At 49.3% G+C, this 57,671-nt stretch carries 20 protein-coding genes and 1 riboswitch (1 of these 21 running past the window's edge); of the genes, 14 read left to right on the top strand and 6 right to left on the bottom strand.

What is annotated here, in order from left to right:
• From AB4Z30_RS25845 to AB4Z30_RS25825, 5 genes are all read left to right on the top strand, one after another.
• Positions 1-12,568, top strand: the 3' portion of a protein-coding gene (locus tag AB4Z30_RS25845; protein ID WP_441930311.1) for an amino acid adenylation domain-containing protein. The gene continues 2,465 nt to the left of window position 1, outside the view; 12,568 of the gene's 15,033 nt are visible here — the last part of the coding sequence; the start codon falls outside the window, past its left edge; it ends in the stop codon at positions 12,566-12,568.
• A 152-nt stretch (positions 12,569-12,720) separates the two neighbouring features.
• Positions 12,721-16,032, top strand: a complete 3,312-nt coding sequence (locus AB4Z30_RS25840; protein WP_441930299.1) for a non-ribosomal peptide synthetase — start codon at positions 12,721-12,723, stop codon at positions 16,030-16,032.
• Positions 16,022-17,848, top strand: coding sequence for an ABC transporter ATP-binding protein (locus AB4Z30_RS25835; RefSeq protein WP_441930298.1), 1,827 nt, complete (start codon positions 16,022-16,024; stop codon positions 17,846-17,848). Before AB4Z30_RS25840 ends, AB4Z30_RS25835 begins: the two co-directional genes overlap by 11 nt.
• Complete coding sequence (locus AB4Z30_RS25830) at positions 17,845-19,578, top strand: ABC transporter ATP-binding protein (RefSeq protein ID WP_441930297.1); 1,734 nt, start codon at positions 17,845-17,847, stop codon at positions 19,576-19,578. The genes AB4Z30_RS25835 and AB4Z30_RS25830 overlap by 4 nt, the downstream gene beginning before the upstream one ends.
• A 39-nt stretch (positions 19,579-19,617) precedes the next feature.
• Positions 19,618-38,745, top strand: coding sequence for a non-ribosomal peptide synthase/polyketide synthase (locus tag AB4Z30_RS25825; RefSeq protein ID WP_441930296.1), 19,128 nt, complete (start codon positions 19,618-19,620; stop codon positions 38,743-38,745).
• Between the two features lie 75 nt (positions 38,746-38,820).
• On the opposite strand, the gene AB4Z30_RS25820 is transcribed toward AB4Z30_RS25825, so the two are convergent.
• Positions 38,821-39,867 carry a helix-turn-helix transcriptional regulator gene (locus AB4Z30_RS25820; protein WP_441930295.1) on the bottom strand — a complete coding sequence of 349 codons (1,047 nt, stop codon included), beginning with the start codon at positions 39,865-39,867 and terminating at the stop codon, positions 38,821-38,823.
• Between the two features lie 97 nt (positions 39,868-39,964).
• Here AB4Z30_RS25820 and AB4Z30_RS25815 point away from each other — a divergent pair, with 97 nt between their 5' ends.
• From AB4Z30_RS25815 to mmuM, 7 genes are all read left to right on the top strand, one after another.
• Entirely contained in the window at positions 39,965-40,408 is a 444-nt protein-coding gene (locus tag AB4Z30_RS25815) for a VOC family protein (protein WP_441930294.1), read from the top strand.
• A 265-nt stretch (positions 40,409-40,673) separates the two neighbouring features.
• Positions 40,674-41,594, top strand: a complete 921-nt coding sequence (locus tag AB4Z30_RS25810; protein WP_441930293.1) for a methyl-accepting chemotaxis protein — start codon at positions 40,674-40,676, stop codon at positions 41,592-41,594.
• Positions 41,595-41,839: 245 nt separating this feature from the next.
• Positions 41,840-43,552, top strand: a complete 1,713-nt coding sequence (locus AB4Z30_RS25805) for a spore germination protein (protein ID WP_441930292.1) — start codon at positions 41,840-41,842, stop codon at positions 43,550-43,552.
• Between the two features lie 90 nt (positions 43,553-43,642).
• On the top strand, positions 43,643-44,743 hold the full coding sequence (locus AB4Z30_RS25800) for a GerAB/ArcD/ProY family transporter (RefSeq protein ID WP_441930291.1): 1,101 nt from the start codon (positions 43,643-43,645) through the stop codon (positions 44,741-44,743).
• Positions 44,740-45,945: a Ger(x)C family spore germination protein gene (locus tag AB4Z30_RS25795; protein WP_441930290.1), complete on the top strand. Its 1,206-nt coding sequence runs from the start codon at positions 44,740-44,742 to the stop codon at positions 45,943-45,945. The genes AB4Z30_RS25800 and AB4Z30_RS25795 overlap by 4 nt, the downstream gene beginning before the upstream one ends.
• Positions 45,946-46,082: 137 nt before the next feature.
• A riboswitch (SAM riboswitch) is annotated at positions 46,083-46,184 on the top strand.
• Between the two features lie 91 nt (positions 46,185-46,275).
• Positions 46,276-47,670 carry an S-methylmethionine permease gene (gene mmuP / locus AB4Z30_RS25790; RefSeq protein WP_441930289.1) on the top strand — a complete coding sequence of 465 codons (1,395 nt, stop codon included), beginning with the start codon at positions 46,276-46,278 and terminating at the stop codon, positions 47,668-47,670.
• On the top strand, positions 47,667-48,746 hold the full coding sequence (mmuM, locus tag AB4Z30_RS25785; protein WP_441930288.1) for a homocysteine S-methyltransferase: 1,080 nt from the start codon (positions 47,667-47,669) through the stop codon (positions 48,744-48,746). Before mmuP ends, mmuM begins: the two co-directional genes overlap by 4 nt.
• Positions 48,747-48,867: 121 nt before the next feature.
• Here mmuM and AB4Z30_RS25780 read toward each other — a convergent pair whose 3' ends face one another.
• The 5 genes from AB4Z30_RS25780 to AB4Z30_RS25760 form a co-directional block, all read right to left on the bottom strand.
• Positions 48,868-51,273 (bottom strand): ABC transporter permease, encoded by a 2,406-nt coding sequence (locus AB4Z30_RS25780; protein WP_441930287.1) that lies wholly within the window; start codon positions 51,271-51,273, stop codon positions 48,868-48,870.
• Between the two features lie 3 nt (positions 51,274-51,276).
• Positions 51,277-52,035: an ABC transporter ATP-binding protein gene (locus AB4Z30_RS25775; protein ID WP_441930286.1), complete on the bottom strand. Its 759-nt coding sequence runs from the start codon at positions 52,033-52,035 to the stop codon at positions 51,277-51,279.
• 158 nt (positions 52,036-52,193) lie between these two features.
• On the bottom strand, positions 52,194-53,636 hold the full coding sequence (locus AB4Z30_RS25770) for a HAMP domain-containing sensor histidine kinase (RefSeq protein ID WP_441930285.1): 1,443 nt from the start codon (positions 53,634-53,636) through the stop codon (positions 52,194-52,196).
• A gap of 20 nt (positions 53,637-53,656) precedes the next feature.
• A complete protein-coding gene (locus AB4Z30_RS25765; protein WP_441930284.1) occupies positions 53,657-54,355 on the bottom strand; it encodes a response regulator transcription factor in 699 nt (232 codons plus the stop codon).
• 102 nt (positions 54,356-54,457) lie between these two features.
• Positions 54,458-55,279: a helix-turn-helix domain-containing protein gene (locus tag AB4Z30_RS25760; RefSeq protein WP_441930310.1), complete on the bottom strand. Its 822-nt coding sequence runs from the start codon at positions 55,277-55,279 to the stop codon at positions 54,458-54,460.
• A gap of 235 nt (positions 55,280-55,514) precedes the next feature.
• Between AB4Z30_RS25760 and AB4Z30_RS25755 the strand changes: the two genes are divergently transcribed.
• The gene (locus AB4Z30_RS25755) at positions 55,515-56,291 is read left to right on the top strand and encodes a sugar phosphate isomerase/epimerase family protein (protein WP_441930283.1); all 777 of its coding nucleotides are present in this window, start codon (positions 55,515-55,517) and stop codon (positions 56,289-56,291) included.
• Between the two features lie 71 nt (positions 56,292-56,362).
• Positions 56,363-57,385 carry a Gfo/Idh/MocA family protein gene (locus tag AB4Z30_RS25750; protein ID WP_090924332.1) on the top strand — a complete coding sequence of 341 codons (1,023 nt, stop codon included), beginning with the start codon at positions 56,363-56,365 and terminating at the stop codon, positions 57,383-57,385.
• Positions 57,386-57,671 lie beyond the last annotated feature (286 nt).

Here is a 57,671-nt window from a genome sequence, read left to right as displayed (position 1 = left end):
AATTCGGGATTTGTTCAAATATCCGACGATCTCGCAGCTCAGCCTGCATGTAAAACCGATCGGACGTACCATCGATCAAGGCGAAATAACGGGTGAAACGGCGCTGACGCCGATTCAGCACTGGTATTTCGAGAGCTCTTTTGAAGACTCACACCATTTCAATCAGTCGGTGATGCTTTACCGGAAGGAACGCTTCGACGAAGATGCAGTAGGTCAAGTACTGCAAATGCTGGTCGAGCATCATGACGCCTTGAGGATGGTATTCCAGAAAACGGACCAAGGGGTTAGTGCCCGAAACCGCTCGATTCAGGAAGGTGATCTATTCACGTTGGACGTGTTCGACTTGAAGAATGCGGTGGATACCGGGCAGGTTGTGGAAACAAAATCAACGGAAATTCAAGCGGAAATTGATCTGGAAAACGGCCCCCTCGTAAAGGCAGGGTTGTTCCAATGTGAGGACGGCGATCATTTGCTGCTCGCAGTTCATCATGCCGTGGTGGACGGTGTATCATGGCGGATTTTGATGGAGGACTTCGCCCTGGGTTACGAGCAGGCAGGCAAAAGGGAGGACTTTCGTTTTCCGGCGAAAACGGATGCGTATCGAACTTGGTCAGAGCAGCTAGCAGATTACGCGCAAAGTCCAGAGATAGCAAAGGAACGGGCTTATTGGCAGGCGATAGAACAAATTGCGGTCCCTGCAATACCGAAGGATATCGAGACAGACGTTACGACGCAGCAGGACAGCGAATCACTTTTCGTTTGTCTGACTTCCGAAGAAACAGAGCTTTTGCTGAAACGAGTGCACCGGGCCTATAACACCGAAATGAACGATATTTTGGTAACGGCGCTTGGTATAGCTGTTCGCAAGTGGACGGGACATGAACGGGTGCGAATCAATCTCGAAGGGCACGGGCGTGAATCAATCGGAACAGATATTGATATTACACGTACAGTTGGCTGGTTTACGACCAAGTTTCCGGTAATTCTGGAGCCTGAAACTGACCGGGACTTGGCTTACCAGATTAAACAGGTTAAGGAAAGATTGCGCCTTATTCCGAATAAGGGGCTAGGGTACGGCATATGCCGTTATCTCTCTAAGCCGGAGGATGGCTCTGTTTGGGGTGCTGAACCGGAAATTAATTTTAACTACCTCGGCCAGTTCGACGATGATGCGAATCAAGAAGAGATCGGTATATCTTTTTATTCCAGCGGTAATCCGGCTAGTGCTAGGCAAGCCCGCAGCTTTGTGCTGGATATCAACGGTATGGTGCTGGATGGCGCTTTGTCACTCGATCTTAGTTACAGCCGGAAGCAATATCGCAAGGAAACAATGGAAGCCTTCGGTCAGATGCTTGGGCAAAGTCTCCGAGAGCTCATTATCCACTGTGCGGATAAAGAGAATACCGAATTGACACCGAGCGACCTGCAATTTAAGGGTTTGACCATCACAGAATTGGAGCAAATTTCTCAGCGTTCAAGCCATATGGGCGAAATCGAAAATATTTACTCGCTTACGCCGATGCAGAAGGGTATGTGGTTTCAAAGTGCGCTTGATCTACAAACAGCCGCTTACTTCGAACAGACACGTTTTACGATGCGTGGAGCACTGAACGTCCAGCTTTTCGAGAAGAGTTGGACAGAACTAGCGAAACGTCATCTGGTACTGCGGGCAAATTTTGTGAAAGGTTCAGCGGGCGAGCCAATGCAAGTCATATACCGCGACAAGCCAATCGGTTTTGAATATGAAGATTTGCTTCATTTGCAGGCGGACGAGAAACAAGCGTATTTGGACAAAAAAGCCGAGAGTGATAAGCTTCGCGGTTTCGATCTAGAATGTGATGCGCTCATTCGAGTTACGATCCTGCGTACGGAAGAACAAAGTTATCATGTGCTCTGGAGTTTTCAGCATATTCTGATGGACGGTTGGTGCTTGCCGCAGCTGACACATGAGCTGTTTGAGACGTACGCGGCCTTGGTGTCCGGCAAGGAGCTGGCAGTAGATAAAGGCTCAGATTATGGAGCTTATATCGAATGGTTGGAGAAACAGGACGATCAGGCGGCATCAGCCTATTGGACATCATTCCTGGAAGGTTATGAAGGGCAAACTGTACTTCCGGGACAAAAAGAACCTGCGCCGAACGGCAAATTCACGGCTGATCACGTCACCGCCGAGCTAGGCAAGGACTTGAGCGAGAGTATGGACCAGGTGGCGAAACAACACCTAGTTACGGTTAATACACTGCTGCAAGCCGCCTGGGGCGTGATGCTGCAAAAGTATAACGGGACAAATGATGCCGTATTCGGCAGCGTCGTAGCCGGAAGACCCGTAGAAATCCCTGGTATTGAGTCGATGATCGGGCTGTTCATCAATACGGTTCCGGTCCGCGTGACGAGTGAAGCGGATACCCAGTTTACCGATTTGATGGCGCAGCTTCAAGAACGGGCGCTGGATTCCGGGAATTATGACTACTATCCTCTGTATGAAATTCAAGCTCGCAGCGTGCAAAAGCAGAACCTGGTCAACCATATCATTGCTTTCGAGAACTATCCGGTGGATGAGCAGATGGAGCAGGCAGGTGACCAGCAACACGGTGACCTGACGATCGCTGAGGTTCAGATGGAGGAGCAGACGAACTATGACTTCAACGTGACCGTGGTACCGGGAGCCGAGATTGAAATTCGTTTTGACTTTAACGCCGAAGTGTTCGATAAAGGCAGCATTGAGCGGCTTAAGGGGCATCTTGTGCATCTGCTGGAGCAGGTGACTGAACATCCGGAAATTACTGTGGGCGATCTGGATCTTGTGACAGAGGTAGAAAAGGCAGACCTTCTCGGACGTTTTAACGATACCACAACGGAATTCCCGCGTGGGAAGACACTTATTCAATTGTTCGAAGAGCAAGCAGATCGCATCCCGGATGCAATTGCCATCTCCTTGAATGAGCAAGAGTTGACTTACCGGGAGCTTAACGAATATGTTAATCGCCTTGCCCGTACCTTGCGCAGCCACGGGATATGCAAAGGTCGTCTGGTTGCCATCATGGCTGAGCGCTCCATCGAAATGGTAGTCGGTATGTTGGCGGTACACAAGGCCGGAGCGGGTTACGTTCCGATTGACCCGGAGTATCCAGAGGAGCGTATCCGTTTTTTAATTGAGGATTCAGCGGCACAGGTCATGCTGACGCAGAGCCGTTTGCGCGAGCGTCTGATGGGTTCGGTATCCGTGATTTTACTGGATGTCGATTCCTTCTATCATGAGGACAGGACAAATCTAAATTCAGACACTGAAGCAACGGATCTGGCGTGCATCATCTATACGTCTGGCACGACGGGTAAGCCGAAAGGCAACCTTGTTTCACACCGCAACATCGTGCGGATTGTGCGAAATACGAATTATATCGATATCACTGAACAGGACCATGTCCTTCAACTTTCGAGCTATTCGTTTGACGGAGCAATTTTTGATATTTTCGGAGCTTTGACCAACGGAGCACGGCTGGTGCTGGTTCCTCGCGATACTTTGTTAGAGATTGGTCAGCTAGCAGATCTCATTCAGCGCGAGCATATATCGGTCATGCTGATTACGACAGCTTTCTTTAATGTGCTTGTAGATGTGAACGTCAATTGTCTGCAGGATGTCCGGGCAATTTTGTTCGGAGGAGAGCGTGTGTCGGTCGGTCATGTGCGTAAAGCGCTCGCCCATATTGGACCAGGGAAGCTTAATCACCTGTACGGCCCGTCGGAAAGTACGGTTTATACCACGTATCTTCCAGTTGACTTCGTAGATGATTCGGCGGTTACTGTGCCTATCGGACGGCCGATCAGCAATACGACGGTGTATATCGTCGACAGCCAGAACAAGCTTTTGCCTGTTGGAGTGGCCGGGGAGCTTTGCATTGGTGGAGAGGGCTTGGTACAAGGTTACAATAATCGGCCGGAGCTGACTGCCGAGAAATTCGTAGCTAATCCGTTTATGCCAGGAGAGCGCATGTACCGAACAGGAGACCTGGCGAAATGGTTGCCGGATGGTACGATTGATTATGTAGGACGGACGGATGATCAAGTGAAAATCCGCGGCTTCCGCATTGAGTTGGGTGAGATCGAAGCTCAGCTCCAAAAAGTGGAGGGGGTTCGGAAAACAACGGTATTCGCGCGGGAAAATATCTCTGGTGAAAAGCATCTTTGCGCTTATTATGAAGCAGACATTGAGCTTCCAACAGCTGAGCTGAAGAGTGCGCTTTCACAGGAACTTCCAGCTTATATGATACCGACGTATCTGATCCAGTTGGAAAGGCTCCCGCTGACCACGAATGGCAAGGTCGACCGCAGGTCTCTCCCGGAACCTGAGGAAAGTTTGCAACCGGGCGAAGGACATATTCCGCCTCGGACTCCACTGGAGGTCGGCTTGGCCGAAATTTGGAAAAGCGTGCTCGGACTAGCGGTTATCGGCGTTCATGACAATTTCTTTGACCTAGGTGGACATTCCTTGAGGGCGACGAAACTAGTGAGCAAGATCCACCAGGATCTGTACGTTGAATTGCCTTTGCGTGACGTATTCCGCTACTCGACGCTCGAAGAGATGGCTCTCGCTATCTCCCGAATCGGAGAGCAGTCGTTCTCGTCAATTCCGCTGGCAGGCGTAAGAGAATATTATCCACTTTCTTCAGCTCAGAAGCGGTTGTACATCCTGAATCAGCTGGAAGGAGCAGATCAGAGCTACAATATGCCGGGTGTGTTGCTGTTGGAAGGATCGATTGATCGGAGCCTGTTGGAAAAGGCTTTCCACGGACTAATTGCACGGCATGAAACATTACGAACAGGCTTCGAGATCGTACAAGGTGAAGCTGTACAGCGCATTTACGAGAGCCTCGACTTCACTCTTAAGTACTATCATTCTAGCGAAGAGGAAGCACCAAAAGTTGTACATGACTTCATCCGGCCTTTCGACTTGGCGAAACCTCCACTGTTGCGAGCAGAACTCGTAGAGCTGGGAACCAATCGTTATCTATTGATGTTCGACATGCACCATATCATCTCTGACGGGGTTTCAATGGACGTTTTCGTTGATGAACTGGTTCGTTTGTATGACGGCCATTCATTAAAGCCTTTGCATATTCAATATAAGGACTACGCTGTATGGCAACAGTCGGATGAACAAGAGGTGCAGTTGAAACGCGAGGAAGTATACTGGTTGGATCGTTACCGGGGGGAGTTACCGGTTTTGGAAATGCCGACGGATTATCCGCGTCCTGCTGTACAAAGCTTTGAGGGACAGACGCTTACGTCCTTCGTAGACCCTGCAACAAACGAAGGCTTAAAGCAGTTAGCTGCTCAAACAGGATCGACGCTGTATATGGTGCTACTTGCAGCATATACCGTGCTTTTGCATAAATACACAGGTCAGGACGATTTGATCGTTGGAACGTCGATTGCAGGCAGAACACATGTAGACACGCAGCCGTTAATCGGAATGTTCGTCAATACGCTGGCGCTCCGCAATCATCCCGCTTCGGAGAAGACTTTCCTGTCGTATTTGGAAGAAGTGAAAGAAACGACCTTAGGCGCCTACGAGCATCAGAATTATCCGTTTGAAGAGCTTGTCGATAAAGTGCAGGTTAGCCGGGATCTAAGCCGCAACCCGTTGTTCGACACCATGTTCTCCTTGCAAAATTTGGAGGATAAAGAGCTAGAGTTGGAAGGGATGAAATTGTCCCCTTACCCTAGCGAATACGGCTCAGCCAAGTTCGACTTGAGTGTGGATGTTACAGAAGAGAACGGCGGTTTGGAGTGCAGCTTTGAATTCGCAACGGCTCTTTATAAAGAAAGTACAATCCGGCGGCTGTCGACTTATTTTGGACAATTGCTTAAGGCGATTATAAGTCACCCGGATGCAAAGATTGCCGAGTTGAACTTGTTGACGTCAGAGGAGAAAGAAATTCTGGACGCCTTTAATCCGGTACGGGTGGAATCAGCTCCTACAGTCGCGTTCCACCGTCTGTTTGAGAAAAAGACGGAACGAACGCCCGAAGCGATAGCTGTTGTGTATGAGAATAACAGGCTGACGTATTCAGAGCTGAACAAACGGGCGAACCGTTTGTCGGCTACGTTGCGTGCAAGCGGCATCGGCCGGGAAACGATCGTTGGTATTCTCGCCGAGCGTTCGGTCGACTTGCTGGTGGCCGTTCTGGCGGTTTGGAAAGCAGGCGGTGCTTATGTACCGCTTGATCCGGACTATCCGGTAGATCGTGTGCGGTTCATGCTACAAGACAGCGGAGCGAAGGTGCTGCTGACGCAAAGACCACTGCGTGAGCGCGCCGAAGCCTGGCTTAGCGATGAGGAACTGGCGTTGTCGACGGTGCTGTACCTTGATGAAGAAATGTCGTACAGCGAGGAGTGGGCGAACGCGTCAATGGATATTGGCCAAGGCTCCAGCATTATTTCTGGTATGGTCTCTGGCAATCTGACAGGAGCTGGGAATGGTGGCGGCGATGAGAACCAATTAAATGTTGTTGATGTCGATGGCATGTACAGCTTCCATGAGGCTCGTCCGGAGGATCTAGCCTACGTAATTTACACGTCGGGAACAACGGGCAAGCCGAAGGGCGTAATGATCGAACATCGCAGTCTGATGAACACGGCGGTGGGCTACCGTCGGGAATATCGGTTGGATCAGTTCCCGGTGCGGCTATTGCAGCTTGCTAGCTTCTCGTTTGATGTGTTCGTAGGTGATATCGCACGCACACTGTATAACGGAGGCACGATGGTCATCGTGCCGAAGGACGATCGGATTGATCCGTCCCGTCTATACTACTGGATTGAGCAGGAGCGAATTAACATCTTTGAATCGACGCCAGCGTTAATTGTGCCGTTTATGGAATACGTGTATGAGCATGGGCTGGATATGAGCGGGATGGAGCTGTTAATTACAAGCTCGGACAGCTGTAGTGTGGCGGATTACCGGAATTTGCAGGAACGCTTTGGATCGCTGTTCCGAATCATCAACGCCTATGGCGTGACGGAAGCGGCAATCGACTCCAGTTTCTATGACGAATCACTGGCAATGTTGCCGCAAACAGGCCATGTGCCAATTGGCAAAGCGTGGCTAAACGCGAAGTTTTACATTGTGGATGCACACCTCAATCCAGTGCCTGTCGGAGTACTGGGCGAACTAGTTATCGGCGGAGTTGGGGTCTCGCGCGGATATTTGAATCGTCCAGAATTGACCGAAGAGAAATTCGTCGATAGTCCATTCGCTGAGGGTGAACGGTTATACCGCACAGGAGACTTGGCGCGGTGGATGGAAGACGGCAACGTGGATTTCATCGGCCGGATCGACAATCAGGCGAAAATCCGGGGGTATCGAATTGAAACTGGGGAGATTGAGTCCCAGTTGCAGCGCGTGGAAGGCTTGCGAGAAACAGTGGTTCTGGTTCGAAGTGATGCGACTGGTCAAAAAGCGCTATGTGCCTATTACACGCTAGATACCGGAGCTGAACTGGCAGTAAACGATCTGCGCAGTAGACTGGCACAGGAGTTGCCGGGCTACATGATCCCGTCATACTTCGTAGAACTTGAGGTTCTACCTCTGACACCGAACGGGAAAATCGATCGGAAGGCGCTGCGAGCACCAGAAGGGGAAACAGCAAGTGGAACGGAGTCCATCGCACCGCGCAATGAGCTGGAAACGAAGCTGGCGTTGATATGGCAGGAGGTTTTGGGGTTAACAAAGGAAATTGGCGTTTATGATAACTTCTTCGACATTGGCGGTCACTCTCTGCGTGCGACGACGCTGGTTAGCAAGGTTCACCAAGAGTTGAACGTAGATCTGCCTCTGCGTGACGTGTTCCGTCATTCCACCATCGAGAGCATGGCAGTAGCCATTTCACGGTTAAATGAACAGAAATTTGTTTCCATTCCGGTGGCAGATGACCGAGAGGTTTATCCGCAATCTTTTGCCCAAAAACGTCTTTATATCCTGAACCAACTGGAAGGTGCGGAGCTTAGCTACAACATGCCAGAAGCAATGCTGCTGGAGGGTACTTTGGATCAGGCAAGGTTCGAAGAAGCGTTCCGCAAGCTCATAATGCGGCATGAAATGCTGCGTACCGGATTTGAAATGGTAGATGGCGAAGCATCGCAGCGGATTTACGAGGATGTAGATTTTGCCGTGGAGTTCTATCAAGCGGATGAGCAAGAAGCTGAGGAGATCGTTCACCGTTTCGTCCGTCCGTTTGATTTGGCAAAACTTCCGCTGCTAAGAGTGGGTCTCGTAGAGCTTGCTCCAGAACGCCATATTCTCATGTACGACATGCATCACATTATTTCTGACGGCGTATCAATGGAGATCTTTATCGAAGAATTTGTCCGCCTGTACCGGGGAGAGTCATTGGAACCTCTGGGCATTCAGTACAAAGACTACTCCGTTTGGCTACATTCGCAGGAGCAGAAGGAAAGGCTTCAGCATCAGGAGGCGTACTGGCTGGACATGTTCCAAGGCGAACTTCCGGTGCTCGAAATGCCGACCGACTATCCGCGTCCTTCTGTGCAGAACTATGAGGGTCAGACAATGGAATTTTTCTTGGATTCTTCTAGAACAGACAGCCTGAAGCAGCTTGCCTCGGAAACAGGTACGACGCTGTTTATGGTTCTACTCGCGGCATATAACGTGCTTCTGCACAAATATTCAGGTCAGGAAGATGTGATTGTCGGTACACCGATTGCCGGAAGGAACCATGGAGACGTGCAGCCGTTAATCGGGATTTTCTTAAATACGCTGGCCATCCGCAGTTATCCGGTTTCGGAGAAGACATTCCTGTCATACCTGAACGAAGTGAAAGAAACGACTCTCCACGCTTTCGAGCATCAAAACTATCCGTTCGAAGAATTGGTGGACAAGGTTCAAGTCAACCGTGATTTAAGCCGAAATCCACTTTTCGACACACTGTTTACGATGCAGAATACGGAGAACGAAGAATTTGAGTTGGAAGGTCTTCGCCTGATCCCTTATCCAAACGAGCTGGATACCGCCAAATTTGATATCAGCTTGGATGTGGGCGAGGAGAATGGAGGCTTGGATTACAGCTTCGAATATGCGACGGCTCTTTACAAAAGAGAGACGATCGAACGGTTGGCTAAACATTACGAGCAGCTGCTCGTAATGATCATAAACCGCCCGGATGCAAAGATCGCCGAGCTGAGCTTGCTGACTTCAGAGGAAGAAGACCAAATTCTCGAAGATTTTAACCCGGTGCAACCGGAATTGGCTCCTGCGGCTGCGTTCCACCATCTGTTCGAGGAACAGGTTGAACATATACCGGAAGAGACAGCCGTTGTTTACGAGAATGACAGGCTGACGTATGCGGAATTGAACGAGCGATCGAACCGTTTGTCGGCTACGCTGCGTGCAAGCGGAATCGGGCGGGAGACAATCGTTGGTATTCTTGCCGAGCGATCGGTAGACCTGTTGGTGGCAGTACTGGCTGTTTGGAAAGCAGGTGGTGCGTATGTACCGCTCGACCCGGACTATCCGGCAGACCGCGTGCGGTTCATGCTTGAAGACAGCGGAGCGAAGGTGCTGCTGACGCAAAGACCGCTGCGAGAGCGTGCCGAAGCTTGGATCAGTAACAAAGATTCGGTGCTATCAGCGGTTCTGTACCTTGATGATGAAACGTCGTACAGCGAAGAGTGGGCTAATGCACCGATGGGTCGTGACAAAGGCTCGAGAATAGCTAACTGTATGGATTCTGGTACGGTTTCCGGCAAGCTGACGGGTGTTGTGAATGGTGATAGAAGACACTTAAATGTTGTTGATGTCAATGGCATGGGCGATTTCCATAAAGCGCGTCCGGAGGATCTGGCGTACGTTATTTACACGTCGGGAACAACCGGCAAGCCGAAGGGCGTTATGATTGAGCATCGCAGTCTGGTGAACACAGCGGCGGGTTACCGTCGGGAATACAAGTTAGATCAGTTCCCGGTGCGGCTGCTGCAGCTCGCCAGCTTCTCATTCGATGTGTTTGTGGGCGATATTGCGCGTACGCTGTACAACGGAGGCACAATGGTGATTGTGCCGAAGGACGACCGGATTGATCCGTCTCGTCTGCACCACTGGATCGAGCAGGAGCGGGTGACCATTTTTGAATCGACGCCAGCGCTCATCGTGCCGTTTATGGAATACGTACACGAGCAGGAGCTAGACATAAGCGGGATGGAACTGTTGATCACGAGTTCAGACAGCTGTAGCATAGCGGATTACCGAACCTTGCAGGAACGCTATGGCTCGATATTCCGGATCATCAACGCCTATGGCGTGACGGAAGCGGCAATCGACTCCAGTTTCTACGATGAGCCGCTGACAAGTCTGCAGCAGACTGGCCATGTGCCTATCGGTAAAGCATGGTTAAATGCGAAGTTTTACATCGTGGATGCGCATCTGAACCCAGTGCCCGTTGGTGTACTTGGCGAGTTGGTTATCGGCGGAGTTGGGGTCGCACGCGGGTACTTGAATCGTCCGGACCTGACAGAAGAAAAGTTCGTAGACAGTCCGTTTGCCGTAGGTGAGCGATTGTACCGCACGGGAGACTTGGCGCGGTGGATGGAGGACGGCAACGTGGACTTCATCGGCCGAATTGACAACCAGGCCAAAATTCGGGGGTACCGGATTGAAACGGGTGAGATCGAGTCGCGATTGCTGCGGGTAGAAGGCGTGCGCGAAACGGTGGTACTGGTTCAAAGTGACGCAAACGGGCAGAAGGCGCTCTGCGCATACTACACGCCAGATCCTGGAGCGAAGCTGGCAGTGAATGATCTGCGTAGTGCACTGGCAAAGGAGTTGCCAGGATATATGATCCCTTCATACTTTGTGGAGCTTGACCATCTGCCTCTGACACCGAACGGAAAGATTGATCGGAAGGCGCTGCCAGCGCCAGAAGGGGAAGGGGGAGGCGGAACAGAGTATGTCGCACCACGTAATGAGCTGGAAACGAAGCTGGTGGTAATTTGGCAGGAAGTTCTGGGGATTGCGAAGGAAATCGGCGTTTACGACAACTTCTTCGACATCGGCGGCCACTCCTTGCGAGCGACGACGCTCGCGGGCAAGGTATTTAAGGAATTAAACGTCAACTTGCCACTGCGTGACGTATTCCGTCACTCCACGATTGCGGCGATGGCTGATGCTATTGCCCGGATGGAACGGTGGGAGCATGAGACCATCCCTCAAGCGGAAGAGAGAGCGTACTACCCTCTGTCCTCCGCACAGAAAAGGCTTTTTATTCAGCACACACTCGACGGAGCAGATCAGCTTTACAATATGCCAGAGCTGGTGCAGTTGGAAGGTGAGCTTGATTTAGGCCGGTTGGAAGATGCTTTGCGGAAATTAATCACACGGCATGAATCGCTACGCACCGGTTTTGAAATCGTGAAGGGCGAAGCGGTTCAACGGATTTACGCACAGGTCGATTTTGTGATTGAGCATCATCAAGCGGATCAAGAGGATGCGGTTCATATCGAGCAGATCATTCGTAGCTTCGTTCGTCCGTTTGATCTCGGTAAGCCTCCGCTTCTGCGCGCCGGAGTTATTGAGCTGGAGCCAAACATGCATATTCTTCTTTTCGACATGCATCATATTGTATCTGACGGTATATCGATGGCGATTGTGATGGATGAGTTCTCGCTTTTATACGCAGGGGAAGAACTACCACCACTGCGCATTCAATACAAGGATTACGCCGTCTGGCAGCAGTCGAAGGCTCATCAAGACCGGATCGGGAAGCAGGAAGCGTACTGGCTGAAAACTTTCGAAGGTGATCTGCCGACGGCAGACCTTCCAATGGATTACGAGCGGTCTGCGGTTCGCGACTACGAAGGCATGCATCTGGATTTCGATGTCGAAGCTTCTCTTTCTGCGCGGTTACGCCAATTGGCAGCCGAGCGTGAAAGCACGCTGTATATGGTGTTACTTGCGGCTTATACCGTGCTGCTGTCCAAGTACAGCGGGCAGGATGACTTGATCGTGGGTACCCCGGTGGCGGCAAGAACAAATGCTGATTTGGAATCGGTCATCGGGATGTTTGTTAATACGCTGGCACTCCGCAATCGTCCGTCTGGTAACAAAACGTTTTTGTCCTATCTTGAAGAAGTGAAGGAGACAGCTTTGGGTGCTTTCGAGAATCAGGATTATCCATTTGAAGAGTTCGTGGAGCGTTTGAATGTGAAGCGGGAACCAGGGCGCTTCCCGTTGTTCGATGCCGTTTTCGACTTGCAAAATATCGAGGAACAAGACGTTGAACTGGAAGGAGTCAGCCTGAAGAATTATGAACTTGACCAATTGGAAGAAGCAAAGTTTGATCTAACACTGTTTATGTATGAAAACAACGGAGCATTGAGCGGAGGCTTCTTCTACGCCACCAAGCTGTTCAAAGAATCGATGATCCGTGCCTTGACAGAGGATTACCTGCGGGTACTGTCTCAAATTGTGGAGAATCCGCAACTGGAACTAAGCCAAATTGAATGCCATAAACCGGTGGCAAGCGCCAAAAGTGCCGTCGATACCATCGAATTCTCATTTTAATGCTACAAGCGCGCATCCGCCATCAAGCGAAAGCGGTGGGCGTTTCAAGGAAGACAGGGAACAACATGCAAGCCCGGAGATGCGCAGTTCAAATTAAGCTTTTTGAATCTGCGCCGGGGCATGCGGTCACTTCATTTTTAGGGGAGGTACAGATGAAATCTTTGTTTGAAAAGGAAGAAAGGTACTGGAGCGGTAAGTTTGAAACCGATGACAGCCTGAGCTTCCTTCCCTACAGTAAATCCTCCAAATTATCTGCTTACGGCCAAGCTACGGCTGAACCAGGGCTGATTCGTCGTACTCTGCCGAGCGAACTTTCGGAGAGAATAATTCGCCTCGCAAATGGCTCGGATTTGGCTTTGTACATGATTGTTTTGGCAGGAGTGAAAAGCCTGCTATTCAAATATACTGGTCAGGATCAAGTGTTGGTTGGCATGCCTTCTTATAACGCAGAACCCGACGGGACTCCTCCACCGCATGAGATCTTGGTGATTAAGACGTCTATACACCAACAGATTACGTTGAAGACGCTACTCGGGGGCATTAAAGCTTCCATCGGAGAAGCACTGGAACATCAACACTTGCCTTTTCGAAAAATGGTGGAACAGCTTCATCTGGACTATATGGGGGACGGCCTGCCAGCCATCAACACGGTAGTATCCTTCACCCCGATTCATCCCGAACCGATGGTTAACCGGATGACGACGGACACCTTTTTTCGCTTCGACCGTCAGAACCACTCCATTCAGCTGGAAATAAGCTTTAACGAGCAACGGTACGAGCAGGCCTTTATGGAACAGGCGACCGACCATCTGGTTCGACTACTATCCGTGCTTTTATTTCAACCAGATCTGGAGCTTGGACAAGCAGATGTGCTGTCCCCGGACGAGAGAGAAACGTTGCTGAATCGATTTAATGATACCGAAACCGGGTTCAATCGAGAAAAGACGATTTATGGTTTGTTCGAAGAACAGGCTGAGCTTTACCCGAATAACGTAGCCGCCGTCATGAATGAGCGGCAACTGACCTATCGCGAGCTGAATGAGCGATCCAATCGGCTTGCGCGTAAGTTGCGGGAGACGGGAGTTCAAGCAGATCAATTGGTAGCGATTTTGGCGGAACGCTCACTGGATATGGTGGTGGGCATTCTGGCGATTCTCAAAGCGGGCGGAGCCTACGTACCTGTAGATCCCGATTACCCGGAGGAGCGCATCGGCTTCATGATCGAGGATTCAGGCGCGCCGTTATTGCTGATTCAACAGCATCTGCATAAGAAGACTGACTTTGCAGGAACACGCATTGAGATAGATGATTTTGTTTGGGATGACAGAGTGGCAGACTCTGAAGACACATGGGACACTTCGAACCTGGAGCCGATTTCTGGTCCTAGCAACCTGGCCTATGTTATCTACACGTCGGGAACAACCGGCAGACCGAAAGGGACGTTGATTGAGCATAAAAATGTTGTACGACTCCTATTCAACGACAAGAACCTGTTTGACTTCGGGCCTTCCGATACTTGGACGCTGTTCCACTCGTTCTGCTTTGATTTCTCCGTCTGGGAAATGTACGGAGCACTGCTGAACGGAGGTAAACTGGTCATCGTACCGCCACTCACAGCAAAAAATCCAGCTGAGTTCCTGGCACTACTGGGCCGTGAACAGGTTACGATTTTGAACCAGACGCCTACCTACTTCTATCAGCTGCTGCGTAATGTTCTATCAGATCATGCTTATGAGCTACGGATTCGCAACGTTATCTTCGGAGGCGAAGCACTGAGTCCGCTTTTACTTAAGGGTTTCAAAACGAAGTACCCGGAGACAAAGCTGATCAATATGTACGGTATTACCGAGACGACAGTTCACGTTACATATAAGGAAATTACGTGGGTCGAAATAAAAGCGGCGAAAAGCAATATCGGTAAGCCGATCCCAACATTGAGCGTGTATGTTCTGGATGAAAACCACAGGCCTGTGCCGATCGGTGTGGCAGGTGAAATGTATGTGGCTGGGCAAGGTCTGGCGAGAGGGTATCTGAATCGCCCGGATCTGACAGCAGAGAAATTTGTCGATTCCCCGTTTGCGGAGGGGGAGAAGCTGTATCGCTCGGGTGATTTGGCGGCTTGGTTGCCGGACGGCAACATCGAATATCTGGGCCGAATCGACCATCAGGTGAAAATCCGCGGCTACCGGATTGAGCTGGATGAAATCGAGACGCAGCTTTTGAAGATCACCACTGTGCAAGAAGCCAAGGTGCTCGACCGCGATGACGCGAACGGCCAAAAGCAGCTTGTCGCCTACTATGTCGCGGAAAAGATACTGAAGGCGCATGAACTCAAGGAGGAGCTTGCCAAGCAGCTTCCAGGATATATGATCCCATCGCATCTTATGCAGCTTTCGCAGATGCCATTGACCTCAAACGGGAAAATCGACCGTAAAGCGCTGCCTGCACCGGAGGAAGCTATGACATTGGAAGTGGAATATGTCGCGCCGAGAACGCTGCTCGAAATGAAGATCGCCCGCGTCTGGCAGGATACGCTTGGCATTCCGCAGGTTGGCGTAAAGGATAACTTTTTTGAGCTTGGTGGAAACTCCTTAAGTCTGATGAGGCTTGTTCAAGCTGTTTACGATGAAACGGGTATTGAAGTACCGCTGAACCGCCAATTCCATCATTTATCTGTTGAAGCCATGGCTTTCGGGGAGGGGGATCTAGGTCTGGATCAGGGGGGAGACTCCTTCATTAAACTGAATAAGGCAGGAGATTTGAACGTGTTCTGCTTCCCTCCTGGCAGCGGGTTCGGTATCGGTTACCGAGAGCTAGCAAGCAGGCTGGACGGTCGATTCGTGCTCTACGGTATTGATTTTATCGATGATGCTGTCAACAATTATGAGGCTATGCTGAACCGCTATGTGGATGAGATTGTCAGCATCCAGCCCAAAGGACCTTATGTGTTACTAGGTTACTGCTTTGGAGGAAACCTGACGTTCGAGGTAGCCAAAACGATGGAGAAACGAGGGTATTCTGTAACGGACGTACTCATGGTGGACTCGTGGATTAAAGACACGCTGACACCGGCTGAAACGTCGGAGAAAGAGCTTGAAGAAATGCTTGCCGATTTCGAGGAAGAAGAGAAGGAATTAATGAGCAGCCCACTTGTGCGAGAGCGGGTTCATCGGAAGGTCAAGGCAACCTTGACGTATGAAGCACAGCTGATTAATTCCGGCACAATATCGGCCCGGATTTACGAACTGATTGCGAAGGACAGCGAAGCTTTCCGTCTGGAGCATCAGTTGCCGTCTTGGCGGGGGGTAACAACGCAAGCTTATGCTGATTACCGACTGGAAGGTGCGCATGAGGAATTGCTTGAACTCGCGCGCGTAGATGAAACTGCCGTAGTCATCCGGAACATTTTAGAGCAGGTCAAGCGGCAGATTCAAGCGGAGGCTGGGGTGCTGCATGGAAGCTGACCGGCAGCCGCCTGCTCCACAACAAAGCGCGGTGACGTCTTCCAAACGCCAAACTGCCTACGCTACCTGGAAAGCGTTCCGCTGGCTGATGTCCTATGTGAACCGTCACAAAGGTTGGATGATTGTCGGTATCTTGTCCGCGATTGCCGCCGCCGTTATTGAAATATGGACGGGAAGTTTGATTGAGCGGCTGACCACCGAAGCCGAGGAAGGAGCGGGGCCAGTCGTTCTGCAAATCGTGTACACCGTCTTTGTGGTCATCTTGATCGGTGTGCCAGCGAAGTTTTTTATGAGCTTTGGTGTGGAGCGGAGCAGCGCTTCTGCGGTGCAGGATATTCGTAACCATGTTATGCATCATATCGGCAAACTCCGGGTCTCCTATTTGGAAAAGCAGCACTCGGGTGACGTGTTGTCGCGGATGAACAATGACCTGCAGCTCATCCAGCAGTTTATGATTCGGGATCTAGCCCAGTGGTTCTATCATCCACTATTGTTCATCGGCTGTTTCTCCTATTTGATCTACCTCCAATGGGAGCTAATGCTGTACAGCCTGCTGTTATTTCCTTTAGCGCTGTTCGTTTCCCAATGGATCGGCAAGCAGCTGGAACGGTTGACGGAAGAAGCTCAGACCAACATGGGCCGAATGAACGTTAACCTTCAGGATACGCTTGGGGGTATGCCTATTGTAAAAAGCTACCTGTTATCCGGCATGTTATCCCGTTCCTACCAAGTGCTACTGCAATTGACAGCTCAAAAAAAGCTGGCCGTGAAAAAGCGTGAAGCCTGGGTCAACCCACTTCTTTCCACGCTGATGATCAGTCCTATCATTTTCGCTGTCAGTTACGGAAGCTATTTAATCTATCAAGGGCAGCTTGGTGCGGGAGAGCTGGTTGCCTTCCTATACTTGCTGAATCTGTGTCTGGAGCCGCTGGAGCATATTCCCGAGCTCATCACGCGCACATTCGAAATGACCGGTGCCCTGAGAAGGGTCTCCGACATCGTAGAGCAACCGATCGAAACGGAAAATGGCCGTTCTCTTCCGAGAACAAGTGCAGCACCTATCGATTTTCAGAACGTAACCTTTGGGTACGAGGAAAACTCCCCGATCCTGCGGAATGTTAGCTTCTCCGTGCCGGAAGGAAAGACGATTGCGCTTGTTGGAGCGAGCGGTGGAGGAAAGAGCACGGTATTTAAACTTGTATGCGGTTTTTATCCGCTTCCGGAGAATCAAGGCGAGATCCGCGTATTCGGCAGCCTAATCGAAGGAGCCGATCCGGAGCAGCTTCGGTCACATTTTTCGGTGGTCACTCAGGATTCCTATTTGTTTAGCGGCACGATCGCTGAAAATATCGGCTATGGGCGGGAAGAAGCATCGATGGACGAGATCATTGAAGCAGCCAAAGTAGCCCAGGCACATTCTTTCATTATGCAGCTTCCCGGCGGTTATCAGACGTATGTCGGAGAGCGTGGAGGTTTCTTATCTGGCGGTCAGCGCCAGCGTATCGCCATGGCTAGGGCTTTTCTGAAGAATGCTCCCATTCTGCTGCTAGATGAGCCAACATCGGCTCTTGATCCGGAGTCTGAAAGTGCGGTTCAGGAAGCGCTGGGTGTATTGATGAAGCAAAGAACGACGATGGTTATTGCCCACCGGCTGTCTACGGTACAAAGTGCAGACGAGATTTGGGTCATGGAACAAGGAAAACTTGTGGAAAAGGGTACTCATGAACAATTACTGGAGATGAAGGGACTGTATGCCCAGTCGTACTACCAGGAATTTACCGAGTCTGCCGAACGCAGGGAGGTGGCGTACATATGAAAAAGAGCGGACGACTCTCGCAAGTGAAAGAACTCGGCTACTTGTTAACCTTTATGAACCGCAAGCAAAAAGCGCAGTACGCCACAGGCCTTGCTGTAACGGCGCTCACCCAGACATTGTTCCTAATCGCCTTCAGTCTGGTCGTACATAACTTGGTTGATTTTGCCGTATCCCGAGATACATCTCTAATGGTGAATGCTTTTATTATTTTAGGTGCGGCGTTGTTCCTGGAAAATATAATTTCTCCCTGGTTCATTTATTTGTACCAGCGTAGTGTCGAATTGACGGTGCTGAATATTCGCGAGCGTCTGTATGACAAACTGTGCCGGGTGCGGCCGAGATTCCTGGAGCAGACACACCATGGGGACTTGCTTTCGCGAGTGAACAATGACGTAACGACCGTTGAGTTTACATTCTCGCAGGTTTATTTTGTGTTGCTGCTTCAAGTTGTCTTTTGCATTGGCTCGATTGCCTCCATGGTGTTGATCGATTGGCGGTTTGCCGGCGTATCCTTCGTCATACTGCTATTATCCTCCGTGGTCAGCCTGAAATTTGCGCGAGACATTCGCATCTTGTCCGAACAAGGTTTGAAAACACTCGGTAAAATGACCGAAAAATTCAAAGATTTTATGGGCGGTATTCAAATGGTGAAGCTGTTCCGCATCCGCACGATCTACAGCCAGTACGAGACGTTGAACGAACAAATGGCACAGACGCTTCGGCAAACGGCTAAGAAGAACGGCATGCAGGCAGCGGTGAACCATTTTATCAGCTATGTTACGTTCTGCGGCATTATCGTCATCGGCAGTCTCCTGTATGCCTACGGAATGATGGGCATGGGAAGCGTCGCTGCCCTGGCGGTTCTGCAAGTGAATCTGACACATGCCTTGTTGAACTTGGGGACGGTTCTGTCGATGACCCAAAATTCACTCGCTGGTGCTCACCGGATTCAAGAGGTGTTAAGGGAGGAAGAGGAACCGGAGCGTCTGGGATCTCCTCACAGCGAACTTGTGTCTGAGGCTGCAGTGGAATTTCGCGATGTGGAATTTTCCTATCAGGCGGATAAAAAGGTGCTTGTAAACATGTCCATGCAAGTGTTTCCCGGTCAGGTTGTTGCGATCGTGGGAGCCAGCGGCAGCGGCAAAAGTACGCTGATCAAGCTGTTACTCGGCTTTTATCCTGTGGACAGCGGTGAAATTTTGCTTCAAGGCAAACCGTTTGGTCATTACACGCTGGACGAAATTCGCAGGCAGATTGCATACGTTCCGCAGGAACCGTTTTTGTTTACCGGCACGATTGAGGAAAACATCCGCTACGGTAACCCGGACGCATCAGAAGAAGAAGTGGTCGAAGCAGCCAAAGCGGCATATGCTCATCATTTTGTTCAGGAACTTCCTGAACAATATAAAACTCCGGTGGGAGAGAGGGGAGCCTCATTATCGGGCGGACAAAGGCAGCGCATTGCAATCGCCCGGGCGATTCTCAAAAACGCCCCAATTTTGCTGCTGGACGAAGCGACTTCCGCACTGGATAACGAATCCCAGCATTGGGTACAACAGGCCCTGAATGTTTTGATGAAGGGGCGCACCACGATTCTGATTGCTCACCGTCTCAGCACGGTGGAACATGCAGATTTAATTAGTGTAATGAATCAAGGGACGATCGTCGAACGGGGTCGCCATCAGGATCTGCTGGCGCTCGGGGGTTATTATGCTCGGCTTTACGGTTAGCTTATCTACAAACAATCTCTAAAACGGGAGTGTGTCGATGTGAGAGAGAATGCCAACAAGCAATATGGATTAACGCAAGCCCAGCGCCGAATATGGTTCATGGAGATTATGAATCCGGGTACGTCCATCACGATGCTTTCTGCTACCTACCAAATTACGGGTGAGATCGACACACAGCTTCTGGAGCAAGCAGCAACAGAGATCGTCAAAACCTATGATGCTTTCCGAATCCGCCTTGGTGGGGATTTGCAAAATCCAACGCAGTGGTTTGAAGAGCCGGAGAATGTGCAAGCAAGAATAAGCCGACTCGAAATAGGCACAACCGAACAATTTTATGCATGGGTGAATGAATTAAGCGAAAAGCCGGTCAGTGTGTTTGATGAACACCTTCACCAATTTACGATGATTCTTTTTGCGAACGGTCAGGTATGGCTTAATTTGACGATAAATCATATCATCGCTGACGGTCTGTCTGTTAATGCGTTGCTGCATGCAGTAATGGAGAAATATCTGGAACTGCGTACAGCCAAAGACGAAGATAGAGGCAAAGGCGAAAGTAAAGGCATCTCGGGAAGTGGCCAGGCCCCTTCCTATCTGCATTATATCTCTGCGGAGCGTGATTATGAGCATTCGGCGCGTTATCAAAAAGGTAAAGAATACTGGCTGAAGAAGTATAACACTTTGCCTGAAACGACCGGTATTAAATCAGTTCCGCCATTCTCCATCGGCAGCGAATCCAATACAATTGCCATCAGATTGGACGGTTCCCGGTATGAACGCATTCTGGCCTTCAGTGAACAACATCAGGTCAGTTTATATACATTATTTTTGTCCGCGATGTACGCCTTATTGTACAAACTGACCGATAGCACCGATGTTCCAGTCGGCACGGTTTTTGCCAATCGGACCAGCAAGAAGGAAAAAGAAACCATAGGCATGTTTGTCAGCACCGTAGCTACACGCATTCATCTAAATCCAGACGAGCACGTGCTTTCTTTGATTCACAAGGTTGCCAAGGAAAATACAGCGGATCTTCGGTATCAAAAATATCCATATAATCAGTTAATTCAGGATTTGCGAGAAAAACATGGTCGAAACGATCTTTCGGAACTGTTCCGTACGTCTCTGGAATATCTTCCTCTGAAAATTGAGGAATACGAAGAAATCAAAGTACGTCTGGAAGCTCACTTCGCTAGGCATGAAATGGATGATTTATTGCTGCGCTTCGACCATATGTTGAATGAAGGCCATGTCATTCTCCATGCTTCCTATCGTACTGGCCTGTTTGAGACGACCGAGATTGATCGGATTATCGAACAGTATGTAACTGTTCTGGATCAGTTTGTTCAGACGCCGGAACTCGCGGTGCGCGAAATTTCCCTGCTGAGTGATGAGGAGAGACAGCGTATTCTTCACGTGTTTAACCCTTCGGTGGCAGAACTGAACGAAGGCGAAGCATTTCATCGGTATGTTGAAAAGTTTGCCCGGGAAACTCCGGATCATCCGGCAGTTGTTTACATGAACGAACAGCTGACCTATAGCGAATTGAATGAACGCGCCGATCGGCTGGCTGTTCTTCTTCGCGAACAGGGCGTGGGAAGGGAAACGATTACAGGTATTTGGGCGGAACGTTCGGTGGAGCTGCTGGTCGGAGTGCTCGCTGTTTGGAAAGCTGGTGGAGCCTACGTACCACTGGATCCTGATTATCCGGCGGAGCGGATTGAATTCATGCTCGGTGATAGTAATGCTTCGGTGCTGCTTACGCAGCGTCATCTGTTGGAGCGTGCTGAAGGGTGGTTAGCCGATGAGCGTCTGAAGCTTCAAGCTGTCTATGCACTGGACGATGAAGAAATTTATAACGGACAGGCTCTAAGTGTGAAATTTGAATCTACTGACAGTGCGCCGCAAGATTTGGCTTATGTGATCTACACCTCGGGAACGACAGGACGCCCGAAAGGTGTCATGATCGAGCACGGTAGTCTCTTAAATACGGCAGACGCGTATCGTCGAGAATATCGATTGGATCAGTTCCCGGTGCGGCTGCTGCAGCTGGCCAGTTTCTCGTTTGATGTATTCGTCGGAGACATCGCACGTACGCTGTATAACGGCGGCACGATGGTGATCGTGCCGAAGGATGACCGAATTGACCCAAATCGTTTACATGGCTGGATTCGGGATCAAAATATTACGGTATTTGAATCAACGCCTGCGCTCATCCTGCCGTTCATGCAGCATATTTATGATGAAGGGCTGGATGTTAGCACCATGGAGTTGTTGATTACCAGCTCGGACGCTTGCAGTGTTACCGATTACCGTATACTGCAGGAAAGATTCGGCAGACAATTCCGCATCATTAACAGCTACGGTGTTACCGAAGCGGCCATTGACAGCAGCTTTTACGATGAGCCGCTGGATAAACTGCCGTCATCGGGTCATGTGCCGATTGGCAAAGCTTGGCTGAACGCCCGATTTTACATTGTTGATGCCGCGTTAAAGCCAGTGCCTGTAGGCGTTCCAGGTGAACTTGTCATCGGAGGTACAGGGGTTGCGCGCGGGTACTGGAACCGTCCGGATTTAACTGCCGAGAAGTTTGTGGACAGCCCTTTTGTACCGGGTGAACGTCTGTACCGGACAGGCGATTTGGCTCGCTGGCTGGAAGACGGTAATGTCGACTTCATTGGCCGGATCGACTACCAGGTGAAGATTCGCGGGTTCCGAATTGAACTTGGCGAAATTGAAACAGCTCTGCTGCGTTTCCCAGGCGTCAAGCAAGCTGTAGTGACCGACCGTATGGATGAGCAGGGGCAAAAGTATTTATGCGGTTACGTGGCAAGTGACGCTATCTTGCAGCCAAGCGATCTGCTGCTCCAATTGAAGCAAGATTTGCCGGCTCATATGATCCCGGCACGGCTGATGTCTCTGGATAAGCTTCCGCTCACGCCGAATGGAAAAATTGACCGTAAAGCGCTCCCTGAACCGACCGGAACGGTGGAAGTAGGCCATGAGCATGTGGCTCCACGTACCACGCTGGAAACAAGACTTGCACTTATTTGGCAGCAGGTGCTAGGTATTACACGAGTTGGAGTCCATGACGATTTCTTTGAGCTGGGTGGTCATTCCTTGCGAGCCTCCTCGCTGGTGTCCAAGATTCGGAGAGAGCTGCAAGTCGAGGTTCCACTGCGGGAGATTTTCCGTTATACGACGATAGAGCAACTTGCTCAGAGAATCAGCGGGTTAAGGCAGCAGGAGGCGTATGAGATTACGAAGGCGGCTGAGGCCGAGTACTATCCAGTTTCATCTGAGCAAAAGCGTCTGTATGTATTGCGTCAGCTTAACGGAGCTGAGCGTAGTTACAATATGTCGGCGGCGCTTCTTCTCGAAGGTGTGTTGGATCATACGCGCGTTCAGCAAGCGTTCCGGGCTCTGATTCAGCGCCATGAGACGCTGCGTACCGGGATCGAACAGGTTCAGGGTGAGCTTGTGCAGCGCATCTATGATGAGGTGGAGTTTTCTGTAGATTTTTTGCAGGCGAGCGAGCAGGAATTGGATCAAGTAGTAGAAGCCTATTATCGCCCGTTTGATCTGACCAAGCCACCTCTTCTCCGCATCGGCCTGATCGCAGTCACCGAGGATCGTCACATTCTGCTGTTCGATATGCACCATATCGTCTCGGACGGCATTTCGACGGCGTTGCTCTTCGACGAGTTCAGCCGCCTGTATCGGGGCGAGGAGCTGGCTCCACTGCACATTCAATACAAAGATTATGCTGTTTGGCAGCATTCTGAAGCCTATGAACGGTTGCTCCAGCCGCAGAAGGAGTATTGGTTGCAACAGTTGTCGGGCGAGCTCCCGATCTTGGAGCTGCCGACGGACTTCCCGCGGCCTGCGGTGCAAAGTTTTGACGGCCGCACCGTGAAGTTTAATATCGGAAAAGAGCGGACGGAGAAGCTGAAAGAACTGGCTGCACGGACAGGCACGACCCTGTATATGGTTCTGCTATCGGCTTACTCCATCCTGATGCATAAATATTCTGGTCAGGAAGATCTAATCGTGGGAACACCCATTGCCGGAAGAACGCAGGAAGAAGTGCAGCCGATCGTGGGCATGTTTATCAATACGCTGGCTATTCGCAGTCGTCCGGAGCGTTCCAAGTCGTACCTTTCGTACCTTGAAGAAGTTAAAGACATCACGCTGGGGGCTTTCGAACACCAAAATTATCTTTTTGAAGATTTGGTGGAAAGTCTTCATATTCCGCGTGCGACCGGCCGGAATCCAATCTTTGATACGTTCTTCTCCCTGCAAAATACAGAGAACGAGCAAATTGTTATCGAGGGGCTGGAGCAATCGTTTTATCCACTGGAAAACCGAACGTCCAAATTCGAGCTGCTCTTGGATATTTCGGAGCTGGACGGTCAGCTTGAGTGCCGGTTGGAGTATGCTACAGCTTTGTATAAACAGGAGACGGCTGAACGATTCGCCAGACATTACGACAAGTTGCTTGAAACTATTGCAGCGGCACCGGGCGGAAATATTGCCTCTCTTGAAATGCTCAAGGAGGAGGAAATCCGCGAGCTGGTGCGTGGTTTCAATAATTCGCAGGCAGACTACCCACGTCAGCAGACGATTCACAGCTTGTTCGAAGAAAAGGCAGAGCTATACCCAAATAACGTAGCCGCCGTCATGAATGAGCGAGAGCTGACCTACCGCGAGCTGAACGAGAGATCCAACCGGCTTGCGCGGAAGCTGCGTGAGGCAGGAGTCCACGCGGATCAACTGGTAGCGATTTTGGCTGAACGTTCGCTTGATATGGTCGTCGGTATTCTTGCGATCCTCAAAGCGGGCGGCGCCTACGTGCCTGTCGATCCCGACTACCCGGAGGAGCGCATCCGTTTCATGATCGAGGATTCGGGCGCACCGTTATTGCTAATTCAACAGCACCTGCACGAGAAGACCGACTTTGCAGGAACGCGTCTCGAATTAGACGATTTCGTTTGGAGTGACAGCGGGGCGGACTCCGCAGATGCTCTGTATGCTTCGAACCTGGAGCCGATTTCCGGGCCGAGCAACTTGGCCTATGTCATCTACACGTCGGGAACGACCGGCAGACCGAAAGGGACGTTGATCGAGCATAAAAATGTTGTACGTCTCCTGTTCAACGACAAGAATCTGTTCGACTTCGGAGCATCAGATACATGGACGTTGTTCCACTCGTTCTGCTTTGATTTTTCCGTCTGGGAAATGTATGGAGCATTGTTGTACGGAGGAAAGTTGGTCATCGTACCCCCACTTACTGCGAAGAATCCGTCTGATTTTCTGACGCTGTTAGGCCGTGAACAGGTTACGATTTTGAATCAGACGCCAACGTACTTCTACCAGCTGCTGCGTGAGGCACTATCGGATCATCCATATGATTTGCGGATTCGCAACATCATCTTCGGGGGCGAAGCGCTCAGTCCGTTGTTGCTCAAGGGTTTCAAGACCAAGTACCCGGAGACGAAGCTAATTAACATGTACGGCATTACCGAGACAACGGTTCACGTGACGTATAAGGAGATTACGTGGGTTGAGATGGAAGCGGCAAAGAGCAATATCGGTAAGCCGATCCCAACCCTGAGCGTGTATGTTCTGGATGAAAATCGTCGTCCTGTGCCCATCGGCGTTGCGGGCGAGATGTATGTGGCTGGAGAAGGTCTGGCGCGAGGGTACCTGAACCGACCGGATCTGACGGCGCAGAAGTTTGTTGATTCCCCGTTTGCGGAGGGGGAGAAACTGTACCGCTCGGGTGATTTGGCTGCTTGGTTGCCAGACGGCAACATCGAATACCTAGGCCGGATTGACCATCAGGTGAAAATCCGCGGGTATCGGATCGAGCTGGACGAAATCGAGACACAGCTTCTGAATGTCGAAGGCGTGGAAGAAGCAGTAGTGCTTGCTCGTGAGGACGGTGGGGGAGAAAAGGCGCTTGTTGCTTACTATGTGGCGAACCGCATGCTGACGGTCAGCGAGATGAGAACCTCGCTAGCTCAGGAAATGCCAGGATATATGATCCCGTCATACTTCGTGCAGATGGAGTGTATGCCGCTGACGTCGAACGGTAAGGTGGATCGCAAAGCACTACCAGAGCCGCAAGACGGCATGGAAACGGGCGTTGAATTCGTAGCGCCACGTAACCGGACAGAGGCTCTGCTTGTGAAGATCTGGGAGGATGTACTGGGTTACTCTGGTATTGGTGTCCTGAACAATTTCTTTGAGCTTGGAGGCCACTCCTTGCGTGCGACAAGCCTTGTCAGCAAGATTCGGAAGGAAATGAATGTCGAACTTCCGCTGCGTGATGTGTTCCGCTATATGACGGTAGAGTCGATGGCCGAGGCTATTGCCAGTTTGGAAGAATCGCAACATATCTCGATTCCGAAAGCGGAAGAGAAAACGTACTATCCGGTTTCCTCTGCTCAAAAAAGGTTGTACGTCCTGCACCAGTTGGATAGCTTGGAGCTGAATTACAACCTCCCAAGTGCCTTGCAATTGGAAGGCACTTTGAACGAGGTCAAAGTGGAAAAGGCACTGAATACTTTGGTGGCCCGTCACGACATGCTGCGTACCGGTTTTGAGATCGTAGACGGGGAGCCGGTTCAGTATATTTTTCCGCTCACAGCTTTCAAGATAGAGAAGGTTCAAGCAAGTGAAGATCAGGTGGCGGCTATTCTTGAAGGTTTCATTCAGCCGTTTGACTTGACTCGGCCACCTTTGCTGCGTGCCCTGTTAATCGAACTGGAGTCAGAAAAGTTCTTGCTTGCGCTGGATATTCATCATATTGCTTCCGATGGCCTCTCTATGGACGTGCTGCTGCGTGAATTCGTGCGGCTATACAATGGAGAAGAATTGCCAGAGCTGCGGATCCAATATAAGGATTATGCTGTTTGGCAGCAATCTGAGGAGCAACGTCAGCACATTAAACAACAGGAGGAATACTGGCGCGGGGTGTTCGGCTCAGAGCCTCCGGTTCTTGAACTGCCTCTCGACTTTTCTCGCCCGGCCGTTCAGCAGTTTGACGGTCAAACGCTCACGTTTACGCTGGATGCGGAGAAAAGTGAAGCTCTTAAACGGCTTGCTGGTAATTCGGGGGCGACGCTGTATATGCTCCTGCTCGCTGCATATTCCGTATTGCTTCATAAATATGCGGGACAGGAAGATATCGTGGTTGGCACACCGATTGCTGCTCGTTCTCACGCTGATCTACAGCCGATTATCGGTATGTTTGTTAATACGCTGGCTCTTCGCTTGGAACCAGCTGCGGAGCAAACGTTTGTGGATTATTTACAGAAAGTGAAGGAAACGACGCTTGGAGCCTACGAACACCAGGATTATCCGTTCGAAGAACTGGTGGAAGCTCTTCAGGTGAGCCGGGACTTAAGCCGGAATCCGCTGTTTGATACGATGTTTTCATTGCAAAAGCACGAAAGCCTGGATTTAACCCTTGAAGGTCTGCAATGGTCGCTGTATGACATTGAGGAAAAAACAGCAAAGTTTGATCTTAGCTTGGATATTGTGGAAGCGGGTAACGAATTGGTTTGCAAGGTTGAGTATGCTACTTCGTTGTTCAGACAGGAAACGATGGTAAGGCTAGCGGGTCATTACGAGCAGCTTTTGGCGTCGATTCTGGCTCAGCCGAGTTCGCGGATTTCGGACTTGGATATCCTGATGGACAACGAAAAACATGATCTGCTGGTCGGTTTTGACGTATCGTCTGCGGCTCTTGCGAAGCAATCCGCGGCAGAGGGTACAGGTCTGGAAGCTCATGAGTCGTGGAGAGAGAGAACGTTCCACGAGCTGTTCGAGGAGCAGGTAAAACGCACTCCGGGAGCGTTGGCGGTTGTCTACGAAGACAACAAGCTGACGTATGCGGAGCTAAACGCCAAAGCGAATCGTCTGGCATATGTACTACGGGCGCACGGCGTGAAGCCGGAGCAGGTGGTCGGCATTCTTGCCGGTCGTTCGGCGGAGTTATTGATCGGGGTAATCGCGGTATGGAAAGCGGGCGGTGCTTATGTGCCGCTTGATCCAGACTATCCGGCGGAGCGGATTGAGTACATGCTCTCGGACAGTGGGGCATCGGTGTTGCTCACACAAACCTGCCTTTTGGAGCAAGCGGAAGCTTGGCACAAAGATGGAACTCTAGCGCTGCAAACGGTGCTTGCACTTGATGATACAGCGACGTATAGCCTCGGAGTATCTGAAACGGCTGTGAGCTTACAAGCTGTGGGTGAAGTATGCGCAGCGCAAGAGGCTTTGGCACAAGCGGAGACGGTTGCTGCGGAAACGTCTGTCACGGCAGAAGCCGAGCAAAGCGCACTATCGGCAGATTTTGTGTCGAATCTGGCGAATGTGAACAAGCCAGCCGATTTGGCTTACGTTATCTACACCTCCGGTACGACGGGCCGTCCGAAGGGCGTGGCGGTGGAACACCGCAGCCTGATGAATACGGCGGCGGGATACCGCCGGGACTACCGCTTGGATCAGTTCCCGGTCCGGCTGCTACAGCTCGCGAGCTTCTCGTTTGATGTGTTCGTCGGTGACATTGCGCGGACGCTTTACAACGGTGGAACCATGGTCATTGTGCCGAAAGACGACCGGATTGATCCAACCCGACTCTACGGCTGGATTCATGATTACGCCGTGACGGTGTTTGAATCAACCCCAGCGCTGATCATGCCGTTCATGGAGCATGTGTACGCCGAGGGTCTGGATCTCAGTTCGATGGAGTTGCTGATTACAAGCTCGGATGCGTGTAGCGTAGCGGATTACCGCAACTTGCAGGAGCGCTTCGGCTCGCAGTTCCGTATTATTAACAGCTATGGCGTAACAGAGGCGGCAATTGATTCGAGCTTCTATGACGAGCCGCTGGAACAGTTGCCGAAGACAGGCAGTGTGCCGATTGGGAAAGCATGGCTGAACGCCAAGTTTTACATTGTGGATGCGAATCTGAAGCCGGTGCCTATTGGAGTTCTCGGCGAGCTGGTGATCGGCGGGGCGGGGGTGGCCCGTGGTTACTTGAACCGCCCGGATTTGACAGCAGAGAAATTTGTAGATAGCCCGTTCGCCGCTGGAGAGCGGCTGTACCGGACAGGTGACCTGGCGCGCTGGATGCCGGACGGTAACGTGGACTTCATCGGCCGGATCGACAACCAGGTGAAAATTCGCGGTTATCGAATCGAGCTTGGTGAGATTGAAGCGGCCATGAAAAATGTTGCTAACGTGCGTCAGACCCTTGTCATTGATCAGACGGATGAGCGGGGGCAGAAATATTTGTGCGGGTATGTCGTAGCGGATTCCAGCTTTGATCTGGAGGAGCTTGTGGCTCATCTGGACGCTGTGTTGCCTTCCCATATGGTGCCTTCGCGTATTATGCGCCTGGATCAGATGCCACTTACGCCGAACGGCAAGATCGACCGCAAAGCGCTACCTGTACCGGAAGGAAGCATTCGCACCGAGGCTGCATACAAGGCGCCTCGTACTCCTGCTGAGCAAGCCCTTGCGTCGGTCTGGCAGTCCGTGCTGGGTTTGGATCAGGTTGGCACGATGGACAATTTCTTTGCGCTCGGCGGCGATTCAATCAAGGCTTTGCAAGTATCGTCCCGTCTTTTGCAAGCGGGGTACAAGCTGGTCATGAAAGATTTGTTCCATTATCCAACGATCTCTGCCCTTAGTTTGCAGCTGCAAACGGCGGAGAGAACGGCAAGTCAGACCGAAGTGACGGGGGAGGTCATCCTAACTCCGATTCAGCGCTGGTTCTTTGAACAAAATCCGGTCGATGTGCATCACAGCAATCAGGCGTTCATGCAGTTCTCCCAGCATGGCTATGACGAAGGTGCCTTACGCCAAGTGGTGCATCAGCTTGTCATACATCATGATGCTCTTCGTACGGTTTACCGCCAAAGCGAGAACGGCTATACCGCCTGGAACCGCGGCGCCGGGGAGAACGAAGTTCTGTTCGATCTGGAAGTTGTCGATTTCAAGGAAGCCCATAACGTGAAAGAAGCGGTAGAAGCTAAGGCGAATGACATTCAAGCGAGCATTGATCTGGAAAACGGCCCGCTTGTGAAGCTCGGCTTGTTCCGCTGTGATGACGGCGACCACTTGCTCATCGCGATTCACCACTTGGTCGTAGACGGTGTATCCTGGAGGATTCTTCTTGAGGATTTTGCTACTGGCTATGAGCAGGCACAGCAAGGGCAACCGATCCGTCTGCCGCTCAAAACGGATTCCTTCCAAACGTGGGCTAAACAGCTTGCTGATTATGCGAGCGGCTCGGCGATGGAAAGCGAAAGAGAGTATTGGCAGCATATCGAGCAATTGAGCTATGAGCCACTGCCGAAAGATTTTGAACAAGGCAAATCCAAGCTGCAGAACAGCGGGCTCGTGACCGTTCGCTGGTCGGCGGAGGAAACGCAGCAGCTGTTGAAACAGGCACACCGTGCCTACAATACGGAAATGAACGATCTGCTGCTTGCGGCGCTTGGCCTCGCGGTAAAAGATTGGAGCGGTCTGGACCGCGTGCTGGTGAATCTCGAAGGCCACGGCCGGGAAGAACTTTTGCCAGATGTAGACATTACGCGCACAGTTGGCTGGTTTACAAGTCAGTTCCCTGTCGTTCTCGAGCCTGGTCATGCTCAGGCACTTGGTCATCAGGTGAAACAAGTAAAAGAAAGCTTGCGCCGCATCCCGAACAAAGGAATCGGCTACGGCATTCTGCGTTATATGTCGACACCGCGTGAAAACGAACGCTTTGCTTTGGAACCAGAGATCAGTTTTAACTATTTGGGTCAGTTCGACGAGGATTACGAAAGCAGCGGCTCCCAGCCGTCTCCGTTTAGTCCAGGCTCTGATTCAAGCCCCAATGCTGTGATGGATTTTGTCCTTGATATCAACGGGATGGTGTCGGAAGGAATATTGGAACTCACGATTCGTTATGGGGAAACTCAGTATCAACGGGATACGGTAGAACGTCTGGGCACCCTGCTTCATTCGAGCTTGCTTGAAGTCATCCGTCATTGCGTATCCAAAGAACGGCCGGAGCTTACGCCTAGTGACGTGCTGCTTCAAGATGTGACGGTGGAGGAACTGGATCGGTTGGCTGAACAAACGGCGAAACTAGGTGAACTGGAGAATGTATACACCCTGACTCCGTTACAAAAAGGGATGTTGTTCCACAGCTTACTGGATGCCGATTCGGAAGCTTACTTCGAACAGGTAACCTTTGATCTGCACGGAAGCCTCAATGTTGAAGCTTTTACAAAAGGACTGGATACGCTAGTGCAGCGAAATGAGGCGTTACGGACCAACTTTATTACCGGCTGGAGAGACGAGCCCATTCAAGTGGTATTCCGCGAGCGGAAGTGTGAAGTGTACTTCGAAGATATTCGCTTCGTAAGCGACGAAGACCCGGAGAAAATGATAGCCGATTTTGTCAGCGCAGATAAAGCGAACAAATTCAATTTGGCTCAAGGCTCTCTGATGCGCGTTACCGTTTTACGCACGGGGGATGAGTCCTATCATGTGATCTGGAGTCACCATCACATTTTGATGGACGGCTGGTGTATGTCTTTCATGATTAAGGAAGTGTTCGACACTTACTTCGCGTTTCAGGAGAATTGTACGGCGGAGCTTCCTCCGGTTACTTCATACTCTCGGTATATCGAATGGCTGGAAGCTCAAGATGCTGCGAAAGCCGCACGTTACTGGTCAGACTATTTGGCAGGTTACGATCAGCAGACCAAGCTACCTCAGGAGAAAACGCAGCTGAAGCAGGGCGCTTTTGAAGCAGCTGAAATGGATGTGGAGCTCAGCAAGGAACTGACGGGGCAAATTGAGCGAGTAGCACGCCAGCAGCAGGTGACACTTAATACGTTCATGCAGACCATATGGGGCCTGGTTTTGCAGATATACAACAACAGTGAAGATGTCGTATTCGGCTCGGTCGTATCCGGTCGTCCAGCGGAAATTCCGGGCATCGAAAGCATGATCGGTCTGTTTATTAATACGATCCCGGTTCGTATCCAAGGCAAAGCCGAGGAGACTGTAGCCAATATCTTGAGGAAAACCCAGGATCAAGCGCTGGCATCAGGAGCTTACGAAACGTTCCCGCTGTTCGAAATTCAGTCGCTGAGTGAGCAAAAGCGCGACTTGATTAACCATATTATGGTCTTTGAAAATTATCCGATGGAAGAACAAATTGAACAGGTCGTCGGCGGAGACAAAGAAGCGCTGAAAATCGCTAATATCCAGTCACCGGAGCAAACAAACTACGACCTGGACATTACCGTCATTCCGGAAGAGCATATTTTGCTGCGGTTTACGTATAATGCGCTGACGTACAGAGAGGAAGACATCAAGGCGATCCATAGTCATTTTGCCCGGGCACTGGAGCAGGTTGCGGCTAACCCGAACATGCGTGTGAACCAGTTGGAGCTTTTGACTGCGGCGGAAAAAGAACAAATTCTTGGTGCGTTTAACCCTACGCTACCGGAAACAGAAGAGGCTCCTATGGCTACGTTCCATCGTCTGTTCGAGGAACAGGCGCAACGTACGCCTGAATCGGAGGCTGTCGTGTACGAAAACGACAGGCTGACATATGCGGAGCTGAACGAGCGGGCGAACCGTTTGGCGGCTACACTGCGTGCCAGCAGCATCGGCCGTGAGTCCATCGTTGGTATTTTTGCCGAACGTTCGGTGGATTTGCTGGTAGCTGTGCTGGCCGTCTGGAAAGCAGGAGGGGCCTATGTACCGCTTGACCCGGATTATCCGGCAGACCGCGTACGATTCATGCTTGAAGACAGCGGAGCGAAGGTACTGCTAACGCAAACGCTGCTGCGAGAACGTGCCGAAACCTGGCTTGGTGAAGAGGAACTTGCACTGGAAGCGGTGCTGTACCTCGACGACGAAGCGGCGTACAGTGAGGAGCGGGCAAATGCACCGATGGATTCTGGTATGGCGTCAGGAGCTGTTTCAAGCTTGGTTTCTAACATGGCCTCCGACAGCATTTCCGACAAGCTGACAGGTGTTGTGAAGAATAAAGGTAATGCGAGTCATCCAGATGTTGTTGATGTTGCTGACATGGACAGTTTCCATGAAGCACGTCCAGAGGATCTGGCATATGTAATCTATACATCGGGAACAACGGGCAAGCCGAAGGGCGTGATGATCGAGCACCGCAGTCTGGTGAACACGGCCGCGGGATACCGTCGGGAATACCGGTTAGATCAGTTCCCGGTGCGGTTGTTGCAGCTCGCCAGTTTCTCGTTTGATGTGTTCGTGGGCGATATTGCGCGCACACTGTACAACGGAGGCACAATGGTAATTGTGCCGAAGGACGACCGGATTGATCCGTCTCGTCTGCATCACTGGATTGAGCAGGAGCAGGTGACCATTTTTGAATCGACGCCAGCGCTGATTGTGCCGTTTATGGAATATGTGCATGAGCAGGGGCTGAATATGAGTGGGATGGAGCTTTTAATTACAAGTTCGGACAGTTGCAGTGTCGCGGATTACCGAACCTTGCAGGAACGTTTTGGATCATTGTTCCGAATCATCAATGCTTACGGTGTAACGGAAGCGGCGATTGATTCCAGTTTCTACGATGAGCCAATGGAAATGTTGCCACAGACAGGGCATGTACCTATCGGTAAAGCGTGGTTAAATGCGAAGTTTTACATCGTGGATGCGCACCTGAATCCGGTGCCAGTCGGTGTGCTAGGCGAACTGGTTATCGGCGGAATTGGGGTCGCGCGCGGATACTTGAACCGTCCAGAGCTGACCGAAGAGAAGTTCGTAGACAGTCCATTCATCACGGGTGAGAGGTTGTACCGCACAGGAGACTTGGCGCGGTGGATGGGAGACCGCAACGTGGATTTCATTGGCCGAATCGACAACCAGGCGAAAATTCGGGGATACCGGATCGAGACAGGCGAAATTGAAGCGAAGCTACTCAACGTTAGTGCTGTGAAGGAAGCTGTCGTTGTTGTCAGGGAAGATCAGGAAGGTCAGAAAGCGTTGTGCGCATATTATACAGCAGAAGAAGGTTTGACTGCGCTCGACTTGAAGCAGGCTATTGCCAGCGAGCTACCAGGGTACATGATCCCGTCATATTTCATGGAGCTGGAGTACCTGCCTCTGACGCCAAATGGAAAGATCGACCGTAAGGGTTTGCCTGCGCCGGAAGCGGGAGCAGGCGGAGGACGCGAATACGTGGCGCCGCGTACCGAACTGGAGGTGAAACTGGCTGCCATTTGGCAGGAGGTGCTTGTTCGTGACAAGGCTGTTAGCGTAACGGACAACTTCTTCGATCTCGGCGGACACTCTCTGCGAGCGACGACGCTTGTTAGCAGAATGCATAAAGAACTAGGCATTGAATTCCCTCTTCGTGACGTGTTCAATTACTCGACGGTTGAGGAAATGGCTATGGCTATGGAGCAACTGGAGACCCGTTCGTTTACATCTATTTCTGCTGCGGAACCGAGCGAGTATTATCCGCTCTCTTCGGCTCAGAAACGCCTCTACATCTTGAACCAGCTGGAAGGAGGCGAGCTGAGCTACAACATCCCAGGAGCTATGTTGCTTGAGGGAGATCTCGACCGGCAGCGGTTTGAAGAAGCGTTCCACGGGCTTGTAGCTCGGCATGAAACACTGCGTACCGGCTTTGAGATGGTTAATGGCGAAGCCGTTCAGCGGATTTATGAAGAAGCTGTCTTCCAGGTGGAATATGTGCGGATCAGCGAGGAGCAAACGGAAGAAACAGTGCGCCAATTCATTCGTGCATTTGATCTGGCTCAGCCCCCCCTTCTGCGTGTGGGCCTTGCTGAATTGGCACCGGATCGGCACATTCTGATGTTTGATACGCATCATATCGTATCTGATGGCGTTTCGATGGACGTACTAATCGAGGAGTTCGTACTCCTGTACAGTGGGGAGCCGCTCGAACCACTCCGTATTCAGTACAAAGATTATGCGGTATGGCAACAATCGGACGAGCAGAAAATGCTGCTTGCCAAACAGGAAGCCTACTGGCTCGATATGTTCAGCGGAGAGTTGCCTGTTTTGGAATTGCCGACAGATTATCCACGCCCGGCGATGCAGAGCTACGAGGGTCGTACACTGCAATTGTTTATGAACAGCGAGAAAAGCGAGGGTCTGAAACGGCTTGCTGCTGAGAACGGTGCAACACTGTACATGGTTCTGCTTGCTGGCTATACCATATTATTGCAAAAATATACAGGGCAAGAAGACGTCGTTGTCGGTACGCCGATTGCGGGAAGAAATCATAACGATGTTCAGCCGTTGATCGGGATGTTTGTTAATACCCTGGCCATCCGTAGTTATCCGGCTGCCCGCAAAACATTCCTTGACTACTTGAAGGAAGTCAAGGCGACAACCCTTGGTGCTTTTGAACATCAGAATTATCCGTTTGAGGAACTGGTGGATAAGGTAAACGTGGTTCGCGATTTAAGCCGCAATCCGCTGTTTGATACGATGTTTGCTCTGCAGAATACAGAGAATGTGGAAATTCAGCTTCCCGGACTCCATTTGTCGACGTATGCCAGCGAAGAAATTGTTTCGAAATTTGATTTAAGCCTGGACGTCACAGAGGTTGATGAAGGTTTGGAATACTTGTTTGAATACGCCACGGCTCTTTATAAAACTGAAACCGTGGAGAAATTGGCAGCTCACTATTTGGAACTGCTTGAATCGATTCTCCATAATCCATCGGCGACCATTGCCGAGTTGAACTTGCTGACGGCAGAGGAACAAGAAATTATCGGCGCGTTTAACCCCACACGACCTGAAGGGGAAGCCGTTCCTGCGGCTGCGTTCCACCATCTGTTCGAGGAACAGGCAGAGCGCACGCCGGAAGATACAGCTGTTGTGTACGAGAACGACAGGCTGACGTATGCGGAGCTGAACAAGCAGGCGAATCGTCTGGCGGCTACGCTAAGGATAAGCGGCATCGGCCGCGAGTCAATCGTTGGCATTCTTGCCGAGCGTTCGGTGGACTTGCTGGTGGCCGTGCTGGCTGTCTGGAAAGCAGGCGGGGCGTATGTGCCACTCGACCCGGATTATCCGGCAGACCGTGTACGTTTTATGCTCGAAGACAGCGGAGCGAAGGTGCTACTGACGCAAACGCTACTGCGAGAACGTGCTGAAGCTTGGGTCGTTGAAGAGGAACTGGCACTGGCGAAGGTACTGTATCTGGACGACGAGGAATCGTATAGCGATGAGCGGGCAAATTCGTCGATGGAATCTGGTATAGTTTCGGACTCCGTCTCCGGTAATATCTCCGGCATGGTCTCTAACCTGGTCTCCGACAACGTTTCGGACAAGCTGAAAAGTGCTGCGAACGATGGTGATGCCAGTCGTCCAGATGTTATTGATGTTGCTAATGTTGCTGGCATGGACAGCTTCCATGAAGCTCGGCCAGAGGATTTGGCGTATGTAATCTATACATCGGGAACGACCGGGAAGCCGAAGGGCGTCATGATTGAGCACCGCAGTCTGGTGAACACGGCAGCGGGATACCGCCGGGAATACCGATTGGATGAGTTCCCGGTGCGGTTGTTACAGCTCGCCAGTTTCTCATTCGACGTGTTCGTAGGCGATATTGCACGCACGCTGTACAACGGAGGCACAATGGTGATTGTGCCGAAGGACGACCGGATTGATCCGTCCCGTCTGCACCACTGGATTGAGCAGGAGCAGGTGACCATCTTCGAATCGACGCCAGCGCTGATCGTGCCATTTATGGAATATGTGCATGAGCAGGGGCTGGATATGAGTGGGATGGAGCTGTTGATTACAAGCTCGGACAGCTGCAGCGTAGCGGATTACCGAACTTTGCAGGAACGCTATGGCTCGGTGTTCCGGATCATCAACGCCTACGGCGTGACGGAAGCGGCGATTGACACCAGTTTCTACGATGAACCGTTGACGATGCTGCCGCAGACTGGACATGTGCCAATCGGCAAAGCGTGGCTGAATGCGCAGTTTTACATTGTGGATGCACATCTGAATCCGGTGCCCGTTGGTGTACTTGGCGAGCTGGTTATCGGCGGAGTTGGCGTGGCACGCGGGTACTTGAATCGTCCGGACCTCACAGAAGAGAAATTCGTAGATAGTCCGTTCGCCGAGGGCGAGCGACTGTACCGAACGGGAGATTCAGCTCGTTGGATGAAAGACGGCAACGTGGACTTTATCGGTCGGATCGACAACCAGGCGAAAATCCGGGGGTATCGTATCGAAACGGGCGAAGTCGAAGCGATGATGCTGAGTGTAGGTGGCGTGAAGGAAGCAGTCGTTGTTGTCCGAGAAGATCGGGAAGGCCAGAAAGCGTTGTGCGCTTATTATACAGCGGAAAATGGCTTGACAGCGGCAGAACTGAAGCGGGAGATCTCCAGCGAGTTGCCGGGATACATGATTCCGTCGTACTTTGTGGAGCTGGAGCGACTGCCTTTGACGCCGAATGGGAAAATCGACCGGAAGGCGCTGCCGGCGCCGGAAGGGGGAGCAAGTACAGGCCGCGAATACGTGGCACCGCGCACCGAATTAGAAGCGAAACTGGTTGCCATTTGGCAGGACGTGCTCGGTTCAGTCAAGATTGGCGTAACGGACAATTTCTTCGACCTTGGTGGGCATTCTCTGCGAGCAACGACGCTGGTAAGCAAGGTTCACAAAGCGTTAAGCGTAAACCTGCCGCTGCGTGATGTGTTCCGGCATGCAACCATCGAAACGATGGCCGAATCAATCAGCCAATTGGAGCGACAGGAACATATCTCCATTCCGGTACTAGGCAAGAAGGATTACTATCCGCTTTCCTCCGTGCAAAAACGGTTGTACATCCAGCAACAGATGGAAGGTGCGGAGCTTAGCTACAACATGTCTGGCATGACGGTTCTCGTCGGACGACTGGAAAGGAAGCAATTCGAAGCGGCACTCAAAGGGTTAATTGCTCGTCACGAAATTTTGCGAACGGGCTTCGAAATGGTAGACGGTGAACCTGTGCAACGGATTTATCGGGACTTGGAATTTGCCGTCGAGTATACGAAAGTGACGGAGAGTGAAACCAAGAGCATCGCAGACAGCTTTGTGCGTGTCTTTGATTTGGAGCGGCCACCGCTACTGCGTGTGGGTATAGTTGAGTGGGAAGCAGAACGGCATCTGCTCATGTTGGACATTCATCATATCGTCACGGATGGTATGTCGATGGGCATCATCGTTGAAGAGCTGTTGCGCCTGTATAACGGTGAAACGTTGGAACCACTTCGCATCCAATACAAAGAATTTGCTGCCTGGCAACAGTCCAAACCTGTACAAGAGCGGCTGAAACGTCAGGAAGCTTACTGGCTGGATATGTTAGAAGGTGAACTGCCAACGCTGGAACTGCCAACGGACTTTGTCAGACCAGCCACTCGCAGCTTTGAGGGAGATGTACTTCCTTTCAGCATCGATAAGCTGATGACTGACAACTTGCAGCGCATCGCTGATGAGAATGGTGCTACCCTGTATATGGTACTATCGGCCGCCTATTCCATCCTGCTCAGCAAGTACTCGGGACAAGATGATTTCATTGTAGGCACGCCGGTTTCCGGCCGCACGCATGCTGACCTGGAGCCGCTCATCGGAATGTTTGTCAATACATTGGCGATTCGCCATTATCCATCCGGGGAGAAGACATTCCTCACTTACTTGACCGAAGTCAAGGAAGCGATGCTGGGGGCCTACGACCATCAGGATTATCCGTTCGAGGAGCTTGTGAAAAAGTTGCAGGTGCCGCGAGATCAAAGTCGCAATCCTGTATTCGATGTTATGTTTGCTCTGGAAACGAAGGAAGATAACGTTCAAAGTTTCGGAGAGATCCAGATCGAATCTTATCCGGAAACGCATGCGGTGTCCCAATTTGATCTTACCTTGATCATTTCGTTGCTGGATGAGGGAATGAACGGGCAGTTTGAATATGCCACCAAGTTGTTCACACGCAATCTGATCGACAATTTTGCGCAAGACCTGCTCATGATTATCAGTCAGGTTTGTGAACAGCCTTCTATACTTTTGAAGGATATTTTCTTGAATGGACAATCCGAACAGGAGCAAGATGAGCTAGAGGCTATCGATATTATTTTCTAATCCATTACCCGGTCTGGGTGTATGCCGTAGTTCGTTCGGCACGCATCCTGGGCCGGGTGTTTTATTCCTGCCACATTAAATACACTCCAGCAATCTTAAATAATATCGTCTCAACGATTCCTTCAACATCTCAGGTTCAACAATTTTAACGGAAGCGCCGTAACCTGCAAGGTAACTTACGATGAAGTCTAATTCATGAGGTTCATAGGTTCCCAGGAGCAGATGAACTCCCTCACTTTTTTCAAGACGCATAGACGGGTAGTGATTTTGCTGAAATTGCTCTATGCCAGCCTTGCTGATCTTGCATTGAAACGAGATAGCTTGTTCGGAAGGTTTCCATAAGGATTGGAGATGTTCACTATGTATGTCACCAAGGTGTGCGCAAGGCTCAATATCCGTTAAGACAGCCGAAATGATTCGATCACAGCGGAATACACGATAGACTTTCTTCTCCAGATCGTACGCCTGGCAATACCAGTACCCTTTACTGGCATATAGCGCAATGGGCTGTATAACACGGGTGCTGGTTTTTGTTTTGGAAACGGCTTCTGACGGATCAGGAGTAACTTCCAGATTCTCTTTCGTAGGCTCCTTGTTCTCAAACGAAACGGTGACTTTATTCCGCTCCGTCGCGCTCCTGATTTTTTCAGGATACTCGATCTGAATCACCATTTGCTGTACCGCAGCCTTCAATAGAAGCTCCAGATGAGTACTGTCTTTGATCTGTTCTGTATGTTTAAAGGTGACACGTTGTTGCATAAGATGAATATTCTCTCGTTGTCGATCGGATAACGCTGCCATGAATTTCTCATGCACAGAGTCAAATGTGGTCTGGAAGGGCAGGCTGGTGAAACTGCGAAGAGCCTGCATAGCGAAGTACAGGGCATGGAGCTCATCGGTATTAAAAGAGATCGGAGGTAGCTGCATCTGCTGAAGCAGCCGGTAGCCGCCATAACGTCCATATTCGACATAGATGGGCGCACCCATCTCTTCGAGGGACGCAATGTCCCGCAATGCGGTACGTTTGGATATATGAAATTCTTGCATCAATTCAGGCAGGGTGAAATGTTGTTTTTGATTAATGAAACGAAGCATATGGTGTAAACGTTCAGTCTTTTTCATCTGTCTACATCTCCCTTCTCTCAATGGTGCCGTTAATTGGCACCTTTATTCGTTATAGTGATAAGTGTAAGGCAAACGAATAGAGGAGGCAAACAGAATGAAAGCTGAAGTGATTCCCTTTCTCTCGATGAACGGAGAAGCGGCTAAAGCAATTACATTTTATGAGAAAACGTTGGGTGCAAAGGTATTGTTCCGAAAAAGCTACAAAGAAATGAAGCAAATGAGTCCCGGTTTCACGTATCCTGCAGGGCAGGATGAGTACATTACCCATTCGGTACTGGAGATGGGAGTGAACAAAATCATGATCGCTGAGGACGCAATGGATGCAGAGAGACAATGGGAGCTGGGGAACAGTACATCGCTGTGTATTCAATCCAAGGATCAAGGCCAGATGAATCGACTGTACGAGGCATTGGTACAACATGAGGGAGTGAAGGTACTTGTGCCCTATGAACAGAATGAATTCAGTCCGGGATATGGGATTGTCCGTGATCCGTTTGGTATTGTGATTCAGCTTTGTGTAACGGTACATGATTTTTAAGGTTTGAAGTTTCTAAAGAAGAGCAGGTCATGGTTATCCATAACTTGCTCTTTATTTTGTTTTAATTATCCAGATCATAGCCAGAATATGAAGGTTGTATGTACAACAAAAAATATATTTTGAGATTCATGCAAATTAGTGATCCAAAAGTCCCGATTTCGGGTAACATTACTAGGAGTCAACGCAAGATGCACTGTATAGAACTGCATTCAGTGGTTAAATAGCAAAACCTTATTGACTATGGGACGGATTGTGGGGGATTTAGATGTCTTTATTGGAGACTGGGCGGCAAGATGAGGTTACGGACGAGCTAGTGGTTAAAGCAATGGAGAAAAGTTTGGCGATCATTCGCTTCGACCTGAACCGTAGGGTTACATACGTGAACGATGTATTTGCTTCAAGGATGGGGTACACCAAGGAAGAGATGTATGGTATGCAGCATCGCCAATTATGCTTTGGAACATTTGCAGACAGTCCAGCGTATGAGGCGTTCTGGAGAAGTATTTTGGGCGGGAAAAGCTTTCAGGATAAGATTGAACGCATGGATGCTAAGGGGCAATCGGTATGGCTTGAAGCTACATACATGCCGGTATTTGATGAGTCGGATCGCAAGGTGCTTGGGGTCTGCAAGATGGCTACCGATATTACTAATCGTCAAAATAACATTACAGCCGTTGTTCAGGAACTGAAGGCGTTGTCTCATGAACTGAATGAGCAGGCAGGAGCTGGCATCGGTCGAAGCCATGAACTGATGTCCAGCGTTTCTTACATCTCGGAGGTATCATTGGCTAACCAGTCTACTCTATCTCATCTGCAAGAACAGGCCGGTTCCATTCAAGGTGTGGTGCGAACCATTCGGGAAATTTCGTCTCAGACACAGTTACTCGCACTAAATGCAGCAATTGAGGCTGCACATGCGGGAGAATTCGGACGTGGATTCGATATTGTGGCAAAAGAAGTTCGCAAGCTATCTGCGATGGTAGAGAATTCGATTAACGAGATTCGTGACAGTGTTACGGGCATCACCAAAGAGATTACCAACATTACAGATGGTACAAAAAAGGTGGAGCATTACGTGCAGCAGAGTCACGAGAGAATTGAGATTGCGTTAAATGATTTCAAAACGATCGCGGCTGCGGCTCATTTACTTGATGATAAGGCACAGCATGTGACGCGAATTGTGTAGCCATACTTGCATGCAAAAAAAATACGATATGAATTTTCAGACGATTCTGTGCTCATTACAGGATCGTTTTTTTTTGTGTTCAGATACAATTTTTCACAAATCACAAGTGGTAGTTATTGATCAGGTAAGAAAGTGTTCCATTGCATGTCCTGTCAAAATCACGGAATTTTTATGGACAAACAGGACACAATAAGCCGGGAATACCTGTGATTTGATTTTACGGAGAAGGGAGGATGAATGGGAAGATGTGGTCAACGATCTTATCTTATGTACCGAAATGGACCATATGGGCACAGGCACTCATGGTATTTGTCGTACCCGTTATTCTTTATCTCACGACGAATTGGTTCCATACGGCAATTAAGCGTGGAAGCTTCTCTCGCAAAAACAAAATGAATCATTCACCGAAGGACATATCACCAGCTGAAGCCGGCATCGGACCAGGTACGGAAACCGGGCACTATGCCAACATTAAGTTAACCGGAATATACACAACAGATCTGATTACGGTGCGAGAGACGTTTGGCAAAAATGCAGATGTACATATTCGAGAGTTCATCATTAGAGGAACGAATACAAGAGTGGCAGTTATGTATACTGAAGGGCTTACGGATACAGATCTGATCGACAAATATTTAATTGAACCTTTGATGATTAAGGGTATACCTGAACTTAAACAGGAAAGTTTTCTTCATCCTGAGCAGGCAGACTTCCTGTCCACGTATCTGAAAACTCAAATTCTTCCCGTCAGCGAGATCCAGGAGACACAATCTCTACAGGAGCTTGCAACAGGTGTATTGGTAGGAAAAAACGGTTTGTTGGTGGATGGCCTGCCGGGAGCTATGCTGATCGGAACGTCCAGATTAAAGACGCGCGGGGTGGATGAACCTTTATCGGAAGGTCTACTACGCGGACCGCGTATCGGTTTTACAGAGGAGCTTAGTGATAACACGGGCATTTTACGACGTTATGGAAGCGATCAGAGTTTGTTTATTGAAAAGTTTGAAGTGGGCAGCCGGATCAAAAAAGACGTGGCTATTGCTTATATTCAGGATATTGCCGACCCTAAACTTGTAACCGAGGTTATGAAACGTGTGAAAGCCATTCATATGGATGCGATGCTTGAGTCGGGTTACATTGAACAGCTGATTGAAGACGATACACTGAGCCCTTTTCAGCAGGTTTTGAATACAGAAAGGCCTGACCGGGTTATCGGTGCCCTGCTTGAAGGACGTGTGGCTATTTTGCTGGACGGAACACCATTTGTACTTGTTGTACCAGTGACATTCAGCATGCTTCTTCAATCTCCGGAAGATTACTATGAACGCTGGATTCCAAGTACGTTTCTCCGTATTCTGCGTTTTATGGCAGCGATGTTAGCCCTGCTTGCCCCAGCACTCTACATCTCTTTTATTTCGTTCCATCCGGGTCTGATTCCAACGAAATTGGTACTGACGATTATTGAGACACGATCCGGAGTGCCTTTTCCTTCCTTAATCGAGGCTTTAATTATGGAACTGTCGATTGAGATTTTAAGAGAAGCCGGCATTCGTTTGCCCAAACCGATCGCACCTGCGATGGGCATCGTTGGTGGTCTGATTATCGGTCAGGCAGCGGTACAGGCAGGCATTATCAGCCAGTTTCTAGTCATCGTTGTGGCAGTCACGGCCATTTCGTCCTTTACCATTCCAGTATATAGTGCAGGGTTGACTTTGCGGTTACTGCGCTTTGCTGCGATGTTTAGTGCTGCCGTAATGGGATTATATGGCGTGGTTATGTTCTTCTTGCTGATGTGCACACATCTGGCTCGACTTTCAAGTTTTGGGGTGCCATATATTGCACCAGCGGTTCCGTACCATTTGAGTGATTGGAAGGATTTTGTCATCCGTGCCCCGCTGAATATGATGAGAAGACGTCCTGACATGATGAATACCACCGACGAAGACCGCAAGAAATAATGTTGTTCGAAGTGAAGTTTCGTGCCAAACAGTTCTGTACAGTTCAGTTTAGCCTCGTATAATCCGCAGATGGTCTGGAGGTGCTAAGAAATGAATGACTCTCAAGTAAAAATAAGCACTACACAAGCCGTGGTCATTATCGTCAATTACATGCTTGGTGCAGGCATATTAACATTGCCTAGGACAACAAGCAAAGCGGTTGGTACACCGGACGTCTGGATTTCAATTATCCTCTCCGGATTGATTATCACGGGTGTGGGAATTATTCTGGTGACCTTATGCCGACGATTCCCGGAAAAGACCGTTTTCCAGTTTACGCGGGAGATCACGGGACGTTGGATTGCTTACATACTCGGCTGTGCCAACATTCTTTATTTTATGGTGATTGCTGCTTTTGAAATTCGGGTGATGGCTGACGTGACCGGTATGTATTTGCTGGAGCGTACACCTACCTGGGCCATTGTGATGGTGTTTATGTGGATCGGAATCTATCTGATTTCCGGCGGACTTCCAGTCATCGTGCGTGTGTTCGAGGTCATTTTGCCGATTACCTTGGTCATATTTGTGATGGAAATTTTGCTTAGTAATCAGTTGTTTGAGATCGGTAATCTCAGACCTGTACTCGGAGAGGGCATCATGCCTGTTGTTAAAGGATTGAAACCTTCCTTGCTTTCATACACAGGTTATGAAGTGATGCTGGTCATTACGGCATATATGCAAAATCCGAAGAAAAGCAATAAGGCCATGACTTGGGGGCTGGGCATATCTACATCGATTTATTTGATTACGGTCGTTATGGTCGTTGGCAGTTTATCGCTTGATGGAATTAAAACGAGAACCTGGCCAACGCTGGATCTGGTTCGAAGTTTTGAGATTCAGGGTTTGATCTTTGAGCGCTTCGAATCGTTATTGCTGGTTATCTGGATTTTGCAGATTTTCTCTACGTTTGCGATTACTCATTACTGCGCTTCTGTAGGGATTCGTGATCTGTTTAAAGCTAAAAAGATGCGTACCATTATGTACTGTCTTCTACCGTTTATCTATTTGGCAGCCATGATTCCCAAAAATGTATATGAAACATTTGCACTAGGTGACATGCTGGGCAATGTATCTGTCGTCTTGTTTGCCATTTTGCCTCTGGTATTGCTGCTACTGAGCATTATTCGTAAAAAAGGAGGTAAACACGCATGACTTCACTCCGGTTGTGGCTGCGTATGATCTGTGCGTTACTGATTCTTAGCCTTATCTCGGGATGCTGGAGCAGCCGGGAAATTGAAGATTTGAGTCTGTATGTTGGTCTCGGAATTGATGTTGGTCAGGAAACAAAATTCGAGAAAAAAATATCAGCTCAAGGAGGGGGTTATCCCAAAGAAGAAATTGTGACCGCGACCGTTCAGATTGCTCCAGGGAAATCGAGTGGTCAGCAGAGCGATGAAGGAGGTTCACCTTCTTCTGGAAAATCATCTTACTCCAACGAACAACTTACCGGGGATTCGTTGCTTCAAATATTTCGTCAGTTTTCCTTGCGCCGAGACCGTCCGCTCATTGGACATCATCTGAAAGTGATCGTCATTTCCAAAGATATTGCTAAAAAGTATGGATTAAAACAGTTGCTTGATTTTGTACTACGGGATAACGATATTCGCCCCAATTGCCTTGTGCTAATCAGCCATCACCGTGCGCTGGATGTACTCACTTCAAAAGATCCTTCCCGGATTCCGGCCTTTTATCTTACGGGAATCACAAATAATTCGTATATCTCTAATAAAATACTGGAGCCTGTTTCGCTTGCTAAACTGGATGCAGAGATGCAGTCTGGCTCCAGCTTTTTGCTTCAAAATGTGTTGAATGCAGATGGTGAGGATAAGTTTTCAGGGGGGAGCATCTTTAAAGCTAAAACAACGAAATTTATCGGGGAGCTTAGCCAAACCGATCTGGAAGCATTATCTTGGATTATGCCTGAGGAAAAGGCGGGCGGGGTCATCAAAACATATAGTAAGGAAGGCTTCACGGTTCTCTATGAGATCAAGAAAAAGACTATAAAAATCATTCCGAAGGTAAGTCACGGCGACATTTCGTTTCATGTCAAGGCAGAGTCCGAAGGCTGGCTAATGGAGGATTGGCGTGCGCCTGAAAAAGAAGAGAAGGGAGCCTATCTGAAAGAACTGGAACAGGATTTTGCCAAAATCGTAGATCAACAGATTGATCAGATGCTCTATAAACTCCAGCATACGTATAAAGCTGACGTTGCCGGTTTTCGGGACAGCCTCCGAATCCATTATCCAAAAACGTGGAAAAAAGTAAAAGATAACTGGGATGAAGTGTTTGCAACAGTACCTATTACCTATGAAATTAAAACAAATGTTGTAAATCCGGGATCTTCTACAGAGTAGCCCCATACTCACCAGTGGGAATGCTTACTGTGTTAACTTCGCACCAAGTGTATCGATGGCTCTGCTTGAATCGGATGCAGTATTTATTTAAATGTTGACACATCAGGCAGCAGTCGATATAGTTATACAAAATCATTTTCTTATCCAGAGAGGTGGAGGGACTGGCCCTTAGAAACCTCAGCAACAGATCTGAAGGATACTGTGCTAATTCCAGCGGGTGAAAGCCTGATAGATAGGAGCGTTTGTTTTTATTTGTCAGTAGTGGCGCACTCTTCGGGAAGAGTGGGTCTTTTTTGTTTGTTCTGGATGAAGGAGCGGGGAGCAGGTTATATGGAAAATAGCAACGATAAAGGTCAATTTCAGCGAAAAATGCAAACGAGGCATGTGGTTATGCTCTCTCTTGGCGGCGTCATTGGAACAGGTCTGTTCCTTAGCTCAGGGTATACCATTCAACAAGCCGGACCACTGGGTACGATTCTTTCTTATCTGATTGGGGCTTTGGTGGTGTACCTGGTGATGCTCTGTCTGGGCGAACTGTCTGTACATATGCCAGAGACGGGTGCATTCCATAGCTATGCAGCCAAATATATTGGACCAGCTACAGGATACACGGTGGCGTGGCTGTACTGGCTTACTTGGACAGTGGCACTGGGTTCGGAATTCACAGCTGCCGGGCTGCTCATGCAGCGCTGGTTTCCATCCGTGAACGTCTGGATCTGGAGTGCGCTGTTTGCGTTGATGATCTTCCTGTTTAATGCGTTCACAGTCAAACTTTTTGCAGAATCGGAGTTCTGGTTCTCTTTGGTGAAGGTAATGACGATTGTCATCTTTATTATTCTTGGCGGCGCAGCGATGTTTGGTATTATTCCGATGGCAAATGCTGAACCGGCTCCGTTCTTCTCCAACATTACAGCGTCAGGGTGGTTCCCTTATGGTGCAACTGCGATTCTGATGACGATGCTGGCTGTGAATTTTGCTTTCTCGGGCACGGAACTGATTGGTATTGCCGCAGGCGAAACGGAAAATCCGGAAAAAACCATTCCGAAAGCCATTCACACCACGCTGTGGCGTTTAATTATTTTCTTTATTGGTACGATCGTTATTCTGTCTGCATTGTTGCCGATGTCAGATGCAAGTGTGCTGGAGAGTCCGTTCGTTGCTGTCATGGAGCGGGTCGGTGTTCCGTATGCAGCCGACATCATGAACTTTGTTATTTTAACGGCAATTCTGTCTGCTGCGAATTCGGGGCTATATGCTTCATCACGGATGCTCTGGTCACTGGCGGATAAAAAGACGATCTCTCCATGGTTTGCCCGCCTGACGAAACGCGGAGTGCCATTCAATGCGCTTGTGCTCAGCATGGCTGGTGGTGCACTGGCTTTATTGTCCAGCATCATTGCACCGGGAACCGTCTATATCACGCTCGTTTCGATCTCAGGTCTTGCTGTGGTAGCGGTATGGATGAGCATCAGCGTGTCTCAATACATGTTCCGTAGGCAGTATCTGCGGGAAGGACATGACGTGAAAGATCTGGTTTACCGAACGCCATTATATCCAATCGTACCTATCGTTTCATTTGTATTGTGCCTGGCATCCTGCATCGGTATCGCTTTTGACCCAACGCAGCGGATTGCTCTATACTGTGGTATTCCATTTATTATCTTATGTTATATCGCGTATTATTGGACAGATCGGACGAAGAAGAAAAGAGGGATGACTTCATGACTAAACGTGAGGAAACAAATAATATCCATGTGATTCAACATATTTTGGAGGAGTATCCGGTCATGATTCTGGACGGTGCACTGGCGACGGAGCTTGAGCAGCATGGTTGTGATCTGGATGATCCGCTCTGGTCTGCACGTGTACTGCTGGAGAACCCGGATGTTATCGTGAACGTGCACGCTGATTATTTCCGTGCAGGGGCAGATTGTGCAATTACCTCCAGTTATCAGGCAACGGTGGAGGGCTTCCGCAAGCGTGGCATTGGAGAAGAGGCTGCACTGGATCTGATTCGCAAGACAGTAAAGCTGGCTGCAAAGGCTAGAGATGATGTGTGGGCAGAAGTGCAAAGAGCTACAACAGGTGCAGAAGGTTCAACAGGACAACCTGCGGTAGCGACATCGGAACATGTCGAGAAGGCAGGGAACGAGCAGAGTGAATATCGTACTGGTGAACACACTAGTGGCGAGAAGTTGCGTCGTCCGCGACCTGTCGTTGCTGGCTCTGTCGGCCCATACGGTGCCTATCTGGCGGATGGTTCCGAATATGTTGGGCATTATGGCGTCTCGGACGAAACACTTGCTGCATTTCACCGACCTCGCATGGCTGCGCTGATTGAAGCAGGAGCTGACATACTCGCATTCGAGACGATTCCTTCGTTGCAAGAGGCTCGTGTTCTTGTAGAATTGCTTAAGGAGTTTCCGAATACTCATGCGTGGCTTTCTTTTTCATTAAAAGATGGGACAAGCATCAGCGAGGGAACGTCGCTTCAGGTATGCACACAGACCTTTGGCTCTGAACCGCAGATTGCGGCAATCGGCCTGAACTGCGCTCCAATGGAAGTGGTCACGGAAGCCATCGGTATTCTTCGCCAAGGTAGCGATAAACCCGTTATCGTCTACCCGAATTCAGGCGAGATTTACGATGCCGAGACCAAAACATGGAGCGGGCAAGGCTCTTGTGGCAGCATGAAGGACGCATCGGAACAATGGGTTGCTGCTGGTGCGCATATTATTGGCGGATGCTGCCGTACAACACCGCATCAGATTAAGGAACTGGCGAAGAAGTGGCGTGGTTAGTAGCCCGAATTTTTATAGAACAAACCTGAATAAGAACATAAAAATGTATCTAAACATAAAAAACTTAGATAATCTCCAAGAGCCCTTACCTTTTTATAAATAGGTAAGAGCTCTTTTTAGGTTATTCAATAACTAACATACGTGGTGATGCCTTGCGAATTTCCTGAGATGCCAGCCAGCATCCAATCGTTGCTGCCAATATACTCAAACAGACGAATAACAGGATGCCCCATCCATTCAGAACCAAGGGAAGGTGTACGATTCCATATCCCGAGAGAACTTGTTCAAGTAACCGGGGAAGAAGATAGACGCCCGCAATAATGCCAAACATTGAACCTATCAGGGATAGCGATGCGACTCCAAGTGTAAGCGAGGAACGAATACTGCCGGATGTCATACCTATTGATTTGTAGATGCCATACGTCTTGTTCTCTTTGCGAATGCTGATCCGGCAGGTACTGAAGATGATCATAAAGGTAACAATGATGAACAGTAGCCCAATCAGAGCCATGGGATATATAAGAATGTTTAATGCTTCTTCGAAAACGGAATCCAGCAGTGTTTTTTGCGTGACGATGGAAGCAGAGTCTCTGAACTGCTCATTCAGTTGGGCTGCAATTGCCCCTGCCTGTGATGGGTCGGTGACATTAATAAAGGCAACATCTACGTCACTGTAACTTGGATTTACGCTCTTAACCGCCTGAACGGTGATTCTCCCGGATACCGACATGTTTGCGATCGCTTGATAGATACCCGAAATGATGAATGTGCGCTTCTCTCCTTCAACGTAAAGATCGATGAGGTCTCCCAAATCCTTGTTTAACATCTTGGCAACACTGACCCCGATTGAAATTTCATTCTCGCGTTCAGGGTTATTTCCTTTTAACGTCTCGAATCCGGAGTCCTTATAGCTCCCATCCAATACACCCAAATAAAGACTGATCGACGGACGGGTTGTATGGTTTTCCAAAACTTCGGAGGGAATTACGCCGTTAAGGTTTCCCTGCCAGCCCACATTTTTGATGCGGTGATCTTCTTCCAGTACACGTTGAAGTGCTGCTTTTGGAAATGTCGTTTTGTCTACGACCACCGCAGCAATGTTGGCATTGTCATACCCCCATTGGGCTGCTGTCTGATGGATGCCGATAATACTGGTCAGAACAGTATATCCGAAGACGAGGACGGAAGCGGCCACTGATGTCAGCAGTATCATTAAGACAGAGCTTTTGCCATTTTTGATCAAACTGCGTATGCCGATGACCCAAGAAACAGGCAGCTTTCCAAATGAAGCCCTATGTGCTAGCGGTGAATTCATTCGTCGCACCATGCGTACATTGTCGCTCTCCGACATACCGTACCGAATGGCCTGAACAGGCTGGATCGTGCGAGCTTTTCTGGCGTATAACACGACAAATACAATAACCAAGACGAGTAACAGCAGCCCTACAACAATAGCAGCTCCAATGCCCTCAATTGCAAGATCACCCTGGTCAGTCCGCAGGGACGATACGGAGATGTTGATGATGAATTTGGAGACGAATACGCTAAGTACCACCCCGGGAAGAACGGCGATGATGGACAACAGAGCATATTGAATAACGTAGGTAGCAATGGTTGCTCGGGAGGTCAGTCCAAGCGATTTGAGGATACCTATCGTTTTGTAGTTGGCCAGAATGGCATCGGATATGGTGAAGCCAATCGTAATGAGTGCAATCATCATCATGACGGCCCCTAAGAATATCATAATGAAACCGATGATCTGGTTGATGATTAGATAGAAGGATGAGATACTTTCGAATTCCATTTTGGTTTCCAGAAATGGAGCACCCATCTCGCTTGTATAACGATCCCAGTAGCTGGAGTTCGTACTGTAGTCATCAAAATGTATGCCCATCATCTGATGTTCTTTGCCTGCAAGCGTGATGAAATCATGTTGATAATCGTCAGGGTTCATCCAGATTCTTGCCGTATTGCTGAACGGTGCTCCGTAAGGAACATCTACAACAATCGCTGATACGGTGAGACTTAGCTTAGAAGGTCCCGTTCTGAATTGAACGACATCACCGACAGCGATGTTATAACTGTAGGCCATCGAAGTAGGAATCCATACATTTCCTTGTGCGGGATACACGCTTTCTTTACCGGCTGCAAATACGAATTGATCTACATTCAATGGAGGTGGAGGGGTGTTCATCATGTACAGATAAATGTTGGGGATATCCACATTATTTAAGGTCATACCTGACAACGTACGGTAAGTAAGCAAAGGCGAGACCTCAACACCGTTTTGAGCGGCCCACCAGTCATACACCGTTTGGGGATCGTTTAGATCTTTTTCGAATGTCAATATCTGATGTGATCCGTTCGTTTGGCTATGCATTTCCTTGAACTGATAACCTGTGTTCGCCAAAATGATGACGGAAGTGCACACCAGAAGGGTGGAAAGTAAAATAAGCAGGGTAATAAACAGGTTTTGGATTTTATTTTGAGTGAGATAAGAAAAACTCAACTTCAGGATGGCAGCCATAAATTACTCCTTCCCCGATACAAAAGCGAAGACAATGGACTCCCGCTCCGGAATCTGATGCTCGTGATATTTGTCGAATTCCAGGATACCGCCGATTTTGCCATCCTGGATCAAGATCAGACGATCAGCCCGGCAAGCGGCTTGGATGTCATGCGTTACCATCACGACGGACTGTCCTTCTCGGTTCATATCTGTCAGAATGTCGAGTACCGCTTTTCCATGTTCGAAGTTTAAACTTCCAGTAGGCTCGTCAGCGAACAGGATATCCGGTGAATTGATGAGTGCACGGGCAATCGCAGCCCGTTGTTGCTGCCCCCCAGAGGTCTGGGATGGCAGGCGATTGTGTTGTTCATGGATGTCCATGTCGTACATGAGTTGTTTTGCCCGCGTCTGAACCTCACTTTTTTTGCTTCTGGCGATGTACCCGGGAAGTGCAATGTTTTCTTGAATAGAAAGGTCGGGAACAAGGTTGATGCTTTGATAGATGTATCCGATTCGACGTGTGCGGAACGCGGATAATTCTCGTTCGTTATAGGTATCAATACGTTGATTCTGAAAATAAACCTCACCAGCTGTGACTTGGTCCAGTCCACTTAGTAAATATAACAGCGTGGATTTGCCTGAGCCGGAATTCCCCATGATCACAGTGAAATCACCTTCGTAAATATCGAGATTAACGTTACGAATCGCATGGTACTGTTCGGTCCCGCCCTGGTAGGTCTTACACAGATTTTTGGCACGAATGATAGATGTTTTGTCCAAGCAGAATCACTCCCCGTTGCAGTATATCGTTCATCATAAAGGGAAGATATTGAGAAACCCTTATCCAAATATAAATAAAGTATTACAAACCTAGGACATACAGCTCAGAGTATACATAGCCTTAGTGAACATTGCTCCTCCATTGCTAATTCATCACCTTAACATAAGGGCAGACTGAACTGAAAGAGCGTTTCTTGACCGTTTTTGCTGGAAAAATGAATCTGCCCTCCATGCGCTTCAATGATGCTTTTGCAGATGGAAAGGCCAAGTCCTGTTCCTTCCTGAATTGGAGTAGAGTTAGGGGAAGAGCCACCTCTGAAATATCGTTCAAATACAAACGGCATATCCTGAACCTGTATCCCTCTTCCCGAATCAGTGATGGTCAGCTTGAATTGTCCCGAGTGAACCTCAGCATGAATGCGGATGTAATCACCGGGAGCCGTATGTTTTAGTGCATTAGATATCAGATTGGAGATGACCTGTTCAATGCGTACCGGGTCAATCCGAATAAGTACGTCAGGGATCGGGCCTAGCTGTTCGTAGGTCAATCCGTGGGATTGCACAATATGTGCAATGGGTCTCAGCATATTTTCAAAGACGGAACGACTATATCGTTCTTGCGGCTCAACCGAGATCTGTCCAAGCTCATGTAATGCGTGAACGAGCAAATCCTCTACCAGCCGGGCTGTTTTGTCTGTATGAATTTGCATAATATCCAAATATTCTTTCAGGGTATCTTCATCTTCGCATACCCCTTGGGAGATCGCATCTATGTATGCTTTAATCGTCGTAATGGGAGTCTTGAGATCATGAGAGATATTGGTGATGAGCTCTTTCTGGGCTTTTTCCTGTCGTATGCGCTGTGTGCTCAAATACATAAGTTCCATCCGCATCAAATCCAGCATAGCGTATAAGTCACCTATCTCGTCCGTGCGTTGATATTGAATTTTCTCATCATATTTGCCTTTAAGAATCGATTCGGCATGATGTTTCAACTGGTTGATTGGAATTAACATCTGTCCTTTGATACGGCGAACGATGGTGTATAGAAGAAACATGAGCAGAAGAGAAAGGATGAGTAGCGCACCTAGCAGAAATACGGGAACAGTAGATGTCTTTTGAACAAAAAGCAGAGATCGGGGTACTGTGAAAATCGCATTTCCGATCTGATGGCCATCCGGGCCGTCCATAACGGGAAAAGCAATGTCCAGTGATTCATGGCCATCCGCAAGCTGTAACACATCTGCCAGATTATAATGTAATGCGGATCTCAGATTAACTAATGTGCCTTCGGATGATGGTACGGAGGACAGTTTGATTTGACCATCCAGTTCGACATAGGAAAAAGGAATGTTTTCTTTGCTTGCTGCTGCACGGATCCGCTCCTGAACAACAGGGTCTGCAAAACGATGATGATTTTGCTCCAGTTCAAGCAGCATCGGGTTAACCTTCAGACGCACCTGATTAATCATCGGTGCAGACTCACTGGAAGAATGAGATGCGAGCAGATGAAGAAAAAGGCCAAGGCTGCACAGCAGGATTAGAAGTAGGATTGCTAATGATAATTTCAGCCATCGTGTAGACCAGTTATGTAGTGACATGAACGCTTCTCCATTCGTGCTTAGTCATAATTAAACTTGTAACCGACTCCCCAGACGGTTTTTAGAAGGGTTGGATGAGAAGCATCGCGCTCAATCTTTTCCCGCAGTCTGCGTATGTAAACCGTTACCGTATTTTCGTCTCCGTAAGCGTCGAAGCCCCAGATCGCATCAAGTAATTGAGATTTGGAGAAGACCTGATTTTTGTTGCTGGCGAGATAATATAGCAGTTCGAATTCTTTTGCCGATAGAGAGACTTCATCACCATTTACGGTAACTTTATAAGCCTTCTTGTCAATCTCTAGGTTAGCCAGACGTAGCAGATGGAAGTGATCCTGTATTGTGTTCAGACTGTCATATCTTCTGAAGTGAGCATTGATCCTGGCGAGCAGCTCGCTCAGGGAGAAAGGTTTGCTCATATAGTCGTCAGCGCCAAATCCAAGCCCCAGCACTTTGTCGGTATCACTTCCTCTGGCACTCAGAATAAGAATGGGAATGTTGTTCCGCCTGCGAATTTCGCGGCATACATCGATACCGTCCTGATCTGGCAGCATAATATCGAGAATAATATAGTCCGGCTGGATCAACTCCATAATCTGAAGTCCATCCTCTCCAGTGGCAGCGACGGCGGCCTCATATCCATTTTTCAACAGATAATCGCGCAAAATGCGGGAAATGTCATGTTCGTCCTCGATAATGAGGACTTTGCGTTTCGAGTTCATAGGATCACTCCAGTAGATCTAGTTTTATAATAAGGGTGTCTATAAAGATAAGTAATGATTTTGAATACCTCGCCGAATGGATTGAAATTAAAGTAGTTCACGTTACACATGTTCCAGATCATCTATCGGTTCATGCTGTTTAGATTTTTGGTATTCCGCCGGAGACATGCCAAAGTGTGCACGGAACACCCGGTGAAAATAGGAGTAGCTGGCAAAACCACAGGACTCGGCAATATGCTCTAGTGTCATCTCGCTATATTTCATACGCTCCAGTGCCGCATTCAGCCGGATTTCGATGGCATACTGGATCATGGTCTGATTATAGTGTTCCTTGAATAAACGCACGGCCCGCGAGAGACTGAGTCCGGCATAACGGGCGGCTTCCTCCAATTTGAACGTAACCGTGGCATGTTCTTCGATAAAACGCTTCAGCTTAAGTGCCGAAGAGACAGCCCGGTCGGTCTGAATATTTTCCGTAATCGCCCGGTCAATGTACAGGCATAATCCCCTTAGCAGAGCATCCTTCAGCTCCGCATTTTCCTCCAGCGGGCCGCGCCGTTTCTCCAGCAGCATGTTGCGCCACAGACTGATCAATTTGTCATCCAGACCAATACGGCTTACCGTCGGACGTTGCTGGCGTTTCCACCACTTTTCAATCCAGTCGCCTTCACAGAAGAGATAGTAGTCCCCACTCGACAAACGCCCTTCCTTGTGTGGCTCATCTACGACGAGGCGATAATCATCCCCGGGTTTTAATAAAAGCAAATCACCGCTGGTCATGCGAAATTCCTCTTCCTGCACATAGACTTTGCACGAGCCTTCCGTCTGCAAGCGGAACAGATAGGTGGATAGCTCGCCTTTCATATTATGGGTGAATGCCTTGTAGTGATAGGAGTAGTCACAGATCAATACGGATGTGTCCAATGTGTCCACAGATGTACGCCCCCAAACATTCGATCCTGTCATATCAGCAGAATTATAAGACCGCCAGCGAGCAGCCCTATAACTAAGTTCACGGATTAAATCAGGATGGAAATAAAATTTGATCAGATAGTTCATGTTTCGATTATATTGTATATGTTCATTTTAGCCTGTTTTGCGTTAGGATGATACCAGATAGAGCAATGTAAGCAAATTTGAGAGCAGAGGAGTATCTGTCATGAAAAAATTGAACATTGGTTTGCAACTTTTTACACTTCGTGATGAAACTGCAGCAGATTTTCGTGGTACACTGCACAAAGTGGCCGCCCTTGGATACGAAGGGGTAGAATTTGCCGGATATGGCGACATTCCAGCAGAGGAAATGAAAGCGCTACTAGATGAGCTGGGTCTAAAAGGTTTTAGCAGCCACGTGTCTCTTCATGCGATGCGCGAAGACCTGCAAAAACAAATCGATTACCTGAAAACAATTGGTGCACAATATATGATCTGCCCATATCTGATGCCGGAAGATCGCCCGGAAAATGCAGAAGGCTGGACAAAACTTTTCGATGAATTGCAACAGTATGGAGCCGAGGCAGCAAAACAAGGTTTGATCTTTGGTTACCACAACCATGACTTCGAATTCCATGGCCAAGTTGGGGATGCAAATGCATTTGATGCGATGTTCGCTCAAACAACTCCAGAAGCGGTTCAAGTGGAAATGGACGTATGTTGGGTACAATTTGCTGGACAAAATCCGATCGAGTATATTAATAAATATGCGGGCCGTTTGCCGCTGCTTCACTTGAAAGATTTCAGCAAAGACGAACAGGGACAGATGAAAACATTGGAGCTGGGACAAGGTGAAGTGGATCTGCCAGCTGTAATTGAAAGCGCAACAAATGCAGGTGTAGAGTGGCTGATCGTGGAACAGGACGTATGTCAGAACCCTCCGCTTGAGAGCGTAGAGAACAGTCACAACTGGCTGAAACAAAACTACCTGAACCAGTTCTAAGAGTTAAAAGACTCAACGTAACATCTGACTGTGCCAAACATGAATCTAATTGTCAAAGGAGAATTTTGTACATGAGTAAAATTAAAGTTGCTGTATTCGGCTGTGGAGCCATCGCTCAGCGCAGACATATTCCAGAGTACGCTGCCAATGAGAACGTAGAACTTGTCGCATTTGCTGATCCGGTAGTGGAGCGTGCGCAGGAAATGGCTGAAATGTACGGCGGCAAAGCATATTCCAGTTATGAGGAATTGCTTGCAAACGAAACGACAGTAGAAGCGGTGAGCGTATGCACACCGAACTATCTGCATGCACCTATGACGATTGCGGCTGCCAATGCGGGCAAGCATGTATTGGTTGAGAAACCGATGGCGGTTTCCACTGAAGAAGGCGAGCAAATGATTGAAGCGGCTAAGAAAAACGGTGTATATCTGATGGTGGGTCATAACCAACGTCTAATGCCTCCTCACGTGAAAGCAAAAGAAATTCTGGATTCCGGCCGACTGGGCAAAGTGCTGACTTTCCGTACTGCTTTTGGTCACCCGGGTCCAGAAGGCTGGAGTTTAGATGGAGCGGGTAGCTGGTTTTTCCGCAAAGAAGAAGCCATTATGGGTGCGATGGGTGACCTTGGCGTGCACAAATCTGACTTTATCCGTTATTTGCTGAACGACGAAGTATCCGAAGTGGCTGGTTTCATCAGCACGCTGCACAAAGAAGGCACGGATGTGGATGACAATGCGACATGTTTGCTTCGCATGAAGAGCGGCGCAATCGGCACACTCGTAGCCAGCTGGACACAATACAGAGGCGGAGACAACAGCACCGTGCTGTGGTGTGAAAACGGCGTAATGAAGATCGGTACAGTAGAAGGTGACGAGGTCATCGTCGAGTTGACCAACGGTACGGTTGAAACGTACAAAGTCGGCGCCATGGCTACCAATGAAAAACAAGTACCAAGCGGTGTAATCGATGCATTCGTAGAATCCATTGTAACCAAGACACCTCCATCCATCTCGGGTGAAGAGGGCTTGCGTTCATTGCAAGTTATTCTGGCTGCGTTTGAATCCGAGAAAACAGGTCAGATCGTTAAGTTGTAATAGCTCGGATCGTTAAGCTTTAACAAGCCGTATCAGCCCGTAACAGGCTATAGTTAGGATGGAAATTGCTATTGGTTCGTAATCATTAAATTTAGAGGGCATTCTCCAGCACAGTGTGCTGGGGGATGTCCTTTTTATGTGAGGCGTGCCCAGCAAAGCACGCATCTTCTAGCCGGTGAAAGTCCGGTCGCAGGAGGGGCCAAGCCCCTGCGTAGCTAGGATACTTGCGTATGGCGAAATCTGTACGTAAAAGCGTATCGACAAAAGTACCTGTCAGAGACAGGGC

The sequence above is a fragment of the Paenibacillus sp. 2TAF8 genome (assembly GCF_052114825.1).
Classification (GTDB): Bacteria; Bacillota; Bacilli; order Paenibacillales; family Paenibacillaceae; genus Paenibacillus.
This window is presented reverse-complemented; position numbering and strand designations above follow the sequence as displayed.

Coding starts and splice junctions, on each gene's coding strand:
- AB4Z30_RS25840 (WP_441930299.1), top strand. CDS start 12,721: ATGAAATCTTTGTTTGAAAAGGAAGAAAGGTACTGGAGCGGTAAGTTT.
- AB4Z30_RS25835 (WP_441930298.1), top strand. CDS start 16,022: ATGGAAGCTGACCGGCAGCCGCCTGCTCCACAACAAAGCGCGGTGACG.
- AB4Z30_RS25830 (WP_441930297.1), top strand. CDS start 17,845: ATGAAAAAGAGCGGACGACTCTCGCAAGTGAAAGAACTCGGCTACTTG.
- AB4Z30_RS25820 (WP_441930295.1), bottom strand. CDS start 39,867: ATGAAAAAGACTGAACGTTTACACCATATGCTTCGTTTCATTAATCAA.
- AB4Z30_RS25815 (WP_441930294.1), top strand. CDS start 39,965: ATGAAAGCTGAAGTGATTCCCTTTCTCTCGATGAACGGAGAAGCGGCT.
- AB4Z30_RS25810 (WP_441930293.1), top strand. CDS start 40,674: ATGTCTTTATTGGAGACTGGGCGGCAAGATGAGGTTACGGACGAGCTA.
- AB4Z30_RS25805 (WP_441930292.1), top strand. CDS start 41,840: ATGTGGTCAACGATCTTATCTTATGTACCGAAATGGACCATATGGGCA.
- AB4Z30_RS25800 (WP_441930291.1), top strand. CDS start 43,643: ATGAATGACTCTCAAGTAAAAATAAGCACTACACAAGCCGTGGTCATT.
- AB4Z30_RS25795 (WP_441930290.1), top strand. CDS start 44,740: ATGACTTCACTCCGGTTGTGGCTGCGTATGATCTGTGCGTTACTGATT.
- mmuP (WP_441930289.1), top strand. CDS start 46,276: ATGGAAAATAGCAACGATAAAGGTCAATTTCAGCGAAAAATGCAAACG.
- mmuM (WP_441930288.1), top strand. CDS start 47,667: ATGACTAAACGTGAGGAAACAAATAATATCCATGTGATTCAACATATT.
- AB4Z30_RS25780 (WP_441930287.1), bottom strand. CDS start 51,273: ATGGCTGCCATCCTGAAGTTGAGTTTTTCTTATCTCACTCAAAATAAA.
- AB4Z30_RS25770 (WP_441930285.1), bottom strand. CDS start 53,636: ATGTCACTACATAACTGGTCTACACGATGGCTGAAATTATCATTAGCA.
- AB4Z30_RS25765 (WP_441930284.1), bottom strand. CDS start 54,355: ATGAACTCGAAACGCAAAGTCCTCATTATCGAGGACGAACATGACATT.
- AB4Z30_RS25755 (WP_441930283.1), top strand. CDS start 55,515: ATGAAAAAATTGAACATTGGTTTGCAACTTTTTACACTTCGTGATGAA.
- AB4Z30_RS25750 (WP_090924332.1), top strand. CDS start 56,363: ATGAGTAAAATTAAAGTTGCTGTATTCGGCTGTGGAGCCATCGCTCAG.